The sequence below is a fragment of the Sphingomonas hylomeconis genome (assembly GCF_025370105.1).
Lineage (GTDB): Bacteria > Pseudomonadota > Alphaproteobacteria > Sphingomonadales > Sphingomonadaceae > Sphingomonas > Sphingomonas hylomeconis.
Genome location: NZ_JANQBK010000003.1, coordinates 1 through 57,671, shown reverse-complemented (window position 1 = coordinate 57,671; position 57,671 = coordinate 1). Strand labels below are relative to the sequence as shown.

The following is a 57,671-nucleotide window of genomic DNA, read 5'->3' as shown; positions in this document are numbered from 1 at the left end:
TCGTCGTTCTGAACACCGCCACCGGCTCGCGCGCGACGACGACGACGACGGCCGATGGGTCGTTCAGCCTGTCCGGCCTGCTGCCCGGCGGCCCCTACACCGTCGAAGTGACGAGCGCGCAGGGCAACGCCTCGGTCACCGACATCAACACGATCGTCGGCCAGCCATACACGGTGCCGGTCGAGATCACGGCTGACACGGCCGACATCGTCGTTACCGCATCGTCCGTTGCCGGCGCCGGCACTACCTCGGACGGTCCGCAGACGGTGCTCAGCCGCACCGACATCGCCGCCGTGGCGACCGTCAACCGCGACATTCGCGATCTCATGCGCCGCGATCCCTTCGCCCGTATGGAAGACACCGCCTCGGGTGGTCGCTCGATCTCCTTCGCTGGCGTCAACCCGCGCTTCAATCGCTTCTCGATCGACGGCGTGATCGTCAGCGACAATTTCGGCCTCAACCCCGATGCCAACCCCACGCGCCGTGGCCCGGTACCGATCGATTCGATCGGCCAGTTCTCGGTCTCGATCGCGCCTTACGACGTCCGCCAGGGCAACTTCCTCGGCGGCGCGGTGGATGCCGTGCTGCAGACCGGTACGAACAAGTTCCACGGCACTGGTTTCTATTCGCAGAACACCGATGGCCTGTCGGGCGAGAAGATCGGCGGTACCGACACCAACCTCGACTATAAGAGCGAGACCTATGGCGCGACGCTGTCCGGCCCGATCATCAAGGACAAATTATTCTTCATGATCTCGGGCGAGCGCAACACGCAGGGTAATCCGTTCTCGCCTGCGCTGACCGTCATTCCCGGCCTGACCACCGACAAGATCAATGCGGTTCAGGCCGCGGCATCGTCGGCCTTCAACGGCTACGAAGCAGGTGGCATCCTCGCCCTGTCGCAGGACAAGGACGAGAAATTCGTCGGCAAGCTGACCTGGAACATCACCGACAAGCAGCGCCTGTCGGTGTCGTACATCAATGCCTATGACGAAAACCAGATCCAGGGCAACGTCAGCACCAGCAGCTCGACCCCCGGCTTCGGCCTCGAATCGAACAGCTATGGCGGCACCGAATTGCTCCGCGCCGGCATCGCGCAGCTCAATTCGACCTGGTCGGACACGTTCTCGACCGAAGCGCGCTTCCTGTACAAGAGCTATGAGCGTGGCCGCCCGGCCGGCGGCGCGCCGCTGTCCCAGTTGCGTGTCTGCACCGATGCCACCAACGGTTCGGCGATCGGTTCGCCGGCCAACACGACCAACGACACGCCCACGTCGTGCGGCTCGAACAACCCGATCCTGTCGCTCGGCACGGAAAATTCGACCCAGTCGAACGTGTTCAACACCGACACCTATGGTGGCTCGCTCGTCGCGCGCCTGACCATGGGCAAGCATGATCTGCGCGTGTTCGGCGAAATGAACCGCGTCGGCATCTTCAACCTGTTCCTGCAGAACACGTTGGGTAACTATTACTTCGACTCGATCGAAGATTTCCGGGCACGGACGGCAAGCTCGGTCACGTACCAGAACACCGCGACCGGCAATCCGGACGACGCCGCTGCCGACTTCAACTACACGCAGTTCACCTTCGGCATCCAGGACGACGTCGCCGTCACCGATCGCCTGAACGTCAATTTCGGCGCCCGCTACGACACGTTCGCTGCGCCGACGGCGGTGCCGCTCAACGCCGGCTTCACCGCGCGGTACGGCTTCTCCAACACCAGCACGATCAAGGGCAAGGGCCTGTTCCAGCCGCGCGCCGGCTTCGATTGGGAGCCGATCGACGATTTCAAGATCCGCGGTGGCGCCGGTATCTTCGGCGGCGGCACGCCTGACGTGTATCTGTCGAACAGCTATTCCAATGCCGGTGCTGGCATCGGTGGAGTGTCGATCAACTCGGTGACCGTGCAGCGCTGCGCGATCAGCGCAGCATGCACCACCGGCTATCAGCTGAACGGCGCCAACATTCCGGTCGCGCAGGGGCAGTCGCTGCTCAATAACGTCACGGGCACGTCGATCCCCGCTGGCTTGCAGGCGCAGATCCCCAATACCGGGGCAAACGGCCTGGCCAATATCAACGCGCTGGATCCGGATTTCGAAATCCCCAACGTTACCAAGGCAACCCTGTCGGCCGATTGGACGCCGCGCAACTTCCTGGGCGGCGGCTGGCACTTCGGCGCCGATTACTATTTCAGCAAGACCAATGCCGCGGTGTTCTTCACCGATCTGCGCTCCACCGTGATCGGCAAGCTGCCTGACGGCCGCGATCGTTACGGTCCGCTCGTCGGCACCAACACCAACACGGACATCCTGCTGACCAACTCCAGCAAGGGCCGCAGCCATATCGGTGTCGTCCGCGTCGAAAAGAACTTCGATTTCGGCCTCGATCTCGGCCTGTCCTATGCGATCCAGGACGTGAAGGATCAGGCACCGGCAACCTCGTCGACGGCCGGCTCCAACTATGGCAACGGCGCCTTCATCGATGGCAGCGGTGCCGCTTACGGCACGGCGAACGATCAGGTGAAATGGTCGTTCAAGTACAGCGCGGGCTTCAACCACGCCTTCTTCGGCGACTATAAGACCATCATTCAGCTGTTCGGTGAAACCCAGGCGGGTCGCCCGTACAGCTTCACGATGGAGGATGCCGCAAACGTGACCCGGAGCGCCGTATTCGGTGTCACCGGCCGTGACGATCGCTTCCTGCTGTACGTGCCGACCGGCACGACCGACCCGATCGTCAGCTATGACAGCACGGCAACGCAGAATGCGCTTGAAGGCCTGATCGGCAACACCAAGCTGAAGGACTTCCGCGGCAAGATCGCCCCGCGCAACCTCGCGCGGTCGCGGGCTTATACCCGCCTCGATCTTCATCTCGAGCAGCAGCTGCCGACCTTCGTGGGCAACTCACGCATCTCGGTCTTTGCCGATATCGAGAACCTGCCGAACCTGCTGAACAAGAATTGGGGTGGCTTCCGCCAGGCAGTGTTCCCGTATGTCGAAGATACTGTGCGGGTGCAGTGCCTTTCGGCACCGGTCGCAACGGGAACGGCGCCGACGTCGGGCCAGATCAACAGCGCACCGAACCAGCCCTGCGTGCAATACCGTTACTCGAGCTTCATCGAGCCTAACGCCAAGCAGCTGGAAATCCGCCGCTCGCTCTACCTGATCCGTATCGGCGCCCGCTTCAGCTTCTGATCGCCGCCCGAGCGCTAACAGAAAGGCCGCCGTCCCAATCGGGACGGCGGCCTTTCTTTATCTTAGCCCCGCTGCAGGGGACGGGCTCAAGTACGATTCACCGCATCAGCACCAGTTCTTCCGCCATCGACGGGTGCAGCGCGACCGTCTGGTCGAACGCGTCCTTGGTCAGGCCGGCCTTCACCGCGATCGCCGCCGCCTGCAGGATCTCCGGCGCGTCCGGGCCGATCATGTGCAGCCCGAGCACCTTGCCGGTGTCGCTGTCGCAGACCATCTTGTAGAGCGCGCGCTCGTTGCGGCCGGCCAGCACGTTCTTCATCGGGCGGAAATCGGACGTATAGACCTTGCACGAGCCGAGCTTGTTCTTCGCCTCGCTCTCGGTCATTCCCACGCCCGCCATCGGCGGATGGCTGAACACTGCCGCCGGGATATTCTCGTAATCGACCCGCGTCGGCTTGCCGCCGAACACGCTGTCGGCAAAGGCCTGGCCCTCGCGGATCGCGACCGGAGTCAGCTGCACGCGGTTGGTCACGTCGCCCACCGCATAGATGCTGTCACAGGTCGAGCGATTGTCGTCGTCGACGACCACGGCGCCTTTCGCGTCGAGCTCCACGCCAGCGTTCGCCAGCCCCAGCCCTTCGGTATTGGGCTCGCGTCCGGTGGCGAACATCACGCAATCGACGGTGATCGGCTCGTGCCCCGACATGCTGACCTTGAGGCAGCCATCGTCGAGTTGCTCGATCCCCTGGAACTCGGCGTGGAAGCGGAATTCGATTCCCTTCATCATCGAGATCTGCAGCAGGCGATCGCGGATCGATTCGTCATAGCCGCGCAGGATCACGTCGCTGCGGTTGATCAGCGTGACGTGCGCGCCGAGCTGGTGGAAGATCCCGGCGAATTCGTTGGCGATATAGCCCGCGCCGGCGATCAGGATGCGCTTGGGCACCGCGTCCAGATGGAATGCCTCGTTCGAGGTGATGCCGAGCTCGGCACCGGGGCAATCGGGCACCGAGGGCCGGGCACCAGTGGCGATCAGGATCGTCTTGGCGGTGATCTCGCGCCCGCCGGCCAGTTTCACATTGTGCGGGCCGGTGACCTCGGCGCGTTCGGCGATGATCTCGACATCGTGGTTGGTCAGCGTGTTGGTATAGGCGCCGTTGATCCGGTCGACCTCCTCCATCACATTGTCGCGCAGCACCTTCCAGTCGAAGTCGTACGTGTCGGGCACGTTCCAGCCGAAGCGCTTGGCGTCCTTCAGATCCTCGGCGAAATGTGCGCCGTAGATCAGCAGTTTCTTGGGCACGCAGCCGCGGATCACGCAGGTCCCGCCGACGCGATATTCCTCGGCGATCGCCACCTTGGCGCCGTGCGCGGCAGACACGCGCGCGGCGCGCACCCCGCCGCTGCCGGCACCGATGACGAACAGGTCGTAGTCGTAGTCACTCATGATACATTCCTAGTGCCGTCATCCTGACGACAGGCAGGATCCATTTCACCTGTCGGGCGATCATCCGTGTGGCGCGATGGATCCTGACGTTCGTCAGGATGACGGGTGTGTTGGGAGCGGTCGGCTTACCCGAACGCCCGCTTGATCAGATCGTCGGTCGAGGCATCGAAGCTCTGCCCGCCCTCGACCGCCGCCTTGGCCATTTCCTTGCCCAGCTCGACGCCGAACTGGTCGAACGAATTGATCCCCAGCAGCACGCCGTTGACGAACACGCGGTGCTCGTAGAACGCGATCAGCGCGCCCAGCGAGCGGGCATCGAGATCCTCGAGCAGGATCGTCGCGCTCGGCCGGTCGCCCGAATAGCTGCGCGCCGGATCGTCGGTCTGCTTGCCCGCCATCAGCGCGGCGCCTTGCGCGAACGCATTCATCAGCAGCTGCCGGTGATGCTCCTCGCCCAGCGTATCGCCCGGCTCGATACAGGCGACGAATTCGACCGGCACGAGATGCGTGCCCTGATGCAGCAGCTGGAACACGGCATGCTGCGCCTCGGTACCGACCCCGCCCCAGGTGATCGCCGCGCTCGGCCGGCCGAGCGGCTCGCCATCGGTCGTCACGGCCTTGCCGTTCGATTCCATCTCCAGTTGCTGGAGATAGGGCGGCAGCAGTTTCAGCCGCTGATCATAAGCGAAGGTCGCGCGCGTCTCGGCGTGGCGCACCTGCGTGTAATAGAGATCCGCAAAAGCGGCGAGCGCCGGCGCATTCTCGTGCAAGGCGGTGAGGCGGAAATGCCGGTCCATCTCGGCTGCGCCTTCGAGCAGTTCCTCGAAACAGTCCCAGCCCAGCGCCAGCGCCGCGGGAAAGCCGATCGACGACCACAGGGAGTACCGCCCGCCGACGCTTTCGCTGAACGGCAGGATGCGCGTCTCGTCCACGCCCCATTCCAGTGCCTTGTCGGGATCGGCGGTCAGCGCGATCACCTTGCCGTACACGTCCGACACGCCGTGCTCCGACATCCATTGCAGCACGCTCTGCGCGTTGGTCATCGTCTCGGTGGTGGTGAAGGTCTTGGAGGCGATGACCAGCAACGTGGCATCGGGATCGAAGCGCTTGAACGCATCCTCCAGCGCCACGCCATCGATATTGGCGACGATCGCCACGTCGTAGCGATCGGCATCGCGCCCCAGCGCGTCGATCAGCAGGTCGGGGCCCAGCGCCGATCCGCCGATCCCGACATGCAGGATATGCCGCACCGGCCCGAGCGCATCCGCCTCGATCGCGTCGATCAGCGCGCGCATCCGCGATTGCAGCGCGCGTGCCTTGGCCACGGCCTCTTCCGACCCCTCACCGCGCTCGGCGGTATGTTCGACCGCGCGCCCCTCGGTGACGTTGACCACCTCCCCGCCGAACAGCGCCTCGCGCTTGGCGCTCAGCCCCTGCGCCTTGGCCAGCGCCTCGAACGCCGCCACCGCCTCGCGCGTCAGATGCGTCTTGGACCAATCGAAATGCAGCCCCGCCACATCCAGTGAAAAGGCTTCGAGTCGTCCGCTATCGCCGGCGAACAGGTCGGTCAGCGGGCGGGCAGGCAGCGCCTCGATCGCGCTCCAGTCGGCAGTGGGCATCGGTCACCTCGGAATTGTCTTGTGGCTGTTAGATCGGCCTAGCGCCCGCGGGTTACAACCGCCAGCTTGACGCTTGGGTCCCGCCGCCGCAAACCGCGCCAATGTCCGATATCGATACCTTGTCCAGCGACACCGCGCCCGTCGCGCCTGCGCCTGCGAAACCTAGATCCGAGACGCGCGAGACGCTGACCTTCCTGCTCAAGCTGATGGTCGTGGTGCTGATCTTCCGCAGCTTCATCTTTTCGCCTTTCTCGATTCCCAGCGAATCGATGCTGCCGCGGTTGCTGATCGGCGACTATCTGTTCATCTCGAAATGGAATTACGGCTATTCGAAGCATTCGCTGCCGTTCAGCGTGCCGCTGATCCCCGGCCGGATCTTCGCCAATCTGCCGACGCGCGGCGACGTCGTGGTGTTCAAGGCGCCACCGGGCAACAGGACGGATTACATCAAGCGCGTCATCGGCCTGCCCGGCGACACGATCCAGATGCGCGACGGGCAGCTGATCCTCAACGGCGTCGCCGTGCCCAAGGAGCGCATCGCCGATTTTACGCTGCCGCTGACGCCCAATTTCGGGCCGCAGGAATGCGGCGCCGCCTATCAGGACACCGACAAGGGCCAGCCGATCTGCCGCTACGAGCGCTTCCGCGAGACGCTCCCCGGCGGCCGCAGCTATGACGTGCTCGATCGCGGCACCACGATCGCCGACGATACCGGCGTCTTCGCTGTCCCGGCCGGCCATGTCTTCATGATGGGCGACAATCGCGACGACAGCGCCGACAGCCGCTTTCCGCAGGTCGAAGGCCAGGGCATCGGCATGGTCCCGCTTGAAAATCTCGAGGGCAAGGCGGTGATCGGCTTCTTCTCGACCGACGGCAGCGCCTCCTGGCTGCTGCCCTGGACCTGGTTCACCGCCGCGCGCTGGAGCCGCATCGGGGAAGGCTTTTGAGCCTATCTCCCGTCGGCAATCTGGGCGACTGGCTTGAATCGATCCTCGGCCATCGCCCGGCCGATCTCGCCCCGTTCGAACGCGCGCTGACGCATGGCAGCCAGGCCAAGGCCAATTACGAGCGGCTCGAATTCCTCGGCGATCGCGTGCTCGGCCTTGTCATGGCGGAATGGCTGTTCACGCTGTTTCCCGGCGAACCGGAAGGCGCGCTGTCAAAGCGCTTGAATGCCGTCGTCACCGGCGCGGTGTGCGCCGATGTCGCGCGCGGCCTGGGTGTCGCGCAGCATCTGAAGCTCGGCAAGCAGGCGCGCGACGATGGTGCGACCGACAGCGACAATGTGCTCGGCGACGTGATGGAGGCGCTGATCGGCGCACTGTATCTCGATGCCGGGCTGGATGCCGCGCGCACCGCGGTGCGCACTGCCTGGGGCGACCGCGTCAAGGCGCAGAGCGTCGCGCCGCAGCATCCCAAATCCGCGCTGCAGGAATGGGCTGCGGCGCACAATCGCCGCACACCGGCCTATGACATTATCGACCGCTCCGGCCCGCACCACGCCCCGCGCTTCACCGTCAAGGCGAGCATCGGCACGCTCGCCGAGGCGACCGCCGAGGGCAGTTCGAAACAGGAAGCGGAAACCGCCGCCGCCGCCGCCTTGCTGGCGGCGCTGACCAACGGAACCAAGAAATGACTGAACCCACACAACATTGCGGCCTGATCGCCATCCTCGGCGCGCCCAATGCCGGCAAGTCGACGCTCGTCAATGCGCTGGTCGGGCAGAAGGTGGCGATCGTCAGCCCCAAGGCGCAGACCACCCGCGTGCGCCTGATGGGCGTGGCGATCGAGGGCGACACGCAATTGCTGCTGGTTGATACCCCGGGCATTTTCGAGCCCAAGCGCCGGCTGGATCGCGCGATGGTCTCCGCCGCCTGGGGTGGCGCCGAGGGCGCCGATATCCTAGCGCTGGTGGTCGATGCAAAGGGCGGGCTCGGCAGCAAGGTCACCGGCATCGTCGAGAGCATCGCCGGCCGCTCCGAGCCTAAATACCTGATCCTCAACAAGGTCGATCTTGCCGATAAGGCGAAGTTGCTCGTCCATGCCGAGAAGCTGAACGCGCTCGTGCCGTTCCAGGAGACCTTTTTCGTCAGCGCCACCACCGGCGATGGCCTGGCCGATCTCAAGGCGCATCTGGCGAAGGCCATGCCGGAAAGCCCGTGGCATTATCCCGAGGACCAGGTGTCGGACGCCACCGAGCGCAGCCTCGCCTCGGAAGTCACGCGCGAGCAGCTCTATCTCCAGCTCCACGCCGAACTGCCGCAATCGAGCGCGGTCGAAACCGAGCAATATAACGAGCGCCAGGATGGCTCGCTCGAGATCCACCAGCAGATCCTGGTCGAACGCCCCACGCAGCGCGCGATCGTGCTTGGCAAGGGCGGCACGCGCATCAAGGAAATCGGTGCCCGCGCCCGCGCCGAGCTCAGCAGCATCATGGGCCGCCCGGTGCATCTGTATCTGCACGTGAAAGTGAAGCCCGGCTGGGACGAGGAACGCGACGTCTATCGCGACATGGGCCTCGATTGGGTGGAGTGAGCCTTCTTAATCCTCCCCGGCACGGGGAGGGGGACCGCGCGCTTCTTCAGCGCGTGGTGGAGGGGGTGGGCCGGTAACGCAGCCGCCGCGCTGCCGGCCCACCCCCTCCGTCAGCCTACGGCTGCCACCTCCCCGTTCCGGGGAGGATCAAGCCAGCACTTCTTCCACCCAATCCGGCACCAGCACACCCGCCGCCCCCAGCCGCGTCTCGCCGAAAAACACGCTTCCGCCGGACGGCTCCAGATTGAGCTCCAGCGTCCGGCTCCCGTAATAGCGCGCGGTCTGCACGAACCCCGCCGCCGGATACACTGCGCCCGACGTGCCGATCGACACGAACAGGTCGCAGTCCTTAAGCGCCGCATCGATCCGCTCCATCGCGTACGGCATCTCCCCGAAGAACACGATATCCGGCCGCACCGCTGCCGCACCGCACGCACCGCACGCCGTTCCCGGCGGCATCGCCCCGGTACATGCCCGTCGATCCCCGCACGCCGCGCACAAGCCGGAGTTCAGTTCCCCATGCATGTGCAGCAGCCGCCTGGCGCCGGCGCGCTCGTGCAAATCATCGACATTCTGCGTCACGATCAGCAGATCGCCCTTCCACGCCGCATCCAGCCGCGCCAGCGCGACATGCGCCGCATTGGGCTGGACACCCGCCAGCGCCGCGCGCCGCAGGTCGTAGAACCGGTGCACCAGCGCGGGATCGTCCGCCAGCGCCTCGGGCGTGCACACATCCTCGACCCGGTGCCCCTCCCACAATCCGCCGGGCCCCCGAAACGTGGCGATACCGCTTTCGGCGGAAATGCCCGCGCCGGTCAGGATGACGATGTTTTCGATGTCACGCATGGCGGTCATCTAAGCCGGCGTCGCGACTTCTGCCAATCGGCCACGATAGCGCGGTTCGATATATGTCCTGCTTTCTGCGCAGCAGCTTTTCAGCCCGATGGAGCCAGATCTCGATCAGTGCGCGTTGGCGCCAATACCAAGAAATCGCCATACGAGGCCGTGGGAAATGACGCCCCTGTTCCTCGATTTGCAGCGATGAGCCATTCTTAACACAAGCTTCACCCTTTCATCGTTACGGCAACAAAATGAATTTGCCGTTGTCCCCCCAGACGATGCCGCCCGCCTGGCACGGGCATGACCGGCTGGACGCGCTGATTGCGTGGTCGACCGCGCTTTCGCGCCCCCATGCACGCACCGTGACTGCCGCAGCCATCGTCATCGCCGGACTCGCCGATTGGGCGACAGGAAATACGCTGTGGTTCGGCCCGATCTACCTGCTGATCGTCTGCATGCCCGCCTGGACCTTGGGGGGGCGCGAAGCCGCGCTGAGCAGCGCCGCCTGTGTGGCGGTATCGCTCGCCGCGAACGGTTTGGATGCCTATCCGCTCGGTCACACCGCGATCGTCTGGAACATGGCGATGCGCATCCTGGCCGTGACGATCATCATCGTATTGATGTCCGGCGCGCGTCGCTCGCACGATCACGAATGGCATCGCGCACGCAGCGATCCCTTGACCGGTCTCGTCAACGAGCAGGCCTTTTATGACAACGCCATTGTGGCCGCGAGGCATCGGGCATGGGGCATACTCGCCTATGTCGATCTCGACGGCTTCAAACAAATCAACGACCGCCACGGCCATGCCGCGGGGGACGAAGCGCTACAGGCCTTCGCGACCGGTGTGCGCGACTTGCTTCGATCAGGCGACGTGTTCGCGCGGATCGGGGGTGACGAATTCCTGCTGTTCCTGCCGGTCGACAGCGAAGCCGAGGGCTATCGGCTCGCCGAGACGCTGCACCGGCGGATGAACTGCATGCCGTTGCCGTTCGCGCTGGGCTGCAGCATCGGCGCCCTGATGTTGGACCTGAGCGAAACCGGTGTCGACAAGGCCCAGGTCGGTGTCGCCGACCGACTGATGTACGAAGCCAAGAACGAGGGCGGCGCCATCCGGATCCGCACCGCCGGCGCGCCGGACGGCGGTCGCCGGCAGGCCGCGGCCAACGATCACTGCGCCCAGCCCAGCCTTATGTCGGTCTCGAGCGTCCTGACCTGACCTTTGCCTGCGTGTCGCGTAACGGCGTTGCGCGGAACAATCGAATCCATCGCGTCGCCGATGACCCGGCGAAGGCTCTTGCCGGCAGCCGGCGCGCTCTCCATCGCACAGCGCGACGGCAGCCGCTCACCGCCGTCACGCACACCACGCATGGCCCCCCGCCACAAACCTCGCTAAACGCCGCGCCATGCGTGCCCGCAAGCCCGATCATCATCTGACGCTGCACCGCAAGGGCAGCACCCCGCCCTGGCTGTCGCTGCTGCTGCGCGTCGGCCTCGCCTTCGCGCTGATCGGCGTGGCACTGGGCATCTTCTGGTTCGATCGCGCCGGGCTGCGCGACAATAGCGACGGCGCGGTGAGCTTTGCCGACGTGGTCTATTTCACGATCATCACCATCACCTCGGTCGGGTACGGCGATATCGTGCCGGTCAGCACGCAGGCGCGGCTGATCGACAGTTTCCTGGTCACGCCGATCCGGCTGTTCGTGTGGCTGATCTTTCTTGGCACGGCCTATGATTTCCTGCTCAAGCGGGTGTGGGAGAAATGGCGGATGACGGTGATCCAGCAGAAACTGACCGGCCATATCGTGGTGATCGGCTATGGCACCAGCGGCTCGGAGGCGGTGAAGGAACTGATCCGGCGCGGCGCCGCGCCGGAATCGATCGTCGTGATCGACGACAGCCAGGCCGCGCTCGACCGCGCCAAGGATTGCGGCATGACGGTGATCCTGGCCGATGCCACGCGCAACGCCAGCCTGGAGGCGGTCAAGATCGCCCATGCCAAGGCGGTGATCGTTGCCGCGGGGCGCGATGACACCTCGATTCTGATCGTGCTCACCGCGCGCCGTGTCGCGCCGAGCGTATCGATCAGCGTGATCATACGCTCCGCCGACAACGAGCCGCTGGCGCATCAGGCCGGCGCCGACACGGTGATCAATCCGGCCAGCTTTGCCGGGCTGCTGCTTGCCGGATCGACCCACGGTCCACATATCGCCGATTATATGGCGGATCTCGCCGCGTCGGACGGGCGCGTCTCGTTGCGCGAGCGCGCGGTGACGCCGGACGAAATCGGCCGGCCGCTGGCCGCACTCGCCACCGGGCTCGGCGTACGCCTGTATCGCAACGGCGATTGCCACGGCTTTTGGGAGCCCGAGGCCAAGGCGCTGCAGGCCGGCGATTCGCTGGTCGAGATCGTCCCGCGCGGCGAGCCGCGCAGCGATCGCCCGGTCGCCGCGGCATGAAAGGGCTGTTCCTGCAGCACCATATTGTGGCAGCAGGATCGAGACAGCACCCTGTTCGGGGATCGCCCGCATTGCCGGCCCGCCGGGATGCGCCCCCCGCCCACCCCTTGACCAACCTTAGCCAGTCCGGACCGTTCACCTCATGACCAAAATCGGCATCATCGGCAGCGCCGGACGGATGGGGCAAGCGCTTGCCAATGCGATACCCGATATGGGCGGCACGCTGGTCGGCGGGATCGATGCCGGCGGCGATCCCGCCCCGCTCGCGCGCGACGCCGACGTGCTGGTCGATTTCTCCGCCCCGTCCGCGCTCGACGCGACGCTGGTGGCGGCCAGGCAGGCCGGCACGCCGATCATGATCGGCACCACGGGCCTGACGCCGGCGCACCACGCCCTGATCGACGCCGCTGCCGCCGATATCGCCGTGCTGCAGACCGGCAACGTGTCCCTGGGCGTCACCCTGCTCGCCAAACTGGTGCGCCAGGCGGCCGCCACGCTCGGCCCGGATTGGGATATCGAGATCGTCGAGATGCATCATCGCCACAAGGTCGACGCGCCATCCGGCACTGCGCTGCTGCTCGGCGAAGCGGCCGCCGCCGGCCGCGGCACCACGCTCGCCGAAAGCCGTGTGTCGGACCGCGCCGGGCTCACCGGCGCGCGCAGCGAGGGTACGATCGGCTTCGCGTCACTGCGCGGCGGCTCGGTCGCGGGCGATCATCAGGTGATCTTCGCCGGCACCGGCGAGCGGATCGAGATCGGCCACCGCGCCGAGGATCGTGCGATCTTCGCCAGGGGCGCAATCACCGCCGCGCTGTGGCTCGTCGGCAAGGCGCCCGGGCGCTACACGATGGACGAAGTGCTCGGCCTGTGATCGCGGCGGCATGAAGAAGGCGGACGTTTTCGACTTCTACCGGCGCCTCGCCGAGGACGATCCCCATCCCGTCACCGAGCTGGAATACGGCAACCCGTTCCAGCTCGTCGTCGCGGTCGCCTTGTCCGCGCAATCCACCGATGTCGGCGTCAACAAGGCGACGCGCGCCTTGTTCGCCGAGGTCGATACGCCCGCCAAGATGCTCGCGCTCGGCGAGGACGGGCTCAAGCGGCATATCAAGACGATCGGCCTGTTCAACACCAAGGCGAAGAACGTCATCGCGCTGTCGCAGCTGCTGGTCGACCAGTTCGGCGGCGAGGTGCCATCGACGCGCGACGCGCTCGAGCGGCTGCCCGGCGTCGGGCGCAAGACGGCGAACGTCGTGCTCAACGTCGCCTTCGGGCAGGAGACGTTCGCGGTTGACACGCATATCTTCCGCGTCGGCAACCGCACCGGCCTGGCACGCGGCAAGACGCCGCTCGCGGTCGAACTCGTGCTCGACAAGGTCACGCCCGGCCCGTTCCGGGTCCATGCGCACCATTGGCTGATCCTGCACGGCCGCTATACGTGCAAGGCGCGAACGCCGGAATGCTGGCGCTGCATCGTTCGCGATCTATGTGCGTTCAAGCCCAAGACGCCCGCGCCCAAGAGTGCTGCGTCCAAGGAGACCAAGGATGCGTAAGGTTCTGCTCGCTCTTCTGGTGATCGCCGCCGCCGCGCCCGGCGCGGCGCGGGACCGCCAGGTGCTGCCCACCGCCACGCCCGTCGGCAAGCCGGAGAGTTGCATCCCGTTGCGCAACATCCGCCAGAGCCATGTCCGCAACGATCATGTGATCGATTTCGAGATGAACGGCGGCAAGGTCTACCGTACCACGCTGCCGGGTGGCTGCCCCGGCCTCGGCTTCGAGGAAAGCTTCAGCTACCAGACCTCGCTCAGCCAGCTCTGCTCTGCCGATATCATTACCGTGCTGCGATCCCCCGGCGTGATGCGTGGCCCGAGTTGCGGCCTGGGGCCGTTCCAGCCGGTCACGCTGGCAAAACGGCCCCGTCGCTAAACAGGCTGGCGTCAGCCGCAGAGCTTTGCTACCCGCTTGATCTGCACCAGCACCCGTAGCTCAGCTGGATAGAGCGCTGCCCTCCGAAGGCAGAGGCCACTGGTTCGAATCCAGTCGGGTGCACCAGTTCCGTTTATCACTGCGCACCGGCTCTTGCGGGTCGGCGCCCGCGCCGCAGCGGTGCGATCCTATGCCACGCAAGCCGTGTCTGCATACCGTTCGGCTATCCAAGGCCGGTCGAGCCCCAGCCTGAGCGGTAGCCGAAGGCCTAATTTGCCATGGGCGACGACGCGGCCTTGGCATCCGGGACCTTGGGCAGGATGACCTCGACCCGGCGATTGCGCTGGCGGCCCGCTTCATCGTCGCTGCCGTCAGTCTTCGCGTTGGGCGCGATCGGGCGCAGTTCGCCAAGGCCGATCGTGCGCAGGCGCGCCGTATCGACGCCCTTGCCGACCAGAAAGTCCTTCACCGCCACCGCGCGCTGCTCGGAAAGTCGTTTGTTGTAGGCGTCGTCGCCCTTGGCATCGGTGTGACCCTCGATCGCAATCGGGCCGGCCGCGCCCGCGGCGATCAATTCCGCCAGCCTGGCGAGGGTCGGCTCGGCTTCGGCGCGGATCGTCGCCTTGTCGAAGTCGAAGGTGATGTCACCGGGCAGGGACACGATCGTTCCGCGGTCGCTTTCGGTCGCGCCCAATGCCGACTTGAGCTTTTCGGCGGCCGACAGGCTGCTCGTGGCCGTACCGGCGGCACCAAGCTGCGATCCGCCATTGGTCGCCGGGCCAATGCGGGACGCGGGCAATTCCCGCATGTTCGACAGCGCCGACTGATCGGAAATGGCGCCGCCGCCTGCGCTATCCAGCGGCAGCGCTATCTCGAAGCGCGGAGTCGCGGTGTAGAGACTGTCGCGGCTGCTATTGCCGTTGAAGATCAATGTGGCCGTGCCCGACGCGGGCAATTTACCCGCGAAAACGATCATGCCGTCCATCGCCTTGCCCGGCGGTACGGCCAGATCGGGCGTCGTGGCCGAGGGGACCAGCAGCAATTTTTCGCCGCTCTCGGTCAACAGGTAGCTCTGCTCGTTGCCGGCGTTCAGCTTGATGTCCCGCTCCCGGCCATTCATGACGCGGATCGCGACAGCGCTACGGTCCCCCGATCGCGTCAGCGACAGCACCTGGAGCACCGTCGCATTGGGGTGGACCGCCTGGGCATCAATCGGCTGGCCTGCGCCACCAAAACTGACCAACCCATTGTCGCACGACGCCAGCGCAAGCAACAGCGCGATCGGGGCGACGCCCCGGCTCACCGGCGCGCTCCCGCTTGCCCAGTCGCCAGCGGCAGATCGATGCGGAATCCCGGTGTCGCGGTATTCTGGTTGTCCCTCGAACCGTCCTCGTTCAGTACCAGCACGGCGCTGTTGATCGCGGGCATTCGGCCCAAGAACACGAGCTCTCCCTCGAAGGTCTGCCCCGCCGGAATCGATAGCCGCATATTGGTCGATGGCGGTGACAGATACAGCCGCTCGCCACTGTCGAGCAGCAGGTAACCGTCGCGGCTGCTGTTATAGCGATTGAGGTCGATATCCTGGTCCCGGCCGTTGATCACGCGGATGCCGACGACGGTGTCGGTCGGTCGCGACTGTAGCGAGGTCAGTTGCAGGACCGCGCCATTGGGATGGGCGACTTGAATGTCGAGTGGCTTGGCCTGGCCGCCATTCCACATATTCGGGGCGCTCGCGACAGCGGGTACGACCGCATTGCCGGCCGCATCGCCATCCGCTTTGGGCGCCGAGGGTTGCTGGCAGGCCGTGAGCGCTGCTGCGAAAGCGAGGGATATGGCAAGCTTGGGCACGGTCATTCGGCATCTCCATCGAAACGAAATGGGCAAAGCTTAGAATGCCTCAACCGCACGATTGCTCCGAGCAGCCCGTGCGACGCCCCGCGGTGCCCGCGGTCAGCGCCCCGTCCGCTTACCTAGTTTCCAGCGCAGGATGTGGGAGGCGCGAAGTCGATGAAGGCCGCCCCCGGAATCGGCAGCGCCACCGGATCGGTCAGCCGGCCGCCGGGCCGGATCGTGAAGGCCGTGACGGTCTCCCCGCCCTCGTGCGCGACGAGCAAGCGCGCGACCGCATCGAGCACGAAGAGGAAGCGCGGCGAGCGACCGCCGCTTGGCACTTCCTCGAGCATCGTCGGATCTCCCGCGGCATCGAGCGCAAATACCGCGATCGTGTCGGCGCCACGATTGCCCACATAGAGCCGATCGGCGGCGCGATTGCGCGCGATGCCGCCGACGATATTGCCCGCAACTGCGCCGGCGGAGGTTGGCCGGATCACGCCGGCGGTGAAGCCGGTCGGCCCGGCGCGGTGCAGCACGGTGAGCGTCGCGGCCATTTCGCTCGCCAGATAGACGATCGGCATGTCGGGATGGAACAGCAGGTGGCGCGGCCCCGAGCCACCCGGCGCGGCATAGGCGATGCTCAGCGGGCCGAGCGCCCCGGTCGCCGTGTCGAACGCAAAAGCCAGGATCCGGTCCGTGCCGAGATCGGCGCACCATAATAGCGTGCCGTCGGCGGCAAAGCCCACCCAATGGGCATGCGCGGTCTGCTGCCGCGCGCGATCGGGGCCGTGCCCGGAAAGGCGATGCAGCGCGATCGGCCCGCGCAGCGGGTCGCGCGCCAGCACGGCGACCGATCCGCCATAATTGGCCACCGCCAGCCAGCGGCCGGACGGGTGCAGCGCGAGGTGGCAGGGCGCGGCATCGCCGGTCTCCGCCAAGGACAAACGTCGCCAGTCCTCGTCATGGGACGCATAGCTGGCGAGCGTGCCGGCATGTTCGTCGATCAGATAGGTCTTGCCGCCCGGCGCGCGCAGCCCGAACGAGGCATCGACGATCGACGCGACCGGCGTGCCCACCGTCCAGCGGTCCGCCGCCGGATCGTAGCGCAGCGGATAGAGGCCGTGCCCGCCCGAACCGGCATAACTGCCCACGATAAGGTCGATCGTCGCCATGCCCCGCCATAACGCCGCAGTTCCAGCACGATAGCGCAAAGTAGGTGCTTTACATTCACAATACACTCGGTACGATCCAGGCTCTTTTCGCGAAAGGGTCCCCCATGCTCGAGCTCGCCCATGTCACGCATGTCTACGCCAACGGCACGCGCGCGCTCGACGATGTCAGCCTGAGCGTGCCGAACGGCATGTTCGGGCTGCTCGGCCCCAACGGCGCGGGCAAGTCGACGCTGATGCGCACCGTCGCCACGTTGCAGACGCCGACGGCGGGCAGCATCCGGTTCGGCGCGATCGACGTGATCGCCCATCCCGAGGCGCTGCGCGAGACATTGGGCTATCTGCCGCAGGATTTCGGCGTCTATCCGCGCGTATCGGCCTATGACATGCTCGATCACATGGCGGTGCTGAAGGGCATCGCCGCGGCGCGCGAGCGCAAGGAAACGGTCGAAACGCTGCTCAACCAGACCAATCTGTGGAGCGTGCGCAAAAAGGCCATTGCCGGCTTTTCCGGCGGCATGCGGCAGCGTTTCGGCATCGCACAGGCGCTGATCGGCAATCCCGGCCTGATCATCGTCGACGAGCCGACCGCCGGGCTCGACCCCGAGGAGCGCAACCGCTTCCTCAACCTGCTCGCCGAGATCGGCGAGAATGTCGTCGTGATCCTGTCGACGCATATCGTGGAGGACGTCGCCGATCTGTGCCCGCGCATGGCGGTGCTCGCCGCCGGCCGCATCCAGCTCGAAGGCGCACCGCTCGCGCTGATCGAGCAGACGCGCGGCTCGGTCTGGGCCAAGACGATCGGCCGCGACGAGCTCGACGAGGCCCGGCTGCGCTACGAAGTGATCTCGACGCGCCTGTTTGCCGGGCGCACGATCATCCATATCCTGTCGCATGACGACCCGGGTGACGGCTTCGCCGCGGTCAAGGGCGGGCTGGAGGACGTGTATTTCTCCACCCTCGCCCGCTCGCGCCGCGTGCCGGCCGAAGCAACCTCCTCCGCCGTCGCGGCCTGAGCGCGATGTTCGGCCAGATCGCCCGCTTCGAACTGCGTTACCAGCTGCGCAATCCGGTCTTCTGGACCGTCTCGATCCTGTTCTTCCTGCTGACCTTCGGCGCGATGACGGTCGAGCAGATCCAGATCGGCAGCGGCGCCAACATCCACAAGAACGCGCCCGTCGCGATCGCCAACATCCACCTGATCATGTCGCTGTTCTTCATGTTCGTGACGACCGCGTTCGTCGCCAACGTGATCGTGCGCGATGACGAAAGCGGGTTCGGGCCGATGGTCCGATCGACGCGCGTCACCAAGACCGATTACCTGCTCGCGCGCTTCCTAGGGGCGTTCCTCGCCGCGGCGATCGCCTTCGCCGCAATCCCGCTGGCGATTTGGCTCGGCTCGCTGATGCCCTGGGTCGATCCCGAGAAGCTGGGGCCCAACCGGCTGGCGGACTACGCCTATGCCTATTTCCTGCTCGCTTTGCCCAACGTGTTCCTCACCTCGGCGATCTTCTTTGCCGTGGCGACGATGACGCGCTCGATGATGTATTCCTATCTCGGCGTCGTCGTCTTCCTGGTGCTGTATTTCGCGCTCACCGCGATCCTGCGCAGCAAGCCGGAATGGCGCCCGTTCGGCAGCTATGTCGAACTGTTCGGCCTCGGCGCGTTCAACACCACCACCCGCTACTGGACCGCGAGTGACGCCAATGCCGGCCTGCCCGCCTTTGCCGGCGTGCTGGCGTGGAACCGGCTGATCGCAATCGCCGTCGGGCTGCTGGCGATCGTCTTGGCCTATGCGCGGTTCAGCTTTGCCGAGCGCGGCCTGTCCAAGCGCAAGCTGCGCCGGCAGCAGCGCAAGACCGCCCGGCTGGCCGCGACGCCGCCGGTGGTGGTCGATCAGCTGCCCGCCGCACAACCTGACCGGGCGGCGTGGACGCGGCTGATCGCGCGCTGCCGCTTCGAAATGGCGCTGGTGTTCCGCAGCCCGGCCTTCCTGGTGCTGCTGGCGATCGGGCTGTTCAACGCCGTCGCCGGGCTGCTGTTCGCCAATGAGATGTTCGGCACGCCGATCCGCCAGCTCACCTTCGCGGTGATCGGCACGCTGCAGGGCAGCTTCTCGATCATCCCGCTGATCATCGCGATCTATTATGCCGGCGAACTGGTGTGGCGCGATCGCGAGCGCGGGATGCACGAGATCGTCGATGCAACATCCCTGCCCAACTGGGCGTATCTCGTGCCCAAGGTCCTCGCGGTCACCGGCGTGCTGTTCGCCACCACGCTGATCTCGGTGGTCGCCGCCTGCCTCGTCCAGCTGACCCGCGGGCAGACCGATCTTGCGCTCGACCAGTATCTCGCCTGGTACGTGCTGCCGATGACCGCCGATGCGCTGCTCCTGGCGATCCTCGCGGTGTTCGTGCAGGCGCTGTCGCCCAACAAATATGCCGGCTGGGCGATCATGCTGGTCTATCTCGTCGGCACGATCACGCTGACCGGCATGGGGTACGAACATCCGCTATACCAATATGGCAGCACCGGGACGGTCCAGCTTTCGGACATGAACGGTGACCAGATCGGCGGCGCGCGTTCCTGGTGGCTGCGGCTGTACTGGGGCGGGGTCGCGCTGGCGCTCGGGGTGTTTGCCCACCTGCTGTGGCGGCGCGGCACCGAGACGCGGCTCAAATCGCGCCTCGTGCAGCTGCCGCGCCGCTTGATCGGCGTGCCCGGCGCGGTCCTCGCCGGCGCGCTGATCGTCAGTGCGGCGACCGGCGCGTATCTCTACCGCGACATGAACGTGATCAACACGTATCGCACCGCGCAGGACGGCGAACGCCGGCTCGCCGACTATGAGAAGAAATACCTCAAATATGTCGCGGTGAAACAGCCTTCGGTGACCGACATGCGGCTGAACGTCGCGCTCTATCCCGCTGAGCGCCGGATGGAATCGAGCGGCAGCTACGCCTTCGTCAACGATACCGGCGCTCCTTTGCGCGATCTGCATGTCCGGCTGATGGACGACCAGACGACATTGGGCGCGGTGACCATTCCCGGCGCCAGGCTGGTGATGGACGACGACGACGTACAATATCGCATCTATCGCTTCGCCACGCCGCTCGCGCCGGGCGCGCGCGGCACGCTCCGCTTCCAGGCAACGCGCTGGGAGCGCGGCATGCGCGCCAATGCCGACGATACGCGCGTGGTGGGCAATGGCAGCTTCCTGCAGAATGGCGAGTTCGCGCCGCAACTGGGGATGGACCAGAACGGCCTGTTGCAGGACCGCGCCAAGCGCCGCAAATATGGCCTGCCCCCCGAACTGCGCATGCCCAAGCTCGAGGATCGATCGGCACAGGCACGCAACATGCTGTTCAACGCGCCGTGGGTGCGGTCGGACATCACCGTTTCGACCGCGGCCGGCCAGGTGCCGATCGCGCCGGGCCGCAAGGTGGCGGACATGATCGCGAACGGGCGCCGCACCGCACGGTTCGTGTCGACCGCACCGATCCTCGCCTTCTTCTCGGTCCAGTCGGCCGCTTATGACGAAAAGACCCGCATCGCCGACGGTACCACGCTCAGCGTGTTCTACGATCCCAAGCACGCCTTCAACGTCGATCGCATGCTCGATGCGATGCAACGCTCGCTACGGTATTACCGCGCGAATTTCGGTCCCTATCAGTTCGATTACGCGCGGATTTTGGAATTCCCCGGCTATGCCAGCTTCGCGCAGGCGTTCGCCGGCACGATCCCCTATTCGGAGCGGATCGGCTTCATCGCCGACGACCGCGATCCCGACGCGATCGACTATGTGACCTATGTCACCGCGCACGAACTGGGCCACCAATATTGGGCGCACCAGCTGATCAGCGCGGACATGCAGGGCAGCACGATGCTGGTCGAGACGATGGCGCAATATTCCGCGCTGATGGTGATGAAACACCAATATGGCGAGGACAAGATCCGCCGCTTCCTGAAATACGAACTCGATTCCTATCTCCGCGCGCGCGGCGGCGAAGTGGTCGAGGAAGTGCCGCTCGATCGCGTCGAGAATCAGGGCTATATCCATTACCGCAAGGGCTCGCTGGTTATGTACCTGCTGCAGGAGCGGCTCGGCGAAGCGCGCGTCAACGCGATGCTGCGCGACCTGCTGGCGCGCTACCGCTTCAAGGGCAAACCCTATCCGCGCTCGCTGGATCTGGTCGACGGGCTGCTGTCGCTGGCTCGCACCCCCGCCGAACGGCAATTGGTGCTCGATCTCACCGATCGCATCACGATCTACGATCTCAAGACGACGGCGGCGGACAGCCGCAAGCTGCCAGACGGTACGTACGAAACCGTGCTGACGATCGACGCGCGCAAATCCTACGCCGATGGCACGGGCAAGGAACAGGCCGCGCCACTGGTGGATGCGATCGATGTCGGGCTGTTCGACCAGCGCCCCGGCCTCGGCAGTTTTGCCGCCGGCGACGTGATCCTCAAGCAACGCCGCCCGATCCGCTCAGGCGTCCAGACCGTGCGCCTCGTCAGCAAGCGCAAGCCAGCCTTTGCCGGGATCGACCCCTATAATATGTATGTCGATCGCAACGGCGATGACAACGTGATGGCGGTGACGATAAAGTGAAGCCGCCGTTCGACGCGGCGGCGAGAATCTGACAATAGGGCATCATGACTGCAATGCCCGGCATCACCGACGGCCGCGCCCGGCGGCTCAAGGCCGCCACCGGCGAGACGCATCAGCGGCTCGACACGCGCATCATGGCGGCGGATCCGTTCGGCGATCGCGCGCGCTACGGCCGTTTTCTCGCGGTGCAATATCTGTTCCACCGCGATATCGATGCGCTGTACTGCCTGCCCGCGCTGACCGCGCTGATCCCCGATCTCGCCGCGCGCCGCCGGCTCGATCAGGTCGCGCAGGACATTGCCGATCTCGGCCAGGCGCTGCCCCTGCCCGATCGCGCGCCGCTATTCGACGATCCGGCAGAGGGGGCGATCGACGTGCCGACTGCGCTCGGCTGGCTGTACGTCGCCGAGGGTTCCAATCTCGGCGCTGCCTTTCTGTTCAAGGCGGCGGCCAGGCTCGGGCTCGACGGCAGCTGTGGCGCGCGGCATCTCGCCGGCCATCCCGAAGGGCGGGCGCAGCATTGGCGCGATTTTACCGCCGCGCTCGACGCCCTCACCCTGCTGCCGCCCGAGGAGGCGCGTATGGTCGCCGGTGCCCGGGCCGCGTTCATCCGCGTCCATGACTTGGTCGATGCGCGCATCTGAGCCGGTGCCCGGCAACCGCATGGTGCGTGCCGGCTGGCTGCTGCTCGGCCTGCTCAATGTCGCGCTCGGCGTCATCGGTGCGATTCTGCCGCTGATGCCGACGACGATCTTCCTGATCCTGGCTGCCGCCTGCTTTGCGCGGTCGTCGCCGCGGCTGGAGCGATGGCTGCTCGATCATCCGCGCTTCGGGCCGACGCTGCAGGCGTGGCGGGCGGAAGGCGCGATCCCCAGGCGCGGCAAGATCGCCGCCTGCTGCGGCATCCTGCTTGGCTTCGCGCTGTTTCTGCTCGGGGCACATCCCGGTTGGTTGCTCGCCTTGGGCGTCGCGGCGGCGATGGCAGGATGCGCCGCCTATATCGTGTCGCGCCCGACCGCCGGTCGCCCCCGCCCGATCGACCCCGGATGATCGCTGCAGATACGGCCGCTCGCTATGTGCGATCCGAACGCCTAGGGTGATCGTATCGCCGACGGAACGCTTCTGGCAGCCGGTGACTGAGAGACGCATTATGTGCTCCCGCTTCGAGTGAGGAAACGGGCATGTCTTCGATACACCTGCACGGTCGCGCTGCGCGGCCCGTCGCGGCCCTTGCGTGATGCCCAATGCCCCCCTGCCGATAGACATTACCAATTGCGATCGCGAACCGATCCATGTGCCCGGCACGATCCAGCCGTTCGGGTTCCTGATCTCGGTTTCCACCGATTGGCTGATCTCGCGCGTCTCGGCCAATATCGCCGAGTTCATGGACACCCCGCCCGAGGCACTGCTGGGCACGCCGCTGGCGGCCTTGTTCAGCGACCGCGCCAGCCATGCGCTGCGTAACATGGCCGCCAAGCTGCGCGGCAGCGATGCGATCGAACGGATGTTCGGTCTCGCGCTGGTCGATGACGGTCCATTGTTTGATGTCGCGCTGCATTTCGTCGATCGCGCGCTGGTGATCGAGGCCGAGCCGGTCAAAGGCGAGACGCTGGATGCCGCGATGCTGGTGCGTACGATGGTCGTGCGACTCGAACATATCGGCGAACTGAACGATTTCCTGCGCGAAGGCGCACGCCAGATCCGGGCGTTGACCGGGTTCGATCGCGTAATGGTCTATCGCTTCGATGCAGTGGGCAGTGGCGAGGTGGTAGCGGAAGCCCTGAGAAGCGGCGTCGACAGCTTTTTGGGGCTCAACTACCCCGCGTCGGACATTCCGACGCAGGCGCGCGCGCTGTATCTGCGCAGCGTCTTCCGCATCATCGCCGATGTCGATGCGGTAGCGGTGCCGATCCTGCCAAGCAAAGATTTGCGCGGCGAACCGCTCGACCAGTCGATCTCGGTGCTGCGCGCGGTATCGCCGATCCATATCGAATATCTGCGCAACATGGGCGTCCAGGCATCGATGTCGATCTCGATCATCGTCGACGGTGCCTTGTGGGGGCTGTTCGCCTGTCACCATTACAGCCCCCGCCTGCCCGGCTTCGCGCTGCGCAGCGCAGCCGAACTGTTCGGCCGGATGTTCTCGATGATGCTGGAAAGCCGCGAGCGCCGCATCGCGCGCGAATATGAGCAGCGCGCGCGTCTGATCGCCGATCAGTTGATGACCTCCGCGGCGCGCGACGGCAGCCGCTTGAAGAACGTCGCCTGGCTCGGCGAGATGATCTTCGGCGCGATTCCGGCGGACGGAGTCGGCGTGTCGATCGATGGCGAGATCGTGCTGAGCGGGCTCGCCCCCGATGCCGCGCAGTTTGCGCGGATCGTCGATCGGCTCAACCTGCTGTCCGCCAGCCAGATCTTCGCCACCGATCGAATCGTCGCGCAATTGCCCGAGGCGGGCGCGTTCGCGCATCTCGCGGCGGGCATGCTGGCGATACCGCTGTCGCGCTCGCCGCGCGATTACGTCATCCTGTTTCGCACCGAGCGGCTGCACGCGGTGCGCTGGGCCGGCAATCCTGCCAAGGAGATCGTCCATGGCCCCAACGGGCCACGGCTGACGCCGCGCAAGAGCTTCGAGACCTGGTCGGAACTGGTCCGCGGCACCTCGCTGCCCTTCACCCCGGCCGAACTGATCGTTGCCGAGACGCTGCGCGTCGCCTTGCTCGAGATCGTGCTGCAATTGTCCGATTCGGCAACGCTCGATCGGCTGCGTGCGCAGGAGCATCAGGAGATGCTGATTGCCGAGCTCAATCACCGCGTGCGCAACATCCTGTCGCTGATCCGCGGGCTCATTTCGCAGACGCGCGACAGTGCGCTGTCTGCCGACGCGTTCGTCGCGACGCTTGACGATCGTGTCCAGGCACTGGCCCGCGCGCACGACCAGCTGACCGCCGAACGTTGGGCGCCGGCGCGGCTGATCGATCTGATCCTGACCGAGACGCACGCCTATCTCGGCGCCAAGCGCGACCGCATCGCGCTCGACGGCCCCAACGTCCTGATCGATCCCACGGCCTTCACCGCGCTTGCCCTGGTGGTGCACGAACTGGTCACCAACGCCGCCAAATATGGCTCGCTGAGCGATGGCGGCAGCGTCACGCTGGCTTGGGATATCGCGGAAGACGGCACCCTGGCGATCCGCTGGCGCGAGGAAGGCGGTCCGCCCGTCGCGCCGCCGACGCGCAAGGGTTTCGGCTCGACGATCATCGAACAGTCGATCCCCTACGATCTTGGCGGCAGCGCCGTGACCGCCTTTCCGGTCACCGGGTTCGAGGCGGCGTTTGCGATTCCCGCGCGCTTCGTCGGTGCGATCCTGCCCGACGCCGTGGCGACCGACGCGCTCCCGCATGTCGAGCCCGAGCGCGGCCGCGCGCTGGAGGGTTGCGTCGTGCTGCTGGTCGAGGACAGTATGATCATCGCGCTCGACTGCGAGGACAGTCTGCGCGAGCTCGGCGCGCAGGACGTGTGCACCGCGCCCTCGGTCGATCGGGCGCTGGCGCTGATCGAGGAGCGCGAGATCGATTTCGCGGTCCTTGATTTCAATTTGGGCGACGAGACCAGCGTGGCCGTCGCCAAGCAGCTGCGCGCGCGCCAGGTGCCGTTCGTGTTCGCCACTGGCTATGGCGACGCGCTCGATGTTACCGACGATCTGCGGCAGATCGCGGTGATCTTCAAACCTTATAGCATCGTCACGCTGGCCGCCGCGATCACTGCCGCCGGGCCGCTCGCCGGGCGGCACTGAGGCCGGTCGCCGGGCGCGGCTGGCGATAGCGATCGAACCAGGCGATAATCGCCGCGGCCTGGCGGCGGCGGCGTGCCGGGATCCGCCCGGCATATTGGCGTCGCGCGCCGCGAGCCGCTAAGGCGCGGCGATGCTCCGTATCACCGAACTGACGCTGCCGCTGTTCCATGCCGACGAGGATCTCCCCGCGGCCATTTGCAAACGCCTGCGCATCTCGCCGCGCGACCTGATCAAGCACGTCGTCGCCCGACGCGCGCACGATGCGCGCGACAAGGCGAATATTCTCCTGGTCTATTCGGTCGACGTCAACGTCAAGAACGAGGAGGCGGTGCTCGCGCGGTTCAAGAAGGACCGCGGCGTGCAGCGCACCCCCGACACGCGCTACCGTTTCGTCGCACAGGCACCGGCGGATGCCCCGCGCCCGGTGGTGATCGGCACCGGGCCGTGCGGCCTGTTCGCCGGATTGATCCTGGCGCAGATGGGCTACAAGCCGATCATCCTCGATCGCGGCAAGGTGGTGCGCGAGCGGACCAAGGATACCTGGGGCCTGTGGCGCAAGGCAGTGCTCAATCCCGATTCCAACGTTCAGTTCGGCGAGGGCGGCGCGGGAACCTTCTCCGACGGCAAATTGTGGAGCCAGATCAAGGATCCGCGCCATCTCGGACGCAAGGTGCTGACCGAATTCGTCAAGGCCGGCGCGCCGGCGGAGATTCTGACCGAGGCGCATCCGCATATCGGCACGTTCCGGCTCGTGACGATGGTCGAGAGCATGCGCGAGACGATCGAGGCGCTCGGCGGCGAATACCGCTTTTCGACGCGCGTGAATGGCCTGGATATCGCGACCGACGGCGGCGGCGTGCGGCGGGTGCGCGGGCTGCACCTGCAGGATGGCGGCTATCTTGAGGCCAGCCATGTGGTGATGGCGATCGGGCACAGCGCACGCGATACGTTCGAGGCGCTGTACGCGCAGGGCGTGCATGTCGAGGCGAAGCCGTTTTCGATCGGCGTGCGGATCGAACATCCGCAAAGCTGGATGGACGATGCGCGCTTCGGCCCCTGCGCAGGCAATCCGATCCTGGGCGCTGCGGATTACAGCCTGTCGCACCACTGCGCGAGCGGGCGCACGGTCTACAGCTTCTGCATGTGCCCGGGCGGCACCGTGGTGGCGGCGACGTCCGAGCCGGGGCGCGTGGTGACCAACGGCATGAGCCAATATTCGCGCAACGAGCGCAACGCCAATTCCGGGCTGGTCGTGGGCATCGATCCGGCGCGCGACTATCCCGGCCACCCGCTCGCGGGCATCGCGCTGCAGCGGCAATGGGAATCGGCAGCGTTCGTGGCGGGCGGATCGAGCTACGCCGCGCCGGCGCAACGACTGGGCGATTTCATGGCCGGGCGGGCGTCCGAGACGCTGGGATCGGTGATACCGTCGTACAAGCCGGGGGTAACGCCGACCGATCTGGCTGCGTGCCTGCCCGATTTCGCGGTGACGGCAATGCGCGAGGCGCTGCCGGTGTTCGGTCGCATGATCCCGGGTTACGACCATCCCGACGTGGTGATGACCGGGGTAGAAACGCGGACCTCGTCACCAGTGCGCTTCACCCGCGGCGAGGATTTCCAGAGCGTGAATACCGCAGGCCTGTTTCCGGCGGGCGAAGGGGCGGGCTATGCCGGGGGGATCCTGTCGGCGGCGGTGGACGGGATCAAAGTGGCCGAGGCGGTTGCGCTAAATATCGGCGGCGCCTGAGTTTCACGGCGGCGGGGCCCCCTTCCCACTGCCGTCATCCTGAACTCGTTTCAGGATCCAGTCCTCCTCTCGGACGATCGTCCGCGTGGCACGATGGATCCTGAAACAAGTTCAGGATGACGGCAGTATATGGGGCAACGTTACGACAGCGTCGCCAGTGCTTCCTTCCGGAACGGCTCCAGCTCGTCCATCCGGCCTTCTTTGATCTTGGTCGCCCACAGCGGATCCTGCAGCAGCGCGCGCCCCACGCCGACCAGATCGAAATCGCCGCGATCCAGCCGCCGCAGCAATTCGTCGAGCGCCGCCGGCTCCGAACCCTCGCCGCCGAACGACGCGATGAATTCGCCCGAAAGCCCCACCGAGCCGACGGTGATCGTCGGCTGCCCGGTCAGCTTCTTGGCCCAGCCAGCGAAGTTGAGATCCGAACCGTCGAATTCCGGCTCCCAGAAGCGGCGCTGCGAGCAATGCAGGATGTCCGCGCCGGCATCGACCAACGTACCGAGCCAAGCCGCCATCTCGTCGGGCGAATTGGCCATGCGCACGGCATAATCCTGCTGCTTCCACTGGCTGATGCGGATGATGATCGGATAATCCGGGCCGACCGCCGCCCGGGTGGCCTTGAGGATTTCCGCCGCAAACTGCGAGCGTTCGACCAAAGACGGCCCGCCGAACGGATCGTTGCGCGCGTTGGTCCCTTCCCAGAAGAACTGGTCGATCAGATAGCCGTGCGCGCCGTGCAGCTCGACCGCCTCGAAGCCGAGCCGCTTGGCATCCGCCGCCGCCTGCGCAAAGGCGGAGATCGCATCGGACACCTCATGATCGGCCATCGCTTCGCCGAATTGCTTGCCGGGGCGGGACAGGCCCGACGGGCTGTCATAGGCACCGGGCGGGCTCCAGCTCTCGTGCCGCGTCTTGACCGCGCCGACATGCCACAATTGCGGCGCCATCACGCCGCCGACCGCGTGAACCTCATGGATCACCTTCTGCCAGCCGGCCAGTTCGCGCTCGCCATGGAAGCGCGGCACATCGGGATCGTTGAGCGAGGCGGGCCGGTTGACGCCGGTGCCTTCCGACACGATCAGCCCGACATCCGCCGCGGCGCGCCGCCGGTAATAGCTCGCCACCGCATCGGTCGGCACGCCGCCCGGCGAATGCGAGCGCGTCATCGGCGCCATGACGATGCGGTTCTTCAGGCTCAGCGACTTGTAGGTGAACGGCGAAAACAGCGCTTCAGCGGTCATTAGATACCCTCTCGTTCGATCGGTATCGCGAATACTATGGCCGATCGTACGGCGAAAGCGAATTTTAGACTATCAGGTATGGAAAGCGTTTAGCCGCCAAACCAAGCGGCGCGCTCCTCATTGGTCAGCGACGGCACGACCGACCGCTGCGTCCGCGCCGATTCCGCCGCGGCATCGAGGCAGGCCATCACCGCGATCGCGTGCACGGGCGGGACGGGATTGGGCGCTCCCCCCTGCAATGCCGCGACGAGGCCGGCGTAGAACAACCGCTGATCGCCGGGCAGCGCCGCGATCTCACGCCGGCCGCCACTACCGTCATGGACGACCAGCGGATCGGGATCATCACCCCAGCCTGCGCCGCCGGGCGTCATGCCCGCAAGCAATTGCTGCTCCTGCCCGTCGCCCCGCTGCTTTACGATGCTCCCGTCAGTGCCGTGAACGATGAACCGCGGCGATCCGCCGGCCACCAGCATGCTTGCCTGCAGCACGACGCGCTTGTCGGGATAGTTGAGCACGACATGCGCCCAATCGTCCGACCGCGCACCATCACGCAGCAGCGCAAGGTTGCCGGTGACGCGATCGGGCAGGCCGAACAGCAACAAGACCTGATCGAGCAGGTGCGGGCCGAGATCGACCCACAGCCCGCTGCCCGGCCCATCGCCTTCGCGCCAGCGATCGCGGACCTGCGGGCGAAAGCGATCGAAATGCGATTCGAAATGTTTGACCGCGCCGATCACATCGTCGGTGAGTGCTTGGCGCACGGTCAGGAAGTCGCTGTCCCAGCGGCGATTGTGGAAGACGGTGAGCAGGCGATCGTGTCGTGTCGCGGTCGTCGTGAGCGCTCGGGCCGAGGTGAGGTCGAGCGTGAAGGGCTTGTCGACGACGACATGCTTGCCGGCGCTCAACGCGGCGTCGGCAAGCGGGGCGTGGCTGTCATTGGGGGTGGCGATGACGACGAGGTCGATATCGGGGGTGGTGGCGGCACTCAGCGGATCGTTGATGACGGTGATGCCGGGCAGGTCGGCATGGACCTTGGCGGTGTCGCTGGAACCGATCAGGCGCAGCTCTAGCCCTGGTACGGCGCGGATCAGCGGCGCATGGAACGTGCTACCGGAAAAGCCGTAGCCGATCAGGGCAACGCGGATCCTCGGGGTCATATTAGCCTTCACACATCTACGCTTCTGTTCTCCCGCGGAAGCGGGAGCCCAGGGTACCAAACGTTATCGCCTGCACCCTGGGCCCCCGCTTTCGCGGGGGAACAGAAGGCACATGTTCAAACGGGATCGGTGCCAAGGTTTTCCGGGGTGACTGCAAGGAACCGGCCAAATGCCACCCCTGCAAAGCGCTTACGCCGCCTCGCGCCGCGGCAGTTTCCAGCCCGGGCGCACGAAGTGGCAGGTATAGCCATTCGGCAGCCGCTCGAGATAATCCTGGTGCTCGGGCTCGGCTTCCCAGAAATCGCCCAGCGGCGAGACTTCGGTCACCACCTTGCCCGGCCACAGGCCCGAGGCGTCGACATCGGCGATCGTATCCTCGGCCACTGCCTTCTGCGCATCATCGGCATAGAAGATCGCCGAGCGATAGCTGGCACCACGATCATTGCCCTGGCGATCCACCGTCGAGGGATCGTGGATCTGGAAGAAGAATTCGAGCAGCGCGCGATACGTCGTCTGCGCGGGATCGTAGACGATCTCGATCGCCTCGGCATGGTTGCCATGGTTGCGATAGGTGGCGTTAGGGACTTCGCCGCCCGAATAGCCGACGCGCGTGGACACCACGCCCGGCAGCTTGCGGATCAGATCCTGCATTCCCCAGAAACAGCCCCCGGCCAAGACGGCGCGTTCGGTGCTCATGCAACATTCTCCACTTGGTTCAGATATTCGCCGTAACCCTCGGCTTGCATGTCGTTGCGATGGACGAAGCGCAGCGAGGCGGAATTGATGCAATAGCGCAGCCCGCCGCGATCGCGCGGGCCATCCTCGAACACATGGCCGAGATGGCTGTCGCCATGTTTGGAGCGCACTTCGACGCGGCGCATGAACAGCGAATTGTCCGCCAGTTCGGCGACATTGGCGGGCTCGATCGGCTTGGTGAAGCTCGGCCAGCCGCAGCCGGATTCATATTTGTCGGCGCTGGCGAACAGCGGCTCGCCGGAGACGATGTCGACATAGATGCCGGGTTCCTTGTTGCCGAGCAGCGCGCCGGTACCGGGGCGCTCCGTGCCGCTTTCCTGCGTCACATGATATTGCTCGGGGGTCAGCGCGGCGATCGCGTCCTGATTCTTGCTGTAGCTGGTCATGGGCTTCTCCATTGCGACGCTGAAGATGGTGACCCGGACGGCATAGGACAAGCGTCACGAAGCAGGATCGGCGCCGCGCAGCAGCGTCCAGCCGGCGGGCAGATAATCGACCGACATATAGAAATAGAAGGCGCAGGAACCGTCGCGGCGATAGCTGCCGCCCTTCAGGATGCCGAACGCGGTGCCGCCGCTGAACACGGGAGAGCCGCTGTCGCCGGCATTGCAGGTCGGGCCGGCGACGGTGACCCAGGTCGGCAGGCAGGCGCCGCCGCAGATATCGCCCGCCGGCGCGAAATCGGTCAGCTCGACCAAGGCGCAACTGTAGCCGGTGCGCTCGCCGCGATGGCACACGAAGTCGCCCGAGCGCGTGCCGGCGCGCGTGCGCTGCCCGGTGACCGCGCGGACGCGCGACTTGGCCGTGTCGCTGTAGAAGATCGGCGGCAGCGGCGCGGCGCTGGCATTGATCTGCACGTCGCGATAGCCCCAGCCCCATTGCCCGACATAATCGAGCGGCCGCAGCCCCGCCTGCGGATCGCGATAGCTCATCTGGTCGAGGCAATGCGCCGCGGTGGCGATGGCATCGCGCGTGCCGTCGGTAACGGTGAAGCCGGTGGTGCAGACATAGCGCTTGCCGTCCGCCGGGCTCACGCCTTCCAGCCGCGCGCCGCCGGCCATGTCCATGTTGCGATCGACCTGGTTGAGGATACGCAACTGCACCGGCACGCCGGCAATGCCCTCGAGCCTGGCCGTCAACGCTGCGGCGCCAGGGCCGGCCTGTGCGCTCGGCACGATCACGACAAGCTCGCCGCTGCGCGGATCGAAGCCGATGCCGGGCGCGCTCGGCAGCGCGGCGCGGATCGCCGCCTGATGCCAGGTCAGCGCCCAGATGCCCTGCTCGCGCGTGCCGCGCGCGCCGGTCTCGAACGTCACCGGCACGGTCATCGTGCCGGCCCTGATCCGCGTCGCGCGCACCGGTCGGTCGCCGGTCAGGTGCACGACGATGCGATAGTCCGGGCGATGCTCGATCACGATCCCGGCCAGCCGGTCGCGATAGGTCTCGGCCAGTCTGTCGGTCGCCGCGACGCTCGCTTCCTGCGCGGCAAGCCGGCGGATCGCCTCGTCGCGCGGAACCCCGAACTGGCGGGCATATTCGGCGCCGTCATGCGCGAGCGCATCGCCGGGGGTTTCCCGCACCGGTGCCGGCGGCTGGAGACCGGCCGCAACTTTATCCGGCGCGGCCTGCACCGGCGCCTGTGGGGCGGTCTGCGCCGCGGCACCGGTGGCGGCGAACAGCAGCATGGCGAGGATCGGGATACGCACGGCCCGCTCGTATCAGCCGCCTCGCGGCACGCCTAGAGCATCGCGGTCAGCGCGGCGGAAAGATGCTCGCGCATCGCACCACCCGTCACCGTGACGATCCGTGCCGCAAGGCCCATCCGATCGGCCAGCGTGATACCGCCCGGCCCCAGCACGGTCAGCGCGCTGGCCCAGGCATCGGCCTCCATCGCCGATGCGTGCAGCACGCTAACCGAGACCACGCCATGCGCCGCCGGACGGCCGGTGCGCGGATCGAGATTATGCGCGCCGCGGGCATAATCGCCCGACGTGGCGGCGGCGAGCCCATGCAGCGCGACGCGCAGCGGCGGCAGGTCTGCGCCGGGCGGGGCTTCGAGATCGACCCACCAGGGATCGCCGTCCGGTCGGATACCGAACCCGGCAAGCTCGCCGCCAACCTCGACCAGCGCATGGCGGACCCCGGACGCGCGCAGCACATCCGCCAGCGCGTCGACGGCATGGCCCTTGGCGATGCCCGACAGATCGAGCGCCACCCCGCCGGGCTGGCGCAGCCGCCGCGCGGCGGGATCGAAATCGAGGCGTTGCCAGCCGGAGGCGGCGCGCGCGGCGGCGATCTCGGCCGCGTCGGGCGCCGGCATCGCGCCGGGCGGGCCAAAACCCCAGAGATCGACCAGCCGCCCGATCGCCGGATCGAACGCGCCTTCGCTGAGCGCCGCGCTTCGCAGGCCGGCGGCCATGACATGCGCGAAATCCGGCGGCAGCGTGGTCCAAGTCCCCGCCGCCGCACGGTTGAACCGCGCCAGGATCGATCCGCTGTCCCAATGGCTCATCTCGGCGACGAGACCGGCGAGCCGCGTGACGATCGCGCGCTGCACCACGCCGGTATCGGCTCCCCGCGGCGGCACGAACAGCACGCGCCAGCTGGTGCCCATCGTCAGCCCGTCGAGCGCGACGATCGGCGCCGCCGGATCGTGGCTGGCGAACGCGCTGCCATCGATCTGCGCCGGCAGCGCGATCCGCACGTTCAGGGGGTCAGCACTTCAAGCGTGGTCGTATAGGCCATGCGCCGTTCGGTCGCGCGCGGCGTGCTGGTCCTGGTGTCGGTCGTCGTGGCGTTGAGCCAGTACATGCCGGCGGTCGGCCAGGTGACGGTGAGCACGCCGTCCGCGCCCGTAGTAAGTTCGCGGCCGCCCTCCTCGTTGCGGTAACGCTTGCCGCCGGGGATCACGCTGACCTTGATCCCGGCTGCCGGCTTGCCGTCGATCAGGAAGCGGAATTTGGCCGCTTCGCCCGCCACGAGTTCGTCGGGATGCGTGATCGGCGCGAATTCGAGGCCCTGGTTGGTGGGCTTGAACACGGTGGTGGTCGGTTCGCCGGCCGTGACGAAGATTTCGTTGCGGCTCGATGTTTCGGTCAGCTTCACCTCGGTGGCATTGGCCGGGATATCGGCGATGGTCAGCGGCGGCTGGCGCACCGCACCGGGCTGGCCGCCACCCATGCCGGGCCCACCCATGCCGGGGCCTCCCGCGCCGGGCGGCGGGCCGCCGCGCCCGCCGACGCGCTTCTCGACACCATCGATCTTGAAGCTGCCGACCACGCCGGACAGTTGCGAACCGATCTTCCACGTCCCCGGCTTGTCGAGCTGCACGTCGAACACCGAGCGGTAGCGGCCGGTCGCACCGTTCTTCAGTTCGCCCGGCGTGCCGTCCGGCTGCCACACCTTGATTCCGTCCAGCCGGCCGGGCTGGTGATCGAGGAAGAACAGGTCGTTGGAGACGGCGGCATCCACCGTCACCCAGCTGTTGGTGCCGGAAAACACCGTACCCGACGGCAGCAGCCACATGCGGTGCGCGGAAAGACCGGCGGGGATCGACAGCAAGGCGGCGGCGGCGAGCAGGCGGCGAGCGATGGGACGCATGGTCTGGATCTCCTGTCTTAGCGGGCTGAAAGCGTGACTGCGCCGAGTTCGGCCTTGCCGGTGGCGCTGCCGGCGATCTTTGGGACATTGAGCGGCAAGGTGACGAGCTCGCGACCGCCGGTCTCGCGCGCGGCCTCGACGTTCAGCACATAGGCGCCGGGCTTGAGATCGGCGGGCAGCTGGAGACTGTACTGGCCGGGCGCGCGCGTCGCGCCGCTGACGCCGTTGGCGGGCAGGCTCAGGCTGCGCCCGCCCTTGCGCCACCAGGCGCGCAGGTCGGACAGCCATTTGGTACCCGGCTCGTTGCCGCCCTTCTTGACCGCGTACCACACGGCCAGCGTGCGCGCCGCGCCGCCGCCGGCGGGTTCGACCCACACCGCGACATAGGGGCGGTGATATTCGGCCACGCCGAGCCGCGGGATGGTGATCGTCACCGTGCCGGCCATCGCCGGCGCGGTGACCAGCCCGGCAAGCAGCACCGGAGACGTCAGCAGGATCGAGCGCATGGGATGCTCCTTAGTGGATGAACAGGATGGCGATGATGACGGGCAGGGCCAGGCCGAACGCGACCAGCGGCCAGGTCGACGGGCGATGCCGCGCGTGGAGTTGCAGCAGCAGCAGCCCGGTCAGCGTGAACAGGATACAGGCGCCGGCGAACAGATCGATGAACCAGAACCAGGCAGCGCCTGCATTTCGGCCCTTGTGCAGGTCGTTGAGATAGGAAATCCAGCCGCGATCGGTCGTCTCGGCGGTGATCCTGCCGCTCGCGCGGTCGATGCTGACCCAGGCGTCCCCACCCGGGCGGGGCAGCGCGACATAGACTTCGCCGTCGGACCATTCGCCGGGCTGCGCCGCCGGATCCACGCCGACCGCCTGCTTGACCGCCGCGGCAACCGGCGCGGGCAGCGCCGCATCGGCCGCCGGTGCCTTGGCCAGGCTGGCGCGCAGCGGCGCCGCCAGCGTGCCTTCCTTGCTGGTCACTATTGGGGTCGCGCCGATCGAAGCGGCATGGTTGAGCGTGATCCCGGTGATCGCGAACAACAGCATCGCCATCAGCGACACCGCCGCGCTCACCCAATGCCAGCTATGCAGCTGCCGCAGCCACCAGCCGCGCCATTTGCGCTTTTTCGGTTTGGGGACGGGCGTGACGGTTTCGGGGATGACGATTCACCAGACGAGCAGAGGGTGACGTCCTAAAGCCGCTATTGCGAGGCATTGTCAACAATATCGTGCGGCGTCGCGCCGCCCCTTTCCCCGCGACGCCGCCTCCCCGGCTATTTCTGCTCGTTGTCGCCCGTCACCGGCGCATCCGTCGCCTCGTCGCGTGTCGCGCGCGCGGTCATGCCGGTGGCCGAGGCATCGTCGAGCATCTGCTCGTCTGGCGGGGTCACCGGTTCGACATCCATCTCGGCACTGGCATTGACGTCCGGCGGCGTCGGTGCGGCCTCGGTCGGCAACGCCACCGGCGTGGGTACCGCCTCCGCCACCGGGGCGACATCCTCGTCGCTGGCGATATTCTCAACCGGCGCGGGCTCGGGCGCCTCGCGCGAACAGGCGCCAAGGCCCAGCACAAGCAGGCTGGCGGTGGTGGCGAGCAGCAGCGGGCGGGTCGGTTTCATGGTCATACCTTCAACGTGATGCCAGCGCCTGACGCGCCGAACGGGCTTCGATCTTGGCGGCGAGCGTGCCATCCCATTTGTACGGATCTGCGCGGAAGCTGACCTGACCGGCATTGTTGGCGAACGCGGTCCAGTACAGCAGATATACAGCCACCGGGTCGGCGACCTTGGCGCGCACCGTCTTGCCGGCGGTCACCGTCGAGTCGATCGTCGCGGCGGGCCAATCGGGTGTCGTCTTGAGCAGCAATTTGGCAAGATCGGCCGGCTTTTCGAGACGCACGCAGCCATGGCTGGACAGGCGATCGAACCGCGCAAACCCGGCCTGGGCCGGCGTATCATGCAGGTAGACCGAGAAATTGTTGTCGAAATCGAACTTGAACTTGCCCAGCGCGCTGTTCTCCGACGATTGCTGCAGCCGCTTGCCGCCATCGCCGGTGTCGATCACGCGAAAGCCGTTGCGCTTGAGATAGCCGGGCTTGGCCTTCTCCTTGGGCCACAATTCGCGATTGGCGATCGACGACGGCACGTTCCAGGGCGGATTGAGCACGATGCTGTGAATCTGCGAGACCAGCATCGGCGTCTCGTCGCCCGGGCGGCCGGTGACCGCCTTCATCGACATGACCGGCGCGTCGCCCTGGAACACGGTAAGCACCGCGGCGGCGATGTTGACCTGCACGCGGTTCTTCTCGATGTCCGCCGGCAGCCAGCGCCAGCGCTCCATATTGGCCATGATCTGGCGCACCCGCTCCGCAACCGGCACGTTGAGCGCGGCGATCGTCTGCGCGCCCGCGCTGCCGACCGGATTGAGCCCGTAGCGGCGCTGCGCGCGGCGCACCGCCTCGACCAGGGCGGCATCGTAGCGGTCCCCGCTCCCATCCAACGCCGAATCCTCGATCGCGAGGCGCTGGCGCAACGCCGCGACGCGCGCGCCGCTGGCGCCAAGCTTGAGTTCCGGCCCGGTCGCCTGCGCCTTCCAGCCGCCCGCGGCGGCAAGCGCGCGATAGCGTGCCAGCCCGGCGACCAGCGTGTCATAGCCAGCATAAGGCGGCGGCAGCGATGCGACCCAGGCAGAAAGCCGATCGCGCCGCACGGCATCGGCAAAGCCGGGCAGCGGATCATATTGCTGCGGCCGGATGCCCCATTCGGGCTGGAAGTCGCTCGTCGCGAGCCGCCCGGCATGCACCGCCCGAGCGTGATCGAGCGCGGCACCGACCAGCGCCTCGCGATCCAGCGACACCGCGTGCGGCGCGGCGTCCTCGCGCAGCCCCTGCGCCACGGCATCGCGATCGATCAGCTCCGCCAGTTGGCGCGCCTGCGCGTCGCTCAATTCGGTGCGCGGCATCGCCGGCACCGGCGGGGCCGCCGGCTGCACCGGCGCGGCCTGCTGCGCGGCAAGTGGCGTGGTTGCCAGCAGCGCGCCGATCGTCGCCGCGCGCACGAGGCCCGCCGCCGACCGGACAGGGAGGGAATTGCTGTTCAAACGCATCGTCATACTATCCTGTGCCCGGCGCAAACGCGGCCCTGCGCCCGCCATACCCGCCCAGCATGAACGGGTCATGGGGCAATCGGTCCCGCACATGGTAAAATATCCTGGCTGTTACGCCAACCGCTTGGCAGCCCGGACGCACCGCGCCACAAGATACGGCATGTTCTCCCTGCTCCTCATGCTCGCCGCGCAGGCCGCCGCCCCCGCCCAGGGCGCCTCGCCCCCCGCCCCGACGCCATTGGCCGCCGCCGTGCCGCAGCCGCCCGCCGCGCGACGCTGGCCGACGCGGGAGGCAGATGTCACGATCCCGGCGTTCCGTTTCGCCTCGGGCGAGACGCTCGCGCAGTTGCGGCTGCATTACACGATGCTCGGCCAGCCGCACCGCAATGCCAAGGGCGAGATCGACAACGCGGTGATGGTGCTGCACGGAACCGGGGGCAGCGGCCAGCAGTTCCTCGTGCCGCAGTTCGCCGACGAACTGTACGGCCCGGGACAGCCGCTCGACATCAGCCGCTACTGGATCATCCTGCCTGACGGGATCGGCCATGGCCGGTCGTCCAAACCGTCCGATGGCCTGCGCATGAAATTCCCGCGCTACGATTACGCCGACATGGTCGAGGCGCAATATCGCCTGTTGCACGATGTGTTGGGCATCCGCCGCATGCGGCTGATCATGGGCACGTCGATGGGCTGCATGCACGGGCTGATGTGGGGCGAGACGCATCCCGATTTCGCGCGCGCGCTGATGCCGCTGGCGTGCGAACCGGTGCCGATCGCCGGGCTCAACCGGATGTGGCGGCAATTGCTGATCGACGGGATCAAGGCCGATCCGGCCTGGGCCGGCGGCAATTACGTCGTCCAGCCACTGCAGGGCCTGCGCACGGCGCAGACCGCCCTGTTCATTGCCGGCGCCGCGCCGCTCAACCTGCAGGCGCTCTATCCCACCCGCGACGCCGCCGCGGCCTTCGCACAGGAGCGGGTCGCCAAGGCCCTGCCCCTGATCGATGCAAACGACCTGATCTACCAGGTTGATGCGTCGCGCAGCTATGATCCTTCGGCAAAGCTTGGCGCGATCACCGCGCCGCTCGTCTGGATCAATTCGGCGGACGATTTCATCAATCCGCGCAACCTCGATTATCCGGCGCAGGCCGTGCGGCAGATGAAGAATGCGCGGTTCCGACTGATACCTGAAACCGCCGACACGCACGGGCATGGCACGCACACCTGGGCGATCAACTGGAAGGCGGATCTTGCCGATCTGCTGGAGCGCACAACGACGCCGGCGCAGTAGCGCCCCGCTGCTCCGTCGGCAATCGGCGGCGAAATCGACCGGCACTTCATCTGTGCAGCATCATTCACGTTGACCTGGAAGCGCTATCACGGTTCAATCGTGGCAGCGGCAGTTCGATCAAGAATAAGCACCAAGCCGCATTCAGGAGATAAGGGATGCGGATCGGTACATTGGCAGCAGCATCGTTGTTAGCGCTCCCACCAATCGCCACGCCGGCGGTCGCACGCAATCCTGGCGCCGGCCGGCTGGTAGCAAACGATCCGGCGCTGCGCCTGGCCCGCATGATCGTCGCGCGGATGACGCTCGAGGAAAAACTGCCGCAACTGCTCAACGTCGCGCCGGCGATCCCGCGGCTGGGCGTGCCGGCCTATAATTGGTGGACCGAATCGCTGCACGGTGCGCTCGGGCCGCGCGCGACGACCAATTTTCCCGAACCGATCGGGCTTGCCGCGACGTTCGACGCGCCGATCGTGCAGCAGGTCGCGGGCGCGATCAGCACGGAGGTGCGCGGACTGCACACGCTGGCGCGCGCGACCGGTCGCACCGGGCGGATCGGCACCGGGCTCGATACCTGGTCCCCCAACATCAACATCTTCCGCGATCCGCGCTGGGGACGCGGCCAGGAAACCTATGGCGAGGATCCGTTCCTCACCGCGACGATGGGCGTCGCCTTCGTCCGCGGCATGCAGGGCCCCAATCCCGATCGCCCGCAGGTCATCGCAAGCCCCAAGCATTTCGCCGTGCACAGCGGGCCGGAAAGCACACGGCATCACGCCAATGTGTTCGTCACGCCGCACGATCTGGAGGATACCTATCTCCCCGCCTTCCGCGCCGCGCTGGTCGACGGCCGCGCCGGATCCGTAATGTGCGCCTATAACCGGATCGACGGCCAGCCGGCTTGTGCCAGTGATCTGCTGCTGAAGGATCATCTGCGCGGCGCCTGGGGCTTCACGGGCTATGTCGTGTCCGATTGCGACGCGGTCAGGGATATTGCCGACAATCACAAATATGCCCCCGATGCCGCCGCCGCGGTCGCCGCCGCGCTGCGCGCGGGCGTCGATAGCGAATGCAATACCGAGACGATGGTCGATACCGCCGGGCTGGAAGACCGCTATCGCGCGGCGCTGCAGCGCGGCCTGCTGACCGAGGCGGATATCGATCGAAGCCTCGTCCGCCTGTTCGCCGCGCGGTACCGCAACGGCGATCTGCCCGGCCTGGCCGGCGCGCCGGTGGCGATCCCGACCAGCGCGATCGGCGCGCCCGAGCATCGCCGGATCGCGCTCGCCGCGGCGGAACGCTCGATGGTGCTGCTCAAGAACGATGGCGTGCTGCCGCTCCGGCCCGGCGTGAAGCTGGCGGTGATCGGGCCGCTCGGCGATGCCACGCGCGTGCTGCGCGGCAATTATTCCTCGCCGCTGTCGGGCCCGCCGGTGTCGGTCCTCGAGGGGTTGCGCACTGCCTTGGGCGCAGGCCAGGTCACGCTGGTGCCGTTCGGCGAATCGATCACCGATGGCGACCGCGTGCCGACCGCGGCACTGTTGACGCCCGACGGCCGGCCGGGCGTTCTGGCGCGCTACTTCAACACCGCGACGCCAATGCCGGCGCGCTTTGCGCCCGGCACGCGCGAGAAACAGATCGCAGCGGCGCAGTATCAACGCACGCCGGTCGTCACCCGGATCGAGCCCGATATCGGCGACCGCAACCTCGATCTGGCCGCAGTGAACGACGTGCACCGCGCCGAATGGACCGGCTTTCTGGTGCCGCCCGACACCGGCCGCTACCGCGTCGGCCTGACCGGCACCGGCGGCACGCTGACGCTGGACGGCAAGATCGTCTCCGATCGCCGCCAGGCGCGCTGGAACGACCTGCCCGGCATGACCACGCTGACGCTCGAGGCCGGCAAGCGCTATCCCATCCGCGCCGAAGGCCATGGTATCGATCTGGTGTGGAAGCGCGTGTCGGACGCGCCCTTCGCCGAGTTGCGCCGCGCCGCCGCGGCCGCCGATGTGCTGGTCGCGGTCGTCGGGCTCACCTCCGATCTCGAGGCCGAAGAAACCGCCGTCTCGGTGCCCGGCTTCGCCGGCGGCGACAAAACCACGCTCGATCTGCCCGCCGATCAGCTCGCCATGCTCGATCAGGCGCGCGCGCTCGGCAAGCCGATCGTGATGGTGGCGATGAACGGCAGCCCGATCAACCTCGCCTGGGCGAAGGACAATGCCGCCGCGGTGCTCGAGGCATGGTATCCGGGCGAGACCGGCGGCACTGCCGCGGCCAATATCCTGACCGGGCGGACCAACCCCTCGGGACGCTTGCCGCTCACTTTCTATCGCAGCGTCGCCGATCTGCCGCCGTTCGGCGATTATGCCATGGCCGGGCGGACCTACCGCTATTTCACCGGCATACCGGTCTATCCGTTCGGCCATGGCCTCAGCTACATGCGCTTCGGCTATACGATGCCGACCATCACCCCCCAGCGCGGCGGCGCCGAGAACGGCATCCGGGTGACGACGCGGATCACCAACCAGGGCGATCGGCCCGGCGAGGAGGTGGCGCAACTCTATCTGAACTTCCCCGACCGAGCAGGCGTGCCGCGGATCGCGCTGCGTGGCTTCCGGCGCGTCGCCTTGCGCCCCGGCGAAACCCGTCTCGTCAATTTCGATCTATCGCCACGCGATCTGAGTTCGGTGACGCCCGATGGCGCGCGCTCGGTCGCCGCGGGCCGTTACCGGGTCAGCATCGGCAGCGGCCAGCCGGGCACCGGCGTGCCGAGCCAGACGGCCAGCTTTACCGCCGGCCAGTCGGCGGCCCTGCCCAAATAAGCCGTGCATGGACTGGCCTGCGCGCGCAATTGGCTGGCGCGGACCGTTGACCCGCTTGCCGACACCGGCCGGTCGAGCGCAACCAGAGGCGCGTGGCCCCGCTCCACGAGAGGTGCGGTTTGCAGCGGACGCGTGTTACGGCGGGATCAGGACAGCCACCGCCAGATGCCGGCGGGCCAGCCGGCAAGCGGGATATGCGCCCAGGTCGCGGCAAGCCAGATCAGGATCCCGCCGAGCAGCGCATGTGCGCCCAAACCCGACAATGTCGCGCGCCGCTGCAGGATCGCGACGAACGGCAGATAGCTTGTCCTGCGTTCCCAGGCGGGCCAGCCGTCGGGATCGAGCGCGGCCTTCTTGCGATCCTGCAACGCCGCGCCGACCAGCGCGAGCAGGATGATCGCGCCCGACAGGATCAGGTTCTTGGCGATCGGATAGATCAGGATGTGGGATGCGCCCCACATCGCGAACGACCACATCATCGGATGGCGGGTGATGGCAAGGACACCGTGGGGCTGCGCGGTGGCCGCCAGCGCGGCCGCGCCGGGCAGCGCCGGATTGCGGATGAACGAGCCCATCAGCAGGATCGACGCCAGCAGCATGACAGCCGTGGAAACCGCCCAAAGGCCGTCCCCCACGCCCCATAAGGGCGGCGTGACCGGCGCGGCCCGGTAGGCCCAGATCGTCGCGCCCAACGTGACCAACGCCACGGCAGAATAGAGCGCGCTGAAAGCCGTGTCTCCGACCAGCTTGATCAGCGGCTGGCGCAGCGGATGCGACAACAGAAAATGCGTCGCGACAAAGGCCGTCGCCCCGGCGAGCACCCCTTCAGCCCCGTTCATCGAATTTTCCCGTTGCGACTGCCCCCCCTATGGCGGACAGCGTTGCGCCGGGTCAGTATGACGACGAACAGTGCCGACTCAAAGCAATTTAGCCGCCGCGATAGTATGCGCCGGCTCTCCGGACCGCTCGGACCAAGTTACAAACAATTTCTGCTTTAGGCCGGCCCGCTCGGCCTACATCATTATTGGCCGACCATATTTTGACACTGTACTCTTCGCTATTGTTGGGGACGTACTGGATCACCTTATTACGAATAGTGCGGCCTACAACTCAGCGAAGGCCGGAAGCAACGTTGCTTCGATCCGCGCCCGTGCGCGATCTCGCGCTTCGATTATCGTCGCGCTGGTCGCCGCTCGGTCCGCCAATAGCGCGGCCAATTGCCTTTCTACCGCGACATCCCAACCCGCCGTGGCGGTCTCCACGACTTCGACCTCCAGCCCGAGATGACGAAAAAAGCCATTCATCTTGAACGTGCTCGGTTCCAGCGGCACCACGGGAACCCCGCTCGTCAGCGCAAGTACGCCGGTGTGCAAACGGCTGGTGATGACGGCGTCGAACGACGCCAACATGGTTGCATAATCGATATAGCCGAGATCGCCTCTTGCCACCCGAGCCTTTGTCACCCCGGCGAAACGCTCATATAAAGGCCCGTCGGTCATCATCTCGTTGGATACGAGCGTGACGCTGTATCCGGATGCCTCGAGACGCTGCAGCAGCGCTTCCCATACCGGAACCTGCCGCAATTTCTCGGCGTGTAAGGCGTTGATGGATACGGCAAGCGCCATCGGCTCGCGCTCCGCAATCGGGGCGGATGTCAGAATGGCGGCGTCTGGCAACACGATCGCTGCCTTCTTCCCGCCTACAGCAACATAATGGAGCCGACTTTGATCGTCGCGAAATTCCAGCAGGTCGGCGTGATCCAAAACGTACGTAGCGATCTTCTGAAGAACGGCGTTTTCAATTTCGAACGATGGGTTTACCAGTGCCGTTTTGCAGCCCAGTCGCTGGGCGACACGAACCTCGATGAGATAGGCTAATGCCACGTCCAGCGAGGATCCGCTAAACTCCCCCGCCGGGTTGACCACGACTAAATCCATCTGCCGAAAAAGTGCGATGCGTCGCGCATATCCCTTCGCGGCTATTCCCAGTGCTCTGTGTACGCGCCCGGCGCGCGTCAACCGGGTAACGAATTTCCGCGATGCCGGCTGGGAGACGATCGCATCGATGACGGATTTATGATGCAACGGCGAAGGCTTGGCATCCAGCGGAAGCGCAAGCGCGGCATCGACGAGACGCTCAAAGCCGTCGATCGGGGCGGCGGGATCGACGTCGGAAATCCCGAACTGCCCAAGATAGGCGGCCCCGCGCTCGATCATGCCGACCTGACCTTGCGGAAAGGCTTTGCGCAGCAGTTCGTACCACGCCATCGACAAGCATTGATTGCCCTGGTTCCCCGTGCGGACCCTGGTAATCAACAAGACATTGTTTATCTGCTTCGGCCTCAACAAGACTTTCCTTCGAGCGTTCTAAGTGAGCCGCGGACCGAATGCCTCGCAGCATTTGCCTTGCCCCATTTGATGAGAGAGCCTGCGGTTGAGCGCGGCCGGTCGTCTGACCCGCTACGCCTGCCGAACCGCATTATTGTCGGCGATCCGTGGCAAACGGTCAGCAAGAACGTGGCCACCATTCAATAGAACGGTTCGTCTGCTTTCGGTTCTCCTACGGACCACCCCGCGATAGATCGCCACATCGGCACGCCGCAGCCGGCGCAAACAGACACAAAGGCGCCCTTCGCGCGCTTTACTCGGTCCCGATCACGCTGGTGGCGGCCCCTTCCGCAATTGAATTTCTGTAGAAAGCCCACGCCAATCTCCGAATACTGGTTACGGGGCCGCTTTATAGTAAGCGTCAAATCTCTGATAACTGTAGTTTTTTACAAGAATGCGATGGATGAGCTTCACCGCGCCTGCACAGCCTAGCCGCCCGCAGTGAGTCGGCGATGAGACTGGGATCGGCAGTTGCTGCCCTTCTCCTTTTCGGGGGCATCAACTCACCTGTGTCTTGAACGTGCGACTATTCCCCTGCGCGCCAGTGTTGCCGCAGCGACCGCCTCGCCCGTTGGCCATGAGAGAATCGCGTACGACACTGTGCCGCTGCCAGGGTAGCAAACGCGCCGAGGCCGCTCGTGCAGCATGCATGCAAGCACGCTACGGCGGTACGCTAGGATCAAGGGTGCCGCTGTCGTTTCAAACGCATTCGGCCGCCTACGCTGCGGAACGACAGTTGTTGGTCGCGGTGCGGCTGGTCGTGGCACCCTGCGTCCAAACGACGTCCAGGGTCCTCATGTCGCTGCCGATGCGCGCAATCCGCGCCGCATAATAAACCCCATCGGTCCATTTACAGGAAAGGACGGATCCCGCTCTGCAACTGAACGGCCGCAGGCATTCTTATTGACCGCACTGATAGTACCGTCAGGCACCGTCCGCGCCGACGAGCAATCCGGCCGTTATCCGCGTGCCGTCGGCGAATGCGATATCGTGCCGGCCCTCCCCCACTGCGCGAACGGCGCCCCCAAAACGGACGATGGTTCATCTTGCGGCTGTGCCGGTGATTGGGCGACGCCGTGTTGCGGCTTCCGGGCAGGACGGATCATCGCTGTCGTGGTTCAGCCCAGGCAGGCGAGCAACGAGCCCGCGCTCGCCCCCGCCGACAGCGACCTGCAATGGTCACGGCAATAGACTCGAGAACCGCAAGCGATGGGTCGCCGGATTGGTGACAAGCTGGCGCTGAAACGCCCGGCGCAGGTTCTGTTCGTCGCCATGGCCGGTGCTTTGCGCGATGCTCTTCAGCGGCAGATCGGTTTCCTCGAGCGCGCGGCAGGCTGCTTCGATCCGCATCAGCTCGACGGTCTTGGCCGGTGTGCGCCCGACCTTCGAGGCATAGGCCCGCGCGAAGGTGCGCGGCGCCAACCCTGCGCGCACCGCCAGTTGCCCGACCGACAGGTCCGCCGCGAGGTTCGCCGCCATCCAGGCATGGAGCTCGATAAATGCCTGGTCCTTCGTCTGCGCCGCGAGCGGCACGCTGAACTGCGACTGGCCGCCCGCGCGCTTCACGAAAACGACCATCTGCCGCGCAGCGTCGATCGCAACGCGGGGACCGTAATCCTCCTCAATCAGCGCCAGCGTCAGATCGATGCCCGAACTGACGCCCGCGGACGTCCAGAGATTGCCATCCCGGACGAAGATGCTGTGGGCATCGACGTCCAGCCCGGGATGGCGCGTCTTCAACCGATCGAGCCAGGCCCAGTGCGTCGCCACCCGCCGCCCCTCCAACTGTCCCGCCGCCGCCAGCAGAAACGCGCCGGTGCAGACCGAGCACAATCGACGCACCGTCTCTGCGCGTTCCGCAATGAAGTCGCGCAGCGCAGGCGGCACCGCAAAATCCTCCCCGACGCAGCCCCCCGGGACGATCAGCGTGTCGATCGTGATATCGGCCAGCGCCGCCGTCGCCACGGTCACGACCGGCAGGCCGGCACTGGTGACGATCGCGCCCCCCTCACCCGAGGCGACGATCGTCTCGTAGCGACACGGTGCCCCCGGAGCGACATCGCGGTTCGCCGTGGTCAGCGCCTGTAACGGCCCGGCCAGATCGAGCAGGTTCATGCCATCATAGGCCAGCAGCACGACACGGAGAGGTGCCTGTGGCTGGGGAACGGGGATCGCGTCTTCAGCCATGGTAACCGGGATACTCCAAGTCGAGCGCGACGCCAAAAGCGGTCTGCTTGCCGTACAGCCGCGCGATTTCCGCAAGCACCCGGTCGAGCGTCGCCGCAGACTTTCCCGTTGCAAGCGCGACGATGCGATCGACCGCCTTCGGATCGGTACGATCGGGCAGCAGCGTCAATCCGTGCCGCGTCAGGATCGGGGCGGTGCTGCCGCCAAGCGCAAAGGCCTTGGCGCGGCCGGTCCGGCTATAGGCGTCGGCCGTCAGCGCGACGGTGATCTCGTCCGCTCCCGGCGCGACCGCAACGCCAATCGCCGTCGCCTTGTGGAGCCAGCCATTGAGATATTGCGTCGTCGCAAAGGCCCGCAGGTTGCGTCCGAACCTGGGCGCGAAGCGGTGGCTGTCATGCGCCGGGCTCCAGTCGGGCGCGCCGACCTGCGCAGCGACGATGGCCGCGCGCTCATGGCCCGCGATCGCCTCGACCAGCGCGAGCGAGGTCGGGATGGCGGCGCTGATGCCTGCGCTGGACACGATACGCCCGTCTGCGACGTAGCGGCGATCGGCGATCCAGTTGACCTGCGGGTAATGCTTGCGGCGATAGTCGGCGGTTGCCCAGTGCGCGGTGGCGCGATGCCCGTCGAGCACCCCGCTCTGGGCCAGCACGAGCGCGCCGTCGCAGATGCTGACCAGGGTGCCGCCCTTTGCCGCCTGTTGCTTGATCCAGGTAAGCAGCGTGGGATCATTGCGTTTCACCACGGCCGGCACCACGACGTAATCGGTGAGTTCGGTGCCGCTGTTGACGCCGACGATGGCGATGATCGGGCGCTGTCGCCCGAAGCGGGCCCGATATGGCGCAATCGGCTCGCTGGCAGTGGGTGCCACCGGTGCGACGTGCTGGTTGGGCGGCGATTGCGCCGAGCGACCGGCCGCGACTGATCCGCACCCGACGACAAGACTTGCCGCAGCGAGTAGAAGGACTCGATTTCTGGTAGTTGAGAAGCGAAACATGATGCCATCCGATCAAAGGGGGTGGCGCCTTCCTGTGCCGTAATGCCTTCTGCCCAAAGGACGACATTCCGCCATTTCCTGCCAGACCGGCGGTTGCCTTCCGCGATGCGGTCAAAGAGGTCGCCGGCGATCAGCAATGATATGGTGCCCATCCCGGTGTCTGCGGAAAATTCGCTAAATACCTGGGCGAAAGCCAAAGAAACGGCGGGATTTTCGGCATACCTCTAAGCGGCAGCGCCGCAGCGGAGACGCCCCTAAGGTAGCCATTCAGACTTGTTGAAGAGCCCACGACAAGCGGACTTTGTTCATCCCAGTGTTCCACCGATCTTAATAACCGGTCGACGCGGCGTAAATCGAACCTCGCGGTGGACTGCAGATGTTGCAGCCACCTTACTGCTACTGCGACATCGCCATTGCGAACTATTTGGTTTGAGGCATTGCCATCAGAGTGACGAACGGTTGGGCACGGACCTACAAATGGTATTTCGAGCGCGCAAACCATGTACGAAATCATATACCGCCGGCACCAGACAGTCGGGAGCCGCGAACAACAGGAAATGAGGTGCCCCGATCACCTTGACCTGTGCCACGCTGCTGCGGTTCTGGAGTAAGGCAATCTGTGCAGCAGCACCCTCGATCGGCGTCTTCGGATCAAGCGTGCCTTGCAGGACGATGATTGGCGGCATTCGCGCCGGAAGCCGGCCAAAGGAATCGTCACGCTTGTAGAGCGGTAGGCCTGGTTGGGTCAGCAGGCCCGGCAACGGGCTGGCGAAGAGGAACTCGCGCTCCTCGCGCTGCACGACGGCATCGGTCAGCTCCGGACGCGAATTGCTTTCGGACCCGCTGATCAGCCCGACCAGTGGGATCGACGAGCTCGATTGCGGATAGGAAAGCAATTTGCTCCCGATCTGCTTCAAACGCCGTTTCGCCTCTGCCAACGATGCGACCTTGCCTTTACGCAGATCCGCCAGGATCACGGGGATGCGCGCCCGTACCTCGGGCACATCCAGCATCGCACCAAACAGGTATTTCGGGTGGTCGCCCAGTACCTCTCGCAGCTTGGGATTTGCGATCACATCGCGCATGGCGGCGCTGGCCGACCCGCCCAATGCGGCCCGGCAGGACGGTTTGCGGTCGCAGGACGCAAGCACCCGGCGGCCTACCGCATCAACTACAGCGGAGCGGTGACTGAGATCCCAGTGCGGGTCCACTTCGGGCGGAACAAGCGAATCGAGAATCACACCATCGAGCCGGCTTGGCGGCGCGATCGTCAGAGTCCTTAGCACCAACTGGGTGCCGTAAGACACGCCGTACAAGAACGTGGGGCCGCCTTGCGCGAAGCCGTCAATGAGCGCCTGAAGATCGTGGGCGGCGTTGCTGGTCGAGAAAGCCCGCGTGCGGTCGGCGTCGGCGTGGAGCGTCTTAAAGCAGCTTCCCCATTCCGCGCCGGACAGCGCGGTTCCCGCAGTGCTGCCGACCGCTTCTTCGGCCTCACATAGCCGTGTTGAAAAACCAGTGCCGCGATGATCCGGGATCATCAGATCATAGCCGGGCGCGGCGGCGCGTAACGACGCCAGAAAAGGGTAGAACGATGCCCCGGACTCGCCCGGCCCGCCAGCGACCAGCCAGAGTTGCCCCTTCGAGTGCGACGCGGCCGGAAACTTGCGCACAAACAGTGATAGCTGGCGGTCATCTTGCTGCCGGTGATCCAGCGGCACCGTTATGCGTGCGCACAGCGACGGCGCCAGCTCCGGCCGCTCCTTGGCGTCCGGGCAAGCAGCGAAGATCGGTGCGCTAATAGCTAGCGACGTCGCTTGCGGCGGAGCCGACCAGCTCCCCAAGCCTACTAGAATGAACGAGAAAATACGACGCAACTGGATTCCCCCGACAGCACCCGCCATACGGCAGTAACACACCCCGCGATCGTTGCAACTGCCCGGGAAGCCGACCTTTGACCGCTCGCTTGTTTGTTGCGCCAAGCGTGACGTTTCCGAAAAGCCCATAAAAGCGCTGGACGCATTGCAATGGTTGAAAGGCCCGATTCGGGACGCTTTGGCATCGCGCACGCTACACAGTAGTGACTGCTCATTCAGGTAGAGTGTGCCGCTGCAAGAAATCTGGCAGGTCCACAGGCCTAAATAGGCCATAGAAAAAGTTAACTAAGCGCCGCCAAATAAACGCGCGAAGTTCGAGCCCTTTTGAAATAGAATCTTTAAAATAGATAATCGCCGTCGGCACTATTGCCAGCAGTTGCGTTAATCAACGCCATATTAAGTCAATATTTCGTTTTGTAAAAATCGATAATCCTATTTTATAGATGATAACTTTTATTTCAAAAGAACAACTGAAAACAAGAAAACTTATAATATTTTTACAAAATAGCGTTTCTGGCTAGACGCCCTTTCCCTAACTCATGTTAAATATGCCGATAACCTTACGATGGGAAGCATGGCCCGTTTTTAACCGCGTGAGCGGTGGAAAGCAGCGGGTCACCTTGGGATGATTGAATGCGCCACCTATGGGCTACCTTGGACGACCAGGTAGACGTCTCGGTTGAGAATGCGCCCTGTATCGGTGCGGCGGCCGCCATCGCCGCGGTGGCGGCGACCTGGGCGGTGCGCGAAGTCGCGGAAATGCATCTGCCATTCCTTTTCTGCGTCGCCGCGGTCGTTCTCGCCGCAATGCTGTATGGTTTCGCCGCCGCCGCGATCGCGACAGTCCTGTCGCTGATCGGCACCGTCGCCTTGGCGGCAGGCGAGCACCCGTTGGTCAACACCCGGAATGTGACCCTCATTGCGTTGATTTGCCTGTGCCTGGGAGCGTGCGGCGAAACCATCCGGCGTCTGCGCGCGCAGGTGCTGGTCGCACTGCGCAACGCCGCGCGGCGCGAACGCGTGTTGGAGCTGTTCTTTGGCGAATCGCCTGCAGTCACGCTGGTGATCGACGAATCCGAGCAGATCGTTGCAGCAAGCGAGGCGACGTACAGGCTGATGGGCCTCTCTCACCGCGATGTGATCGGCAAGACCGTCAAACGCTATCTTGGCGAGAACAACGTCGGTGCCGAAAAAAAGACGGTAATGCTGGAGGATGGGCGGATCTTGCACCTCCGCACCACCACGGTACCAATGGAGATCGCCGAACGCCGGTTTGCCATCATCTACGTCCGTGACGAGACCGCGATGGTGCAGGCGTCGGAGGAACTTGCCATGGTCCAGCGTGAGCTGCACCAGATTGCGCGCGCGACTTCACTTGGCCAGCTTGGATCGTCGATAGCGCACGAGCTAAACCAGCCGTTGGCGTTCGTCGCCAATTACGTTGGGGCCGCGCGCGCAATGCTCGACCGCCCGCAGCCGGATGTGGTCAAGGCCAAGGCCGCGATCGACGATGCACTCGCGCAGGTGTTTCGTGCGTCGTCAGTGCTGAAGAATCTGCGGGGTTTCGCGGCGCGACGATCGCCCGCGCGACACTGGATCGACGCGCGTGACGCGCTAGGCGAGGCGATACGGCTAGGCAGCTTCTCCGCGCTGGAGGCGCGCGCGACACTCAAGCTCGACTTGGCCGATGAGCTTGGCGAGGTGCTGATCGATCAGGTTCAGTTCCAGCAGGTTGTGCTGAACCTTATCACCAATGCCGCCGATGCCGTGCGAGCGCGTGACGATCGCCGCATCGCGGTGCGCGCTTGGGTCGACTATCGCAAGATGCTGCGCATTTCGATCGAAGACAGCGGCGACGGCGTGCCCGATCACCTCGCTGATCTGGCATTTGCGCCGTTCCAGTCGACTAAGTCGAACGGCGTAGGCATCGGGCTGGCGATCTGCCGGACCATCGTCGAGGCACATGGGGGGAGCATCTCACACGATCGGGACACGTCGCTCGGCGGGGCGCGGTTCGTGTTTTCAGTAAAGCGACGCAGCACGGGAGGATAAACATGGCGGAGGAACGCCCGGTCTATATCATCGACGACGAACCGGAGATGTGCCGGTCCCTTGCGTTGCTGCTGGCGACCGGCGGGGTTCCCGCGCAGACATTCGGGTGCGCCGACCTGTTCCTGGACATGATCGATCATTTGCCGCCGGGCGTGGTTATTTGCGATGTGCGGATGCCGGGCACGTCAGGGATCGAACTGTTGCGCGCGCTGGCGGCGCGGGGGCGCGTCGATCCGGTCGTCGTCATTGCCGGCCATGCCGATGTCGCGCTCGCCGTCGAGGCTATGCGGGCAGGTGCACTGGACTTCCTCGAAAAGCCCTTCGACACCGCGACGATCATGGGCGCGGTCGCTGCGGGGCGGCGGCAGGTCGACGAAGCCGCACGCCCGGCGAGCCGCCTTGATACGCTGTCACGGCGCGAGCGCCAGGTGTTCGACCTGATCGTTGCCGGCCAGACCAGCAAGGAAGCCGCGCGTCACCTGTCGATCAGCCCGCGGACGGTAGAAACCTATCGCACCAAATTACTGCAAAAAACCGGCGCTGCCGGCACTGCGCAACTGATCCGGCTGGGCATCGAGGCAAGGATGCACGGCGGCCTGCATACCGAGGTGCCGATCAGACCAGAGACCGGCGCGCCTTTGGCCAAAGCGCTTGCTGGCGCCGACGTATCGCCCCCCACCCGCAACGATTGACGTGGACGTCGGGGGTAAGGCGGATCGCTCAATACCGCACCTCATTCGCATAGAGCTTCAAGGTCAATGCATAGACGAGCCCGGTAGGGGGCAGCCGCAGTGACGCCTGGCACCGGCTATTGTGGCCGGTCAGATCGCGTAGCAGTCGCATGCCGAAACCCGCAGGGCCGGGCGACGTCACGGCCGGGCCACCCGTCTCGCGCCAGTGAAGGTGCAGTTCTGCGCCACCGCTATTGTCGCCCGCGCTCGCGACCCAGCGTAGATCAACCCGGCCGCCGACTGCGCTGAGCGCGCCGTGGCGCACCGAATTAGCGGTTAGTTCGTGGAGCACGATGGTCAGCAGGTGCGCCCAGCGCGCGACGACCGACACCTCGCCGCCCGTCCGCGCGATTCGCGGCGCCATCGGATTGTCGAGCCGGGTCGTGACGCGTTCGGCGATCCGGGGCAGTGAACAGAAATCGCCCTTCACCTCGCACCCGATGCGCGCGACCGCGTCGAGACTGCGGACGCGGTCGAGGAACGCGACCACTTCGGGATGTCCCTTCAGCCCGTTGAACGACTGCTGGGCGAGCGCGAGGACCAGCGAAATCAGATTGCGCGCGCGATGCTCCGCCTCACTAAGCGTCATCCGCGCCAGCGCATCCGCTTCCATATCGTCATCCAAAGCGGCGTCGCGCGGGTCATCGATCGCCATGATTCCGTTCCTCCCTGCTGACACACGTCGCGGGCGAACGGCTGTTCCCAACGCGCGCTGACCGTGCCGCCTATGCCCTGTGCTGCGGCGCCGACCGCCTTGACCGCAACTCCGTAAGAGTCCGGACCCGCACGCCGGTTCCGATCCGTATTCGATCGGAATTTCCGGGAATCGTTACGGGGCGTACCCCTTGTCGACAGGAGGTGCGGGACGACACCGGGCACGAACGGTCCGGGCGGTGGAAGGGAAAACCGCCAGTCCGGTCCATCTCGCCCGCCCCTCCCCTTTCGTCGGATGCAGCGGCGGGCGCCTGCATTCGCGCCGGCCGGTCATCCGGTCCGGGCAACCGACATGCACCGCCGGGATCCGGGCAATGCCACCCCCGGACACCCGCACGACACCGGCCGCCCGGCAGATTCCCTGCCGGGCGTATGACCCCGCCTGTCCGGCGGACAACAGGAGACGTTGCGATGAAGACTATGATCCTTGGCTCGTTCTCGGCACTCGCTCTGGCCGCGGCTTCGCCCGCGATGGCGCAAGTCACGGGGGATTCCGAAAGCTACACGCTCAACCTGGCGGGCACCGTCGCCAGCAACTGCGAACTGATCCCCGAAGGATCGGGCACCAGCAACGTCGACATGTTGAACACGGGCAACCAGGGTGCGTTGACCATCGCCTATTCGTGCAACTCACCCTACACGGTGTCGCTCACCTCGCTGAACGGCGGCATGCGCCATGCCGAGAGCGCCGGCGCGGTCGTCATCGACTATGACGTCGAGGCGCAGGGCTTCTTCGGCACCAACCAGACGACGACCAACTCGGCGACGATGGCTGGCACGCCGGTTGTCATCGTCACCAACACCAACTGGCAGAACATCCTGACCAATGGCGGCCTGCGGACCGGCAACCTCGACCTGTCGTTCGATTCGATCGGCGAATATGCGGTCGCGGGCACCTATTCCGACCAGCTGACCATCACGCTCGCCGCCAATCTCTGATCGCCCCCCCAGAGATTTCGCGGCGTGACCGGGAGGGGGCACCCTCCCGGTCATCCCTCTTCATTCGATCCAGACCCCGGGGGGCAACCCATGTCAAAAAGGATTTTTCTGGCGATGGCCTGCACCGGCCTGCTGACCGGCGGCCTCGGCGGTTCCGCCACCGCCTACGACCTCAAGCCGATGGTCATCCAGATCAAGGCGAGCGGTGCCGGATCGGCGGCGACCGCGATTATTACCAATACCCATCCGGTCCCCATCGCGATCGAGATCCGCGCTTACAAGCGCGAGCAGCAGAGCGACGGCACGGAGCGGCTGACGCCTGAGGACAGCGACATCATCCTGACGCCGCCGCAGATGGTGATCGCACCCAAGGCCAGCCAGAGTTTCAAGATCCAGTGGGTCGGCGATCCGAAGCCGTACCGCGAGCTGGCCTATCGCATCGTCACCGATCAGTTGCCGATCCAGTTGAGCAAGACGTCGCGCAACGATCGCACCGCCGACATCACGATGAAATACCGCTACGAAATGGCGCTGTATGTCCAGCCCGAGGGGATGAAGCCCGCCGCCGACATTGTGTCGGTCGAACCCGCGGCCGGACCGGAGGGTCGTCGCCAACTGGCGGTACGCGTCCGGTCGAGCGGGGGCATGCGCGCGGTACTCGACAAGCCGGTTCTGCAGCTGCGCGGGGCCGACAACCGCCCGATCACGCTCGAGGGCGATGCGGTCAAGGAACTGATCGGCCTCAACATCCTGCCGGGCGTCGAGCGTGTGGTGCGCATCGCCGCCCCCGATGGCCTGCCCGCCGGAAAGCTGACCGGGAGCCTCTCCACCGAATATATCGTCCTGCGATGATGGGCGCTCGGTCGCGCCTGGCGTCGACCGTGTTCCTGGCATTGGCCTGCAGCCCGGCGCTGTGCATCGCACAGACCGCCGCGGCACCCGCGCTCGCGTCTGCAGACGCGATGCAGGGCGGCGCGGGGCGGCAGATCGGCGAAGCGCCGCCCGCTGTGACCCCGCCCGCCCCCGCGCAGGTCGCGCCGGGGCCGCCCGCGCCAGCGACGCCCGAACCCGACCCAGCCGCGCTGTCGCCCGACGAGCTGTTCCGCCGCATGTTCGGCAAGGAGCGCCCGGCGATCATCGCGGGCCGGTACGGCGTGATCGTCGACGGGATGAACGCAGGCGAAGCGATGATCGACCCGTCGCCCGGCGGATGGATCGATGGCGCGGTCCTGCGCCGCATCGTCGGCGGCATCCTGTTGCCCGATGCCGCGCGCACGTTCGGGGCCGCGGCAGCGGGCGAGCGCGTGTCGTTCGCCGCCTTGCGCGGGATCGGGTTTACGACCGAATTCGACGCCGGCCAGCTCGTCCTGATCCTGGGCATCCCGATGGCGATGCGAACGCCGCGCATCCTGCCACTCAATCCGCCGCGCGTCGCATCGAGCGTCGCCTATGCCGAACAGGCGGACGTGTCGGCCTATGTCTCGGTGCGCGGCGGTCTCGACGTGGTCGAGCGGGCGGTCGCCGAGCGCGGCGTATCGCGCGTCGCCGCCGACATGGATGTCGGCGTGAACGTGCAGGGCGTCGTGGCGCAGGCACGGCTGCGTTACGACGCCGATGCGCGCCGTCCGCTGTCGCGCGGCGACGTCCGCATGACCTATGACGATATCGACAAATTGCTCAGGTGGGAGCTCGGCGACCTGTCGGTCGCGCGCCGCCCGTATCAGGTTGCGCCGCGCATCGCCGGCGTCAGCGCCTACCGCGAATATCGCATCGACCCCTATCTCGATTTCCGCGCATCGGGCGAACGCGGGTTCGAACTGCAATCGTCCGCGCAGGTCGAGGTGCTGGTCAACGGCGCGCCGGTGCGCAGCTTTCCGCTGGCGGCGGGCCGCTACACGCTGCGCGATCTGCCGCTGGTGACGTCGGCGACCAACGACATCGAGATCCGCATCACCGAGGCGAACGGACGGCGGGAGGTGATCGCCTTTCCCGCGTTTGCCGGTATCGATTTGCTCGATCCGGGCCGCGACGAATTCGCGATCAATGCCGGCATCCCCTATCGCGACCGCGACGGCGTGCGGCGCTACGACACCAGCGACTTCAACATCATGGGGTTCTACCGCCGCGGCCTGTCGCAGACGCTGACGCTGGGCGCGTCGGTCGAGCTCGATACGCGGCTCGCGCTGGTTGGGGGCGAGGTTGCCTGGGCGTCACCGCTCGGCACGCTCGACGTCAATGCAGCGACCGATGTGCGGCGCTTGGGGCCGGGATCGTCGCGGCTCGCGCTGCAATATGCCTGGCGCGATGCCGATGTGCTGCGCGGGCGCGCTATCGATGCGCAATTGATCCTGACGGGACGGGATTTCCGCACCTTGGACGATTTGTTCGGCGGCCAGCCCTCGTCGCTGTTCGCACAGGTCCGGATGGGCCAAGCGTTTTCGGACGATTTTCGTGTCCAGATCGGTGGCAGCTACGAACGCGTTCGCGATCCCCGCCCCGGACAGCGCTGGTCGATCGGCGGCACACTGACCCACCAGTTCGGCCCAGTATCGGCCAGTGCCTCGCTCGACTGGCAACGCGACCTCGACCGCAGCGGCGCGATCGCCCGCGTGTCGGTGTTCGTGCCGCTGGGACGCGGCACGCTGTCGGCCAACTACACCTCGCGCGATACCGCGATGCGCGCCGAATATAGCGAGATTGCAGCCGCCGGTGTCGGTGCGTTCGGCTACACGGTCGGCGCGGAGCGGCGCGACGGCAGCGACCGGCAGTTCGCGCGCGCGACCTATATCGGCAACCGGTTCGAGGCCGCACTCGGCCAGACGCGCACCAACGTGAACGGGCGTGACGACATCCGTACCGGCGTGGCGTTCGGCACCGCGCTGGTCATGGCGGACGGGGCGTTCGCGCTGTCCCGCCCGATCAGCAACAGCTTCGCCATTGTCGAGAATGCCGGCAACGTCGCCACCCGGCTGGCGATCGAGCCGCGCAGTGGGCTGGGTGGGACCAACGTGCGCTATAGTGCGTTCGCAGGAACGCTCGGCCCCGGCGTCGTTCCCGACCTGCCCCCCTATTACGAACGCCCGATCGAGGTCGTGGCGATCGACGCGCCCGCCGGATCAGGGGTCGGCGGCGATGTTTTCATGCTGCGCCCTGGGTTTCGCAGCGGATACCGATTGAAGGTCGGCGCGGGCCAGGGGGCGGTTTCCGCCCTCGGCATGCTGGTCGATCGCACTGGCGCACCGTTGGGGCTGATCAGCGGCGAGGTGCGCAAGGCCGACGCCCCTGCCGATGCGGTTCCCGCTATCCTGTTCACCAATGCCGCCGGACGCTTCTTCGTCGAGGGGTTGGAGGCGGGCGGCACCTATGAGGCGATCGTCACCGTGGCAGGCCGACCGGTGCGTTTCACGTTGCAGGTGCCGGACGGGGTGCAGGGCATCTGGCGTCCAGCCGCGGCGATCCCCCTTGATGTCGAGGTGAACGATGCAAAGAAATAGCCCGGCCGCGGCCAAGATCGCGTCGCTGTTCGCGGCTCTGCTGGTGGTCGTGCCCGCGGCTGCGAAGAGCGCAGACGACACCGCCGCAAGACCATGTCAGATCGACGTTGACAGCAGCGGCGAGGTCGCGTGGCGCGGACTATACGGGCGCGGCTACGAGGCCAGCTCGCCGCCGACATCGGAACCGGTGCTGCTGACGCTCCGTCATACGGGACAGGCGTGCCGCTGGTTCATCGTCGTTCAGGGCGTCGAAGCGGGCTTGCGCGGTGCGGGCGACACGCTCGCCTATGACATCCTCGACGCGCCGGCGGGGCGGTCGATCGCCGCACGCGATCCGCTGGGGACGCTCGCAACGCGTCGGTCGGGCGCATTCGCCGCGGGCGAAGAGCAGGTCCAGTTGCCGCTGTTCGTCACCTTCGCGCCGGGCCAGCCGGTCGCGGGCGGCAGCTATACGGGTCAGGCGATCGTCAGTTTGTACCGCGACACGGGCGTTCCCGAACTGGTCCGCCAGGTCCCGCTGGTCGTATCGGCGCGGGTGCCTCCGGCCGTGTCGGTCAGCGCGCCCGCCTTTGCCACCGCGCGCACGACGACACTCGACCTCGGACGGCTGGAGAATGGCGCTTCGGTCACGGTCGACTTCACGGTCACCGCAAACGTCGGCGTGACCGTAACCCTGTCGTCGCAGGGGCGTGGACGGCTGATCCATGAAACCGGGCTGACCGCCATCCCTTACAAGGTTACGCTCGCCGGACGCCTCACCGACCTGTCTACCACATCGGCAACTCTTCCGCTGAGGCGGTCAGCGACGTTCAGCGTCCTTCCGCTGACCGTTAATGTTCCCCAAGCGGAGGGCGCGGCGGCGGGACGCTACAGTGACACGATCACACTTACATTCAGCGCAGATTAGATGAGTATCAAAAGTGTAGATAATTCGATGTAGCTCGAAATATGGTATCTGACATTGCAAAGTAACCGCTCTATGAAATCGTAGGCATGTAGTCAGTAACGTGATTAACGTAATGCTCTACAATTTGGCGCGAAGAACGTCGCCGAAGTGCGGGAGGCGCTGGAGGAGCAGATAGCGGTCCGCGAGCGTTGCCGGCGTGAGCTGGCCGATCTGGCGGCAGAGCCGACGCTGGCCATGATGCCGAA

At 66.0% G+C, this 57,671-nt stretch carries 46 protein-coding genes and 1 tRNA gene (1 of these 47 running past the window's edge); 24 read left to right on the top strand and 23 right to left on the bottom strand.

What is annotated here, in order from left to right; all coding sequences use genetic code 11:
• On the top strand, positions 1–3,194 hold the 3' portion of the coding sequence (locus tag NV401_RS04060) for a TonB-dependent receptor plug domain-containing protein (RefSeq protein WP_261293119.1). 133 nt of this gene lie to the left of the window's left edge; the window shows 3,194 of its 3,327 coding nt (coding positions 134–3,327); the start codon falls outside the window, past its left edge; it ends in the stop codon at positions 3,192–3,194.
• Positions 3,195–3,291: 97 nt separating this feature from the next.
• Here NV401_RS04060 and gor read toward each other — a convergent pair whose 3' ends face one another.
• Both gor and pgi read right to left on the bottom strand, forming a co-directional pair.
• Positions 3,292–4,641, bottom strand: a complete 1,350-nt coding sequence (gene gor / locus NV401_RS04055) for a glutathione-disulfide reductase (RefSeq protein WP_261293118.1) — start codon at positions 4,639–4,641, stop codon at positions 3,292–3,294.
• A 125-nt stretch (positions 4,642–4,766) separates the two neighbouring features.
• Positions 4,767–6,260, bottom strand: coding sequence for a glucose-6-phosphate isomerase (gene pgi / locus NV401_RS04050; protein ID WP_261293117.1), 1,494 nt, complete (start codon positions 6,258–6,260; stop codon positions 4,767–4,769).
• Between the two features lie 101 nt (positions 6,261–6,361).
• Between pgi and lepB the strand changes: the two genes are divergently transcribed.
• Genes lepB through era form a run of 3 tightly spaced genes read left to right on the top strand, consistent with a single transcriptional unit; the run spans position 6,362 to position 8,795 of the window.
• Positions 6,362–7,207 (top strand): signal peptidase I, encoded by an 846-nt coding sequence (gene lepB / locus NV401_RS04045; RefSeq protein WP_261293116.1) that lies wholly within the window; start codon positions 6,362–6,364, stop codon positions 7,205–7,207.
• Positions 7,204–7,896: a ribonuclease III gene (rnc, locus tag NV401_RS04040; protein WP_261293115.1), complete on the top strand. Its 693-nt coding sequence runs from the start codon at positions 7,204–7,206 to the stop codon at positions 7,894–7,896. Before lepB ends, rnc begins: the two co-directional genes overlap by 4 nt.
• Positions 7,893–8,795: a GTPase Era gene (era, locus tag NV401_RS04035; RefSeq protein WP_261293114.1), complete on the top strand. Its 903-nt coding sequence runs from the start codon at positions 7,893–7,895 to the stop codon at positions 8,793–8,795. The genes rnc and era overlap by 4 nt, the downstream gene beginning before the upstream one ends.
• A gap of 147 nt (positions 8,796–8,942) precedes the next feature.
• Here the strand turns inward: era and NV401_RS04030 are convergent, their stop codons facing one another.
• A complete protein-coding gene (locus tag NV401_RS04030; RefSeq protein WP_261293113.1) occupies positions 8,943–9,641 on the bottom strand; it encodes an NAD-dependent deacylase in 699 nt (232 codons plus the stop codon).
• 245 nt (positions 9,642–9,886) lie between these two features.
• Here NV401_RS04030 and NV401_RS04025 point away from each other — a divergent pair, with 245 nt between their 5' ends.
• The 6 genes from NV401_RS04025 to NV401_RS04000 all read left to right on the top strand — a co-directional run bounded on the left by NV401_RS04025 (position 9,887) and on the right by NV401_RS04000 (position 14,144).
• Positions 9,887–10,852 (top strand): GGDEF domain-containing protein, encoded by a 966-nt coding sequence (locus NV401_RS04025; protein WP_261293112.1) that lies wholly within the window; start codon positions 9,887–9,889, stop codon positions 10,850–10,852.
• A gap of 187 nt (positions 10,853–11,039) precedes the next feature.
• On the top strand, positions 11,040–12,092 hold the full coding sequence (locus tag NV401_RS04020; protein WP_261293111.1) for a potassium channel family protein: 1,053 nt from the start codon (positions 11,040–11,042) through the stop codon (positions 12,090–12,092).
• 142 nt (positions 12,093–12,234) lie between these two features.
• Complete coding sequence (gene dapB / locus NV401_RS04015) at positions 12,235–12,963, top strand: 4-hydroxy-tetrahydrodipicolinate reductase (protein ID WP_261293110.1); 729 nt, start codon at positions 12,235–12,237, stop codon at positions 12,961–12,963.
• A 10-nt stretch (positions 12,964–12,973) separates the two neighbouring features.
• Entirely contained in the window at positions 12,974–13,645 is a 672-nt protein-coding gene (gene nth, locus NV401_RS04010) for an endonuclease III (protein WP_261293109.1), read from the top strand.
• On the top strand, positions 13,638–14,018 hold the full coding sequence (locus tag NV401_RS04005; protein WP_261293108.1) for a hypothetical protein: 381 nt from the start codon (positions 13,638–13,640) through the stop codon (positions 14,016–14,018). Before nth ends, NV401_RS04005 begins: the two co-directional genes overlap by 8 nt.
• Before the next feature lie 49 nt (positions 14,019–14,067).
• Positions 14,068–14,144: transfer RNA gene (locus NV401_RS04000), tRNA-Arg, on the top strand.
• Between the two features lie 142 nt (positions 14,145–14,286).
• Here the strand turns inward: NV401_RS04000 and NV401_RS03995 are convergent.
• From NV401_RS03995 to NV401_RS03985, 3 genes are all read right to left on the bottom strand, one after another.
• Complete coding sequence (locus tag NV401_RS03995; RefSeq protein ID WP_261293107.1) at positions 14,287–15,291, bottom strand: OmpA family protein; 1,005 nt, start codon at positions 15,289–15,291, stop codon at positions 14,287–14,289.
• Between the two features lie 26 nt (positions 15,292–15,317).
• On the bottom strand, positions 15,318–15,872 hold the full coding sequence (locus tag NV401_RS03990; protein ID WP_261293106.1) for a hypothetical protein: 555 nt from the start codon (positions 15,870–15,872) through the stop codon (positions 15,318–15,320).
• A 116-nt stretch (positions 15,873–15,988) separates the two neighbouring features.
• Entirely contained in the window at positions 15,989–17,023 is a 1,035-nt protein-coding gene (locus NV401_RS03985) for a lactonase family protein (RefSeq protein WP_261293105.1), read from the bottom strand.
• A 104-nt stretch (positions 17,024–17,127) separates the two neighbouring features.
• Between NV401_RS03985 and NV401_RS03980 the strand changes: the two genes are divergently transcribed.
• The 6 genes from NV401_RS03980 (at position 17,128) to NV401_RS03955 (ending at position 27,175) form a co-directional block, all read left to right on the top strand.
• On the top strand, positions 17,128–18,036 hold the full coding sequence (locus tag NV401_RS03980) for an ABC transporter ATP-binding protein (protein WP_261293104.1): 909 nt from the start codon (positions 17,128–17,130) through the stop codon (positions 18,034–18,036).
• A 5-nt stretch (positions 18,037–18,041) separates the two neighbouring features.
• The gene (locus tag NV401_RS03975; RefSeq protein WP_261293103.1) at positions 18,042–21,632 is read left to right on the top strand and encodes an ABC transporter permease/M1 family aminopeptidase; all 3,591 of its coding nucleotides are present in this window, start codon (positions 18,042–18,044) and stop codon (positions 21,630–21,632) included.
• A 44-nt stretch (positions 21,633–21,676) separates the two neighbouring features.
• Complete coding sequence (locus NV401_RS03970; RefSeq protein WP_261293102.1) at positions 21,677–22,276, top strand: biliverdin-producing heme oxygenase; 600 nt, start codon at positions 21,677–21,679, stop codon at positions 22,274–22,276.
• Positions 22,263–22,682, top strand: coding sequence for a YbaN family protein (locus NV401_RS03965; protein ID WP_261293101.1), 420 nt, complete (start codon positions 22,263–22,265; stop codon positions 22,680–22,682). Before NV401_RS03970 ends, NV401_RS03965 begins: the two co-directional genes overlap by 14 nt.
• Before the next feature lie 187 nt (positions 22,683–22,869).
• Entirely contained in the window at positions 22,870–25,428 is a 2,559-nt protein-coding gene (locus NV401_RS03960) for an HWE histidine kinase domain-containing protein (RefSeq protein WP_261293100.1), read from the top strand.
• A gap of 130 nt (positions 25,429–25,558) precedes the next feature.
• Positions 25,559–27,175, top strand: a complete 1,617-nt coding sequence (locus NV401_RS03955; RefSeq protein WP_261293099.1) for an NAD(P)/FAD-dependent oxidoreductase — start codon at positions 25,559–25,561, stop codon at positions 27,173–27,175.
• Positions 27,176–27,315: 140 nt separating this feature from the next.
• Here the strand turns inward: NV401_RS03955 and NV401_RS03950 are convergent, their stop codons facing one another.
• The 11 genes from NV401_RS03950 to NV401_RS03900 all read right to left on the bottom strand — a co-directional run bounded on the left by NV401_RS03950 (position 27,316) and on the right by NV401_RS03900 (position 37,034).
• Positions 27,316–28,416: an NADH:flavin oxidoreductase gene (locus tag NV401_RS03950; RefSeq protein ID WP_261293098.1), complete on the bottom strand. Its 1,101-nt coding sequence runs from the start codon at positions 28,414–28,416 to the stop codon at positions 27,316–27,318.
• A gap of 89 nt (positions 28,417–28,505) precedes the next feature.
• Positions 28,506–29,573: an oxidoreductase gene (locus tag NV401_RS03945; protein WP_261293097.1), complete on the bottom strand. Its 1,068-nt coding sequence runs from the start codon at positions 29,571–29,573 to the stop codon at positions 28,506–28,508.
• Between the two features lie 189 nt (positions 29,574–29,762).
• Positions 29,763–30,269 (bottom strand): peptide-methionine (S)-S-oxide reductase MsrA, encoded by a 507-nt coding sequence (gene msrA / locus NV401_RS03940; protein ID WP_261293096.1) that lies wholly within the window; start codon positions 30,267–30,269, stop codon positions 29,763–29,765.
• Positions 30,266–30,715 carry a peptide-methionine (R)-S-oxide reductase MsrB gene (msrB, locus tag NV401_RS03935; RefSeq protein WP_261293095.1) on the bottom strand — a complete coding sequence of 150 codons (450 nt, stop codon included), beginning with the start codon at positions 30,713–30,715 and terminating at the stop codon, positions 30,266–30,268. Before msrB ends, msrA begins: the two co-directional genes overlap by 4 nt.
• 54 nt (positions 30,716–30,769) lie before the next feature.
• A complete protein-coding gene (locus NV401_RS03930; protein ID WP_261293094.1) occupies positions 30,770–32,035 on the bottom strand; it encodes a S1 family peptidase in 1,266 nt (421 codons plus the stop codon).
• Positions 32,036–32,067: 32 nt separating this feature from the next.
• Positions 32,068–33,033: an FAD:protein FMN transferase gene (locus NV401_RS03925; RefSeq protein WP_261293093.1), complete on the bottom strand. Its 966-nt coding sequence runs from the start codon at positions 33,031–33,033 to the stop codon at positions 32,068–32,070.
• 2 nt (positions 33,034–33,035) lie between these two features.
• The gene (locus tag NV401_RS03920; RefSeq protein WP_261293092.1) at positions 33,036–33,929 is read right to left on the bottom strand and encodes a DUF4198 domain-containing protein; all 894 of its coding nucleotides are present in this window, start codon (positions 33,927–33,929) and stop codon (positions 33,036–33,038) included.
• A gap of 17 nt (positions 33,930–33,946) precedes the next feature.
• Positions 33,947–34,435 (bottom strand): DUF2271 domain-containing protein, encoded by a 489-nt coding sequence (locus tag NV401_RS03915; RefSeq protein WP_261293091.1) that lies wholly within the window; start codon positions 34,433–34,435, stop codon positions 33,947–33,949.
• Positions 34,436–34,445: 10 nt separating this feature from the next.
• On the bottom strand, positions 34,446–35,090 hold the full coding sequence (locus NV401_RS03910) for a PepSY-associated TM helix domain-containing protein (protein WP_261293569.1): 645 nt from the start codon (positions 35,088–35,090) through the stop codon (positions 34,446–34,448).
• Between the two features lie 113 nt (positions 35,091–35,203).
• Positions 35,204–35,548: a hypothetical protein gene (locus tag NV401_RS03905; RefSeq protein WP_261293090.1), complete on the bottom strand. Its 345-nt coding sequence runs from the start codon at positions 35,546–35,548 to the stop codon at positions 35,204–35,206.
• A gap of 10 nt (positions 35,549–35,558) precedes the next feature.
• Positions 35,559–37,034: a L,D-transpeptidase family protein gene (locus NV401_RS03900; RefSeq protein WP_261293089.1), complete on the bottom strand. Its 1,476-nt coding sequence runs from the start codon at positions 37,032–37,034 to the stop codon at positions 35,559–35,561.
• A 160-nt stretch (positions 37,035–37,194) separates the two neighbouring features.
• Between NV401_RS03900 and NV401_RS03895 the strand changes: the two genes are divergently transcribed.
• The gene (locus tag NV401_RS03895) at positions 37,195–38,325 is read left to right on the top strand and encodes an alpha/beta fold hydrolase (RefSeq protein ID WP_261293088.1); all 1,131 of its coding nucleotides are present in this window, start codon (positions 37,195–37,197) and stop codon (positions 38,323–38,325) included.
• A gap of 155 nt (positions 38,326–38,480) precedes the next feature.
• Positions 38,481–41,144 carry a glycoside hydrolase family 3 C-terminal domain-containing protein gene (locus NV401_RS03890; protein WP_261293087.1) on the top strand — a complete coding sequence of 888 codons (2,664 nt, stop codon included), beginning with the start codon at positions 38,481–38,483 and terminating at the stop codon, positions 41,142–41,144.
• A 146-nt stretch (positions 41,145–41,290) separates the two neighbouring features.
• Here the strand turns inward: NV401_RS03890 and NV401_RS03885 are convergent, their stop codons facing one another.
• From NV401_RS03885 to NV401_RS03865, 5 genes are all read right to left on the bottom strand, one after another.
• A complete protein-coding gene (locus NV401_RS03885; RefSeq protein ID WP_261293086.1) occupies positions 41,291–41,983 on the bottom strand; it encodes an NnrU family protein in 693 nt (230 codons plus the stop codon).
• A 264-nt stretch (positions 41,984–42,247) separates the two neighbouring features.
• On the bottom strand, positions 42,248–43,411 hold the full coding sequence (locus tag NV401_RS03880; protein ID WP_261293085.1) for a polysaccharide pyruvyl transferase family protein: 1,164 nt from the start codon (positions 43,409–43,411) through the stop codon (positions 42,248–42,250).
• Positions 43,412–44,710: 1,299 nt separating this feature from the next.
• Positions 44,711–45,718: a GlxA family transcriptional regulator gene (locus tag NV401_RS03875; protein ID WP_261293084.1), complete on the bottom strand. Its 1,008-nt coding sequence runs from the start codon at positions 45,716–45,718 to the stop codon at positions 44,711–44,713.
• On the bottom strand, positions 45,711–46,589 hold the full coding sequence (locus tag NV401_RS03870; protein WP_261293083.1) for a DJ-1/PfpI family protein: 879 nt from the start codon (positions 46,587–46,589) through the stop codon (positions 45,711–45,713). The genes NV401_RS03875 and NV401_RS03870 overlap by 8 nt, the downstream gene beginning before the upstream one ends.
• Before the next feature lie 569 nt (positions 46,590–47,158).
• On the bottom strand, positions 47,159–48,781 hold the full coding sequence (locus NV401_RS03865; protein ID WP_261293082.1) for an alpha/beta hydrolase: 1,623 nt from the start codon (positions 48,779–48,781) through the stop codon (positions 47,159–47,161).
• Positions 48,782–49,243: 462 nt separating this feature from the next.
• Here NV401_RS03865 and NV401_RS03860 point away from each other — a divergent pair, with 462 nt between their 5' ends.
• Together NV401_RS03860 and NV401_RS03855 are read left to right on the top strand one after the other, a co-directional pair.
• On the top strand, positions 49,244–50,641 hold the full coding sequence (locus NV401_RS03860; protein ID WP_261293081.1) for a sensor histidine kinase: 1,398 nt from the start codon (positions 49,244–49,246) through the stop codon (positions 50,639–50,641).
• A 2-nt stretch (positions 50,642–50,643) separates the two neighbouring features.
• Positions 50,644–51,333 (top strand): response regulator transcription factor, encoded by a 690-nt coding sequence (locus NV401_RS03855; protein ID WP_261293080.1) that lies wholly within the window; start codon positions 50,644–50,646, stop codon positions 51,331–51,333.
• Positions 51,334–51,361: 28 nt separating this feature from the next.
• Here NV401_RS03855 and NV401_RS03850 read toward each other — a convergent pair whose 3' ends face one another.
• Positions 51,362–52,027: an HWE histidine kinase domain-containing protein gene (locus NV401_RS03850; RefSeq protein ID WP_261293079.1), complete on the bottom strand. Its 666-nt coding sequence runs from the start codon at positions 52,025–52,027 to the stop codon at positions 51,362–51,364.
• A gap of 470 nt (positions 52,028–52,497) precedes the next feature.
• Here NV401_RS03850 and NV401_RS03845 point away from each other — a divergent pair, with 470 nt between their 5' ends.
• The 4 genes from NV401_RS03845 (at position 52,498) to NV401_RS03830 (ending at position 57,426) form a co-directional block, all read left to right on the top strand.
• The gene (locus tag NV401_RS03845) at positions 52,498–53,025 is read left to right on the top strand and encodes a hypothetical protein (protein ID WP_261293078.1); all 528 of its coding nucleotides are present in this window, start codon (positions 52,498–52,500) and stop codon (positions 53,023–53,025) included.
• Between the two features lie 90 nt (positions 53,026–53,115).
• The gene (locus NV401_RS03840; RefSeq protein ID WP_261293077.1) at positions 53,116–53,877 is read left to right on the top strand and encodes a fimbria/pilus periplasmic chaperone; all 762 of its coding nucleotides are present in this window, start codon (positions 53,116–53,118) and stop codon (positions 53,875–53,877) included.
• A complete protein-coding gene (locus NV401_RS03835; protein ID WP_261293076.1) occupies positions 53,874–56,519 on the top strand; it encodes a fimbria/pilus outer membrane usher protein in 2,646 nt (881 codons plus the stop codon). The genes NV401_RS03840 and NV401_RS03835 overlap by 4 nt, the downstream gene beginning before the upstream one ends.
• Positions 56,506–57,426, top strand: a complete 921-nt coding sequence (locus tag NV401_RS03830; RefSeq protein ID WP_261293075.1) for a hypothetical protein — start codon at positions 56,506–56,508, stop codon at positions 57,424–57,426. Before NV401_RS03835 ends, NV401_RS03830 begins: the two co-directional genes overlap by 14 nt.
• Positions 57,427–57,671 lie beyond the last annotated feature (245 nt).

Excerpts from the sequence above, each read along its gene's own strand:
- NV401_RS03895 (WP_261293088.1), top strand. The coding sequence starts at position 37,195 with ATGTTCTCCCTGCTCCTCATGCTCGCCGCGCAGGCCGCCGCCCCCGCC.
- era (WP_261293114.1), top strand. The coding sequence starts at position 7,893 with ATGACTGAACCCACACAACATTGCGGCCTGATCGCCATCCTCGGCGCG.
- NV401_RS04025 (WP_261293112.1), top strand. The coding sequence starts at position 9,887 with ATGAATTTGCCGTTGTCCCCCCAGACGATGCCGCCCGCCTGGCACGGG.
- dapB (WP_261293110.1), top strand. The coding sequence starts at position 12,235 with ATGACCAAAATCGGCATCATCGGCAGCGCCGGACGGATGGGGCAAGCG.
- msrA (WP_261293096.1), bottom strand. The coding sequence starts at position 30,269 with ATGAGCACCGAACGCGCCGTCTTGGCCGGGGGCTGTTTCTGGGGAATG.
- NV401_RS03980 (WP_261293104.1), top strand. The coding sequence starts at position 17,128 with ATGCTCGAGCTCGCCCATGTCACGCATGTCTACGCCAACGGCACGCGC.
- nth (WP_261293109.1), top strand. The coding sequence starts at position 12,974 with ATGAAGAAGGCGGACGTTTTCGACTTCTACCGGCGCCTCGCCGAGGAC.
- NV401_RS03890 (WP_261293087.1), top strand. The coding sequence starts at position 38,481 with ATGCGGATCGGTACATTGGCAGCAGCATCGTTGTTAGCGCTCCCACCA.
- lepB (WP_261293116.1), top strand. The coding sequence starts at position 6,362 with ATGTCCGATATCGATACCTTGTCCAGCGACACCGCGCCCGTCGCGCCT.
- NV401_RS03945 (WP_261293097.1), bottom strand. The coding sequence starts at position 29,573 with ATGACCCCGAGGATCCGCGTTGCCCTGATCGGCTACGGCTTTTCCGGT.
- NV401_RS03975 (WP_261293103.1), top strand. The coding sequence starts at position 18,042 with ATGTTCGGCCAGATCGCCCGCTTCGAACTGCGTTACCAGCTGCGCAAT.
- NV401_RS04020 (WP_261293111.1), top strand. The coding sequence starts at position 11,040 with ATGCGTGCCCGCAAGCCCGATCATCATCTGACGCTGCACCGCAAGGGC.
- NV401_RS03845 (WP_261293078.1), top strand. The coding sequence starts at position 52,498 with ATGAAGACTATGATCCTTGGCTCGTTCTCGGCACTCGCTCTGGCCGCG.
- NV401_RS03875 (WP_261293084.1), bottom strand. The coding sequence starts at position 45,718 with ATGGCTGAAGACGCGATCCCCGTTCCCCAGCCACAGGCACCTCTCCGT.
- NV401_RS03835 (WP_261293076.1), top strand. The coding sequence starts at position 53,874 with ATGATGGGCGCTCGGTCGCGCCTGGCGTCGACCGTGTTCCTGGCATTG.
- NV401_RS03960 (WP_261293100.1), top strand. The coding sequence starts at position 22,870 with ATGCCCAATGCCCCCCTGCCGATAGACATTACCAATTGCGATCGCGAA.
- NV401_RS03965 (WP_261293101.1), top strand. The coding sequence starts at position 22,263 with ATGCGCGCATCTGAGCCGGTGCCCGGCAACCGCATGGTGCGTGCCGGC.
- NV401_RS03830 (WP_261293075.1), top strand. The coding sequence starts at position 56,506 with ATGCAAAGAAATAGCCCGGCCGCGGCCAAGATCGCGTCGCTGTTCGCG.
- NV401_RS03880 (WP_261293085.1), bottom strand. The coding sequence starts at position 43,411 with ATGGCGTGGTACGAACTGCTGCGCAAAGCCTTTCCGCAAGGTCAGGTC.
- NV401_RS03885 (WP_261293086.1), bottom strand. The coding sequence starts at position 41,983 with ATGAACGGGGCTGAAGGGGTGCTCGCCGGGGCGACGGCCTTTGTCGCG.
- NV401_RS03840 (WP_261293077.1), top strand. The coding sequence starts at position 53,116 with ATGTCAAAAAGGATTTTTCTGGCGATGGCCTGCACCGGCCTGCTGACC.
- NV401_RS03905 (WP_261293090.1), bottom strand. The coding sequence starts at position 35,548 with ATGAAACCGACCCGCCCGCTGCTGCTCGCCACCACCGCCAGCCTGCTT.
- NV401_RS03955 (WP_261293099.1), top strand. The coding sequence starts at position 25,559 with ATGCTCCGTATCACCGAACTGACGCTGCCGCTGTTCCATGCCGACGAG.
- msrB (WP_261293095.1), bottom strand. The coding sequence starts at position 30,715 with ATGACCAGCTACAGCAAGAATCAGGACGCGATCGCCGCGCTGACCCCC.
- NV401_RS03855 (WP_261293080.1), top strand. The coding sequence starts at position 50,644 with ATGGCGGAGGAACGCCCGGTCTATATCATCGACGACGAACCGGAGATG.
- NV401_RS04030 (WP_261293113.1), bottom strand. The coding sequence starts at position 9,641 with ATGCGTGACATCGAAAACATCGTCATCCTGACCGGCGCGGGCATTTCC.
- gor (WP_261293118.1), bottom strand. The coding sequence starts at position 4,641 with ATGAGTGACTACGACTACGACCTGTTCGTCATCGGTGCCGGCAGCGGC.
- NV401_RS04005 (WP_261293108.1), top strand. The coding sequence starts at position 13,638 with ATGCGTAAGGTTCTGCTCGCTCTTCTGGTGATCGCCGCCGCCGCGCCC.
- NV401_RS03915 (WP_261293091.1), bottom strand. The coding sequence starts at position 34,435 with ATGCGCTCGATCCTGCTGACGTCTCCGGTGCTGCTTGCCGGGCTGGTC.
- NV401_RS03985 (WP_261293105.1), bottom strand. The coding sequence starts at position 17,023 with ATGGCGACGATCGACCTTATCGTGGGCAGTTATGCCGGTTCGGGCGGG.
- NV401_RS03970 (WP_261293102.1), top strand. The coding sequence starts at position 21,677 with ATGACTGCAATGCCCGGCATCACCGACGGCCGCGCCCGGCGGCTCAAG.
- NV401_RS03850 (WP_261293079.1), bottom strand. The coding sequence starts at position 52,027 with ATGGCGATCGATGACCCGCGCGACGCCGCTTTGGATGACGATATGGAA.
- NV401_RS03950 (WP_261293098.1), bottom strand. The coding sequence starts at position 28,416 with ATGACCGCTGAAGCGCTGTTTTCGCCGTTCACCTACAAGTCGCTGAGC.
- NV401_RS03990 (WP_261293106.1), bottom strand. The coding sequence starts at position 15,872 with ATGACCGTGCCCAAGCTTGCCATATCCCTCGCTTTCGCAGCAGCGCTC.
- NV401_RS03900 (WP_261293089.1), bottom strand. The coding sequence starts at position 37,034 with ATGCGTTTGAACAGCAATTCCCTCCCTGTCCGGTCGGCGGCGGGCCTC.
- NV401_RS03920 (WP_261293092.1), bottom strand. The coding sequence starts at position 33,929 with ATGCGTCCCATCGCTCGCCGCCTGCTCGCCGCCGCCGCCTTGCTGTCG.
- pgi (WP_261293117.1), bottom strand. The coding sequence starts at position 6,260 with ATGCCCACTGCCGACTGGAGCGCGATCGAGGCGCTGCCTGCCCGCCCG.